At 56.1% G+C, this 57,083-nt stretch carries 51 protein-coding genes, 7 tRNA genes and 1 riboswitch (1 of these 59 running past the window's edge); of the genes, 31 read left to right on the forward strand and 27 right to left on the reverse strand.

The window, feature by feature from the left end; all coding sequences use genetic code 11:
* On the forward strand, positions 1-321 hold a 321-nt coding region (locus QEP12_RS12590; protein WP_284214479.1), incomplete at its 5' end, for a hypothetical protein.
* A gap of 387 nt (positions 322-708) precedes the next feature.
* Here QEP12_RS12590 and QEP12_RS12595 read toward each other — a convergent pair.
* Complete coding sequence (locus QEP12_RS12595) at positions 709-1,560, reverse strand: LysR substrate-binding domain-containing protein (RefSeq protein ID WP_284214480.1); 852 nt, start codon at positions 1,558-1,560, stop codon at positions 709-711.
* Positions 1,561-1,706: 146 nt separating this feature from the next.
* On the opposite strand from QEP12_RS12595, the gene phnD reads away from it, so the two are divergent.
* The 5 genes from phnD (at position 1,707) to phnX (ending at position 6,443) form a co-directional block, all read left to right on the forward strand.
* The gene (phnD, locus tag QEP12_RS12600; RefSeq protein ID WP_284214481.1) at positions 1,707-2,579 is read left to right on the forward strand and encodes a phosphonate ABC transporter substrate-binding protein; all 873 of its coding nucleotides are present in this window, start codon (positions 1,707-1,709) and stop codon (positions 2,577-2,579) included.
* Entirely contained in the window at positions 2,576-3,463 is an 888-nt protein-coding gene (gene phnC, locus QEP12_RS12605) for a phosphonate ABC transporter ATP-binding protein (RefSeq protein WP_174864070.1), read from the forward strand. The genes phnD and phnC overlap by 4 nt, the downstream gene beginning before the upstream one ends.
* A complete protein-coding gene (gene phnE / locus QEP12_RS12610; protein ID WP_174864069.1) occupies positions 3,463-4,302 on the forward strand; it encodes a phosphonate ABC transporter, permease protein PhnE in 840 nt (279 codons plus the stop codon). The genes phnC and phnE overlap by 1 nt, the downstream gene beginning before the upstream one ends.
* Positions 4,303-4,429: 127 nt before the next feature.
* The gene (gene psrA, locus QEP12_RS12615; protein ID WP_284214482.1) at positions 4,430-5,536 is read left to right on the forward strand and encodes an iron-containing alcohol dehydrogenase PsrA; all 1,107 of its coding nucleotides are present in this window, start codon (positions 4,430-4,432) and stop codon (positions 5,534-5,536) included.
* A gap of 40 nt (positions 5,537-5,576) precedes the next feature.
* Positions 5,577-6,443, forward strand: coding sequence for a phosphonoacetaldehyde hydrolase (phnX, locus tag QEP12_RS12620; protein WP_284214483.1), 867 nt, complete (start codon positions 5,577-5,579; stop codon positions 6,441-6,443).
* 255 nt (positions 6,444-6,698) lie between these two features.
* Here phnX and QEP12_RS12625 read toward each other — a convergent pair whose 3' ends face one another.
* Genes QEP12_RS12625 through QEP12_RS12645 form a run of 5 tightly spaced genes read right to left on the reverse strand, consistent with a single transcriptional unit; the run spans position 6,699 to position 11,555 of the window.
* The gene (locus QEP12_RS12625; RefSeq protein ID WP_284214484.1) at positions 6,699-7,496 is read right to left on the reverse strand and encodes an SDR family NAD(P)-dependent oxidoreductase; all 798 of its coding nucleotides are present in this window, start codon (positions 7,494-7,496) and stop codon (positions 6,699-6,701) included.
* 26 nt (positions 7,497-7,522) lie between these two features.
* Positions 7,523-8,242: an SDR family oxidoreductase gene (locus QEP12_RS12630; protein ID WP_174863895.1), complete on the reverse strand. Its 720-nt coding sequence runs from the start codon at positions 8,240-8,242 to the stop codon at positions 7,523-7,525.
* 1 nt (position 8,243) lies between these two features.
* A complete protein-coding gene (locus QEP12_RS12635; protein WP_174863893.1) occupies positions 8,244-9,029 on the reverse strand; it encodes a citryl-CoA lyase in 786 nt (261 codons plus the stop codon).
* A 13-nt stretch (positions 9,030-9,042) separates the two neighbouring features.
* Entirely contained in the window at positions 9,043-10,551 is a 1,509-nt protein-coding gene (locus tag QEP12_RS12640) for a class I adenylate-forming enzyme family protein (protein ID WP_174863892.1), read from the reverse strand.
* A gap of 14 nt (positions 10,552-10,565) precedes the next feature.
* On the reverse strand, positions 10,566-11,555 hold the full coding sequence (locus tag QEP12_RS12645; RefSeq protein ID WP_174863890.1) for a Bug family tripartite tricarboxylate transporter substrate binding protein: 990 nt from the start codon (positions 11,553-11,555) through the stop codon (positions 10,566-10,568).
* 68 nt (positions 11,556-11,623) lie between these two features.
* On the opposite strand from QEP12_RS12645, the gene QEP12_RS12650 reads away from it, so the two are divergent.
* Together QEP12_RS12650 and QEP12_RS12655 are read left to right on the forward strand one after the other, a co-directional pair.
* The gene (locus tag QEP12_RS12650) at positions 11,624-12,427 is read left to right on the forward strand and encodes an IclR family transcriptional regulator (RefSeq protein WP_174863888.1); all 804 of its coding nucleotides are present in this window, start codon (positions 11,624-11,626) and stop codon (positions 12,425-12,427) included.
* A 374-nt stretch (positions 12,428-12,801) separates the two neighbouring features.
* Positions 12,802-13,320, forward strand: coding sequence for a DUF6933 domain-containing protein (locus tag QEP12_RS12655; RefSeq protein WP_431308088.1), 519 nt, complete (start codon positions 12,802-12,804; stop codon positions 13,318-13,320).
* A 118-nt stretch (positions 13,321-13,438) separates the two neighbouring features.
* On the opposite strand, the gene QEP12_RS12660 is transcribed toward QEP12_RS12655, so the two are convergent.
* A tRNA-Pro gene (locus tag QEP12_RS12660) sits at positions 13,439-13,515 on the reverse strand.
* A gap of 122 nt (positions 13,516-13,637) precedes the next feature.
* Positions 13,638-14,807 carry a tyrosine-type recombinase/integrase gene (locus QEP12_RS12665; protein WP_284214486.1) on the reverse strand — a complete coding sequence of 390 codons (1,170 nt, stop codon included), beginning with the start codon at positions 14,805-14,807 and terminating at the stop codon, positions 13,638-13,640.
* A 66-nt stretch (positions 14,808-14,873) separates the two neighbouring features.
* Here QEP12_RS12665 and QEP12_RS12670 point away from each other — a divergent pair.
* Positions 14,874-14,980 (forward strand) — tRNA-Val (locus QEP12_RS12670).
* Positions 14,981-15,260: 280 nt separating this feature from the next.
* Here QEP12_RS12670 and QEP12_RS12675 read toward each other — a convergent pair.
* The gene (locus QEP12_RS12675) at positions 15,261-17,075 is read right to left on the reverse strand and encodes a phosphoethanolamine transferase (protein ID WP_174862629.1); all 1,815 of its coding nucleotides are present in this window, start codon (positions 17,073-17,075) and stop codon (positions 15,261-15,263) included.
* Positions 17,076-17,204: 129 nt separating this feature from the next.
* Between QEP12_RS12675 and QEP12_RS12680 the strand changes: the two genes are divergently transcribed.
* The 5 genes from QEP12_RS12680 to QEP12_RS12700 all read left to right on the forward strand — a co-directional run bounded on the left by QEP12_RS12680 (position 17,205) and on the right by QEP12_RS12700 (position 22,873).
* The gene (locus tag QEP12_RS12680) at positions 17,205-17,876 is read left to right on the forward strand and encodes a response regulator (RefSeq protein WP_174862630.1); all 672 of its coding nucleotides are present in this window, start codon (positions 17,205-17,207) and stop codon (positions 17,874-17,876) included.
* Between the two features lie 56 nt (positions 17,877-17,932).
* Positions 17,933-19,336 carry a sensor histidine kinase gene (locus QEP12_RS12685; RefSeq protein ID WP_219162235.1) on the forward strand — a complete coding sequence of 468 codons (1,404 nt, stop codon included), beginning with the start codon at positions 17,933-17,935 and terminating at the stop codon, positions 19,334-19,336.
* Positions 19,337-19,951: 615 nt separating this feature from the next.
* Positions 19,952-20,461, forward strand: coding sequence for a polyhydroxyalkanoate synthesis repressor PhaR (phaR, locus tag QEP12_RS12690; protein ID WP_284214487.1), 510 nt, complete (start codon positions 19,952-19,954; stop codon positions 20,459-20,461).
* A 186-nt stretch (positions 20,462-20,647) separates the two neighbouring features.
* Positions 20,648-22,033, forward strand: coding sequence for a 30S ribosomal protein S12 methylthiotransferase RimO (rimO, locus tag QEP12_RS12695; RefSeq protein WP_284214488.1), 1,386 nt, complete (start codon positions 20,648-20,650; stop codon positions 22,031-22,033).
* 276 nt (positions 22,034-22,309) lie between these two features.
* Positions 22,310-22,873 (forward strand): HdeD family acid-resistance protein, encoded by a 564-nt coding sequence (locus QEP12_RS12700; RefSeq protein ID WP_284214489.1) that lies wholly within the window; start codon positions 22,310-22,312, stop codon positions 22,871-22,873.
* A gap of 353 nt (positions 22,874-23,226) precedes the next feature.
* On the opposite strand, the gene QEP12_RS12705 is transcribed toward QEP12_RS12700, so the two are convergent.
* The 8 genes from QEP12_RS12705 to earP form a co-directional block, all read right to left on the reverse strand.
* Positions 23,227-23,958, reverse strand: coding sequence for an ABC transporter ATP-binding protein (locus QEP12_RS12705; protein WP_284214490.1), 732 nt, complete (start codon positions 23,956-23,958; stop codon positions 23,227-23,229).
* Positions 23,951-24,808 carry an ABC transporter ATP-binding protein gene (locus tag QEP12_RS12710; protein ID WP_284214491.1) on the reverse strand — a complete coding sequence of 286 codons (858 nt, stop codon included), beginning with the start codon at positions 24,806-24,808 and terminating at the stop codon, positions 23,951-23,953. The genes QEP12_RS12705 and QEP12_RS12710 overlap by 8 nt, the downstream gene beginning before the upstream one ends.
* Complete coding sequence (locus QEP12_RS12715; RefSeq protein WP_284214492.1) at positions 24,805-25,899, reverse strand: ABC transporter permease subunit; 1,095 nt, start codon at positions 25,897-25,899, stop codon at positions 24,805-24,807. Before QEP12_RS12715 ends, QEP12_RS12710 begins: the two co-directional genes overlap by 4 nt.
* Positions 25,896-26,825 (reverse strand): branched-chain amino acid ABC transporter permease, encoded by a 930-nt coding sequence (locus tag QEP12_RS12720; RefSeq protein ID WP_284214493.1) that lies wholly within the window; start codon positions 26,823-26,825, stop codon positions 25,896-25,898. The genes QEP12_RS12715 and QEP12_RS12720 overlap by 4 nt, the downstream gene beginning before the upstream one ends.
* Positions 26,826-26,959: 134 nt before the next feature.
* Positions 26,960-28,051, reverse strand: a complete 1,092-nt coding sequence (locus tag QEP12_RS12725; protein ID WP_284214529.1) for a branched-chain amino acid ABC transporter substrate-binding protein — start codon at positions 28,049-28,051, stop codon at positions 26,960-26,962.
* 138 nt (positions 28,052-28,189) lie between these two features.
* A complete protein-coding gene (gene putA / locus QEP12_RS12730; RefSeq protein WP_284214494.1) occupies positions 28,190-32,026 on the reverse strand; it encodes a trifunctional transcriptional regulator/proline dehydrogenase/L-glutamate gamma-semialdehyde dehydrogenase in 3,837 nt (1,278 codons plus the stop codon).
* Positions 32,027-32,388: 362 nt separating this feature from the next.
* Entirely contained in the window at positions 32,389-32,943 is a 555-nt protein-coding gene (gene efp / locus QEP12_RS12735) for an elongation factor P (RefSeq protein WP_174862654.1), read from the reverse strand.
* 154 nt (positions 32,944-33,097) lie between these two features.
* Positions 33,098-34,195 carry an elongation factor P maturation arginine rhamnosyltransferase EarP gene (gene earP / locus QEP12_RS12740; protein WP_284214495.1) on the reverse strand — a complete coding sequence of 366 codons (1,098 nt, stop codon included), beginning with the start codon at positions 34,193-34,195 and terminating at the stop codon, positions 33,098-33,100.
* 202 nt (positions 34,196-34,397) lie between these two features.
* On the opposite strand from earP, the gene uvrC reads away from it, so the two are divergent.
* The 12 genes from uvrC to QEP12_RS12800 all read left to right on the forward strand — a co-directional run bounded on the left by uvrC (position 34,398) and on the right by QEP12_RS12800 (position 43,190).
* Positions 34,398-36,347 carry an excinuclease ABC subunit UvrC gene (uvrC, locus tag QEP12_RS12745; RefSeq protein ID WP_284214496.1) on the forward strand — a complete coding sequence of 650 codons (1,950 nt, stop codon included), beginning with the start codon at positions 34,398-34,400 and terminating at the stop codon, positions 36,345-36,347.
* 97 nt (positions 36,348-36,444) lie between these two features.
* Positions 36,445-37,014: a CDP-diacylglycerol--glycerol-3-phosphate 3-phosphatidyltransferase gene (gene pgsA, locus QEP12_RS12750; protein ID WP_174863224.1), complete on the forward strand. Its 570-nt coding sequence runs from the start codon at positions 36,445-36,447 to the stop codon at positions 37,012-37,014.
* A 298-nt stretch (positions 37,015-37,312) separates the two neighbouring features.
* Positions 37,313-37,585, forward strand: a complete 273-nt coding sequence (locus tag QEP12_RS12755) for an HU family DNA-binding protein (RefSeq protein ID WP_043387285.1) — start codon at positions 37,313-37,315, stop codon at positions 37,583-37,585.
* Between the two features lie 17 nt (positions 37,586-37,602).
* Positions 37,603-37,678 (forward strand) — tRNA-Val (locus tag QEP12_RS12760).
* 54 nt (positions 37,679-37,732) lie between these two features.
* Positions 37,733-37,808 (forward strand) — tRNA-Val (locus QEP12_RS12765).
* Positions 37,809-37,857: 49 nt separating this feature from the next.
* Positions 37,858-37,933: transfer RNA gene (locus tag QEP12_RS12770), tRNA-Val, on the forward strand.
* 245 nt (positions 37,934-38,178) lie between these two features.
* Positions 38,179-40,080: a SurA N-terminal domain-containing protein gene (locus QEP12_RS12775; RefSeq protein WP_174862739.1), complete on the forward strand. Its 1,902-nt coding sequence runs from the start codon at positions 38,179-38,181 to the stop codon at positions 40,078-40,080.
* 65 nt (positions 40,081-40,145) lie between these two features.
* A tRNA-His gene (locus tag QEP12_RS12780) sits at positions 40,146-40,221 on the forward strand.
* Between the two features lie 39 nt (positions 40,222-40,260).
* Positions 40,261-40,336, forward strand: a tRNA-His gene (locus QEP12_RS12785).
* 321 nt (positions 40,337-40,657) lie between these two features.
* Positions 40,658-41,467: an MlaE family ABC transporter permease gene (locus QEP12_RS12790; RefSeq protein ID WP_174862738.1), complete on the forward strand. Its 810-nt coding sequence runs from the start codon at positions 40,658-40,660 to the stop codon at positions 41,465-41,467.
* A gap of 89 nt (positions 41,468-41,556) precedes the next feature.
* The gene (locus QEP12_RS12795) at positions 41,557-42,501 is read left to right on the forward strand and encodes an MlaD family protein (protein WP_431308089.1); all 945 of its coding nucleotides are present in this window, start codon (positions 41,557-41,559) and stop codon (positions 42,499-42,501) included.
* Positions 42,498-43,190: a hypothetical protein gene (locus tag QEP12_RS12800; RefSeq protein ID WP_284214497.1), complete on the forward strand. Its 693-nt coding sequence runs from the start codon at positions 42,498-42,500 to the stop codon at positions 43,188-43,190. The genes QEP12_RS12795 and QEP12_RS12800 overlap by 4 nt, the downstream gene beginning before the upstream one ends.
* Positions 43,191-43,328: 138 nt before the next feature.
* Here the strand turns inward: QEP12_RS12800 and QEP12_RS12805 are convergent, their stop codons facing one another.
* From QEP12_RS12805 to QEP12_RS12825, 5 genes are all read right to left on the reverse strand, one after another.
* Positions 43,329-44,369, reverse strand: coding sequence for a porin (locus QEP12_RS12805; RefSeq protein ID WP_284214498.1), 1,041 nt, complete (start codon positions 44,367-44,369; stop codon positions 43,329-43,331).
* A gap of 160 nt (positions 44,370-44,529) precedes the next feature.
* Positions 44,530-45,468, reverse strand: a complete 939-nt coding sequence (gene thiE / locus QEP12_RS12810; RefSeq protein ID WP_284214499.1) for a thiamine phosphate synthase — start codon at positions 45,466-45,468, stop codon at positions 44,530-44,532.
* A complete protein-coding gene (locus QEP12_RS12815; RefSeq protein ID WP_284214500.1) occupies positions 45,461-46,276 on the reverse strand; it encodes a thiazole synthase in 816 nt (271 codons plus the stop codon). The genes thiE and QEP12_RS12815 overlap by 8 nt, the downstream gene beginning before the upstream one ends.
* A gap of 104 nt (positions 46,277-46,380) precedes the next feature.
* Positions 46,381-46,578: a sulfur carrier protein ThiS gene (gene thiS / locus QEP12_RS12820; protein ID WP_174862751.1), complete on the reverse strand. Its 198-nt coding sequence runs from the start codon at positions 46,576-46,578 to the stop codon at positions 46,381-46,383.
* Positions 46,579-46,638: 60 nt separating this feature from the next.
* Positions 46,639-47,751, reverse strand: coding sequence for an FAD-dependent oxidoreductase (locus QEP12_RS12825; RefSeq protein WP_284214501.1), 1,113 nt, complete (start codon positions 47,749-47,751; stop codon positions 46,639-46,641).
* A gap of 287 nt (positions 47,752-48,038) precedes the next feature.
* Between QEP12_RS12825 and thiD the strand changes: the two genes are divergently transcribed.
* Complete coding sequence (gene thiD, locus QEP12_RS12830; RefSeq protein ID WP_284214502.1) at positions 48,039-48,905, forward strand: bifunctional hydroxymethylpyrimidine kinase/phosphomethylpyrimidine kinase; 867 nt, start codon at positions 48,039-48,041, stop codon at positions 48,903-48,905.
* A gap of 84 nt (positions 48,906-48,989) precedes the next feature.
* Here the strand turns inward: thiD and QEP12_RS12835 are convergent, their stop codons facing one another.
* Positions 48,990-49,475 carry an SH3 domain-containing protein gene (locus tag QEP12_RS12835; RefSeq protein ID WP_219162213.1) on the reverse strand — a complete coding sequence of 162 codons (486 nt, stop codon included), beginning with the start codon at positions 49,473-49,475 and terminating at the stop codon, positions 48,990-48,992.
* Positions 49,476-49,777: 302 nt separating this feature from the next.
* Positions 49,778-51,070: a purine-cytosine permease family protein gene (locus tag QEP12_RS12840; protein WP_284214503.1), complete on the reverse strand. Its 1,293-nt coding sequence runs from the start codon at positions 51,068-51,070 to the stop codon at positions 49,778-49,780.
* A gap of 73 nt (positions 51,071-51,143) precedes the next feature.
* Positions 51,144-51,245, reverse strand: a riboswitch (TPP riboswitch).
* A 256-nt stretch (positions 51,246-51,501) separates the two neighbouring features.
* On the opposite strand from QEP12_RS12840, the gene QEP12_RS12845 reads away from it, so the two are divergent.
* From QEP12_RS12845 to QEP12_RS12860, 4 genes are all read left to right on the forward strand, one after another.
* Positions 51,502-51,783: a hypothetical protein gene (locus QEP12_RS12845; protein ID WP_284214504.1), complete on the forward strand. Its 282-nt coding sequence runs from the start codon at positions 51,502-51,504 to the stop codon at positions 51,781-51,783.
* Between the two features lie 464 nt (positions 51,784-52,247).
* Positions 52,248-52,967 (forward strand): Crp/Fnr family transcriptional regulator, encoded by a 720-nt coding sequence (locus QEP12_RS12850; protein WP_219162210.1) that lies wholly within the window; start codon positions 52,248-52,250, stop codon positions 52,965-52,967.
* A gap of 6 nt (positions 52,968-52,973) precedes the next feature.
* The gene (locus QEP12_RS12855) at positions 52,974-54,074 is read left to right on the forward strand and encodes a phosphotransferase (RefSeq protein WP_174862732.1); all 1,101 of its coding nucleotides are present in this window, start codon (positions 52,974-52,976) and stop codon (positions 54,072-54,074) included.
* Positions 54,075-54,168: 94 nt separating this feature from the next.
* On the forward strand, positions 54,169-55,443 hold the full coding sequence (locus QEP12_RS12860; RefSeq protein WP_284214505.1) for an acyl-CoA dehydrogenase family protein: 1,275 nt from the start codon (positions 54,169-54,171) through the stop codon (positions 55,441-55,443).
* A 73-nt stretch (positions 55,444-55,516) separates the two neighbouring features.
* Here the strand turns inward: QEP12_RS12860 and QEP12_RS12865 are convergent, their stop codons facing one another.
* The 3 genes from QEP12_RS12865 to QEP12_RS12875 all read right to left on the reverse strand — a co-directional run.
* Positions 55,517-56,302: a peptidylprolyl isomerase gene (locus QEP12_RS12865; RefSeq protein ID WP_219162207.1), complete on the reverse strand. Its 786-nt coding sequence runs from the start codon at positions 56,300-56,302 to the stop codon at positions 55,517-55,519.
* A gap of 72 nt (positions 56,303-56,374) precedes the next feature.
* On the reverse strand, positions 56,375-56,641 hold the full coding sequence (locus QEP12_RS12870) for a BolA family protein (protein ID WP_284214506.1): 267 nt from the start codon (positions 56,639-56,641) through the stop codon (positions 56,375-56,377).
* Positions 56,634-57,083 carry the 3' portion of a septation protein A gene (locus QEP12_RS12875; RefSeq protein WP_284214507.1) on the reverse strand. 117 nt of this gene lie beyond the right edge of the window, so 450 of the gene's 567 nt are visible here — the last part of the coding sequence; its start codon lies off the right edge, out of view; it ends in the stop codon at positions 56,634-56,636. The genes QEP12_RS12870 and QEP12_RS12875 overlap by 8 nt, the downstream gene beginning before the upstream one ends.

Here is a 57,083-nt window from a genome sequence, read left to right on the forward strand (position 1 = left end):
CTCTGTGTAAAGATTGCGGAAGAGCGCATCACACAGCGTATGCTGGAAAAACAAAAATTGTTTGATCCTGCACATCCTCACCACAGTCTGCTCAAGGAATTTCTTCTCCCTTGGGACTGGGTATCTACAGACCAAATTCCAGAGCGTGAGTTTATCGATTGCTCAACTAAGTTAGTTGAATCAGTTGCATTAGATCCTCGCTGCCCACCACACAAGGCTCGATTCATTTCAGCATGGTTTCGTGAGCGTGGTATTCGGGTAGATAACTCAACATGTTTTGGGTATCTGCCCAATACTTTTTCAGTATTTCCCGATAAGTGACCCTTGCCTAGAGTGGGTTTAACTAAATTTCTTTGTCTGACTACCTTATAAATTTGACCTCGAAAACCAGAACTGGAAGTCAGCTTTGGGTCGATAGCACCCTTCGATACATGCCAAAGCGGTCGCTCGGCCTGAGTTAGTTTTTAGTGACAGCTTTTAGGCGTGGAGCGGACCTACAAGGAAGACACAGTCGACTGACGGGTTTGGGCGGCAGCAGTCGCTGAACTTGCAGAACTGACCGGCTGCAACCAGCCTAAAACCGACTTTCAGATGCCTACTTCTGCTTTGCAGCGGTTGCTGCCGGTCATGCATGCAAATCGCACTTCCGATTTCAGCCAGATAGCCGTCATCCCTCTCTAGGGCATGCTGGTCGATTTACGTCTTTTTTTAAAAAGATTTCATAAATGAGCGAACCAGCAAGCTGTCACTACGTTCTTTCATGCAGTACACATAGGTTGTGGTTTTGGCTGGGTTGCCTGCTATTCGGACTGGGGTTAAACAAGGATCGGCGACAAATTCAGCTTCAGATACTGCACCGATACCGAGCCCGCGAATGACTGCTTCTCGTATGGCTTCGCGGCTACCGATTTCCAACCCAAGCTGTGGACGTACGCCTGCTTCATTCAGTACTTTCTCTACAGCAGAGCGGGTGGTCGAGCCTTGTTCGCGCAGCAACAGTGGCTGTCCATTCAGTTCTTGGATGTCTATTTGGTGGCGTTGGGCAAAAGGATGACTGTTGTGCACGAACAAGATGATGGCGTGTTGAGCATATTCACATGCCTCTAGCTCCGGGCGCTGGTATAGGCCCGCTAGCACCGCAATATCCGTGGTGTAGCTCTCTAGGTCATGGAGCACTTGTTGAGAGTTGCCCATGCGGATAGACAACTGCATACCTGGGTAGCGTGCACGGTAAGAAGCTAGCATCTCTATGACGTGAAATGGCCCAACTGCGCCAATTTTTAGCTCTCCTTGATTGAGCTTGCCACTATCACGCAGAAAAAAATCTGCCTCAGATTCAACTGCAATTAATTTTTGAGCGAGAGCTAGAAATTTACGACCTGCTCCTGTAAGCGCCATGCGATACCCCTGGCGGTGAAACAGTTCAATTTGGCTTTGTCGCTCCAGCGTTGCAATTTGGCTAGAGACAGTGGGCTGGCTGACTCCTAAAGCGCGAGCTGCGGCACTAAGGCTGCCTTGCTGAGCAACAGCAACAAATGCGCGATAACGGGCAGTACTCATGGGATTCTCATCTCAAGGCTTGATCTATAGAAGGTGTCAAAACTGATTTTGAAACCTTCACATGTCAGTCATATGTCTTGCCTAGCATTCAATCCATCGCAATACACACCGTGCTGCGAACAATCCAAATGCAAAGGATGACTTCCATGAAGATGACCCGTAAAGCTTGGCTCAAAACTTCCATCGCTTCTTTGATGCTCGCTGCAACCGGTGCTACTTGGGCTCAAAGCAATGAACTGCGTGTTGGCCTAATTCCATCCGAAGATGCACACGCAATGATTGAAGCCAGCCAGCAAGTAATGGATCAACTGGCCGCTAAAACAGGTATGAAGGTTAAGCCCTTCGTAGCTAATGACTACAACGGTGTTATTGAAGCTTTGCGATCTGGCAAGTTAGATATCGCTTACTTGGGTCCCTTTTCCTATGTACTGGCCCATGAATTGGCAAATGCAGAAGCTTTTGCAGTTGCTGTGACCAAGAAAACGGGGCGTAGCGCTTACCAAAGCAAAGTAATCGCTCGCAAAGATAAGGGTTTGCAATCGTTGGATCACTTGAAAGGCCGTACCTTCGCATTTGTGGATCCAAGCTCTGCCTCTGGACATTTGTTTCCAAAAGCAGGCTTGATGGCATCGGGATTTGATGTGGACAAAGGCTTCTCCCGTGTCATTTTCTCTGGGTCACACGATGCAAGCATCATGGCGGTAGCGAATAACAAAGTGGATGCAGCCGCAGTTGCAGACCGGATTTTTGACTCCGCCGTCAAGAAAGGCTTGATCAAAAGCGAAGACTTCACTGTGATCTGGCACTCAAAGCCTATCCCTGAATCTCCCATGGTCTGGCGCAAAAGTCTTGATGAAGCGACCAAGCAAAAAGTTGCTGCAGCAATGGCTGACATCAAAAACTTGCCTTGGGGTGACCAAGGCATGCTCGATGGATTTGCACCCACCAATGATCAGGCTTATGACGTAGTGCGCCAAACTGCGAAGGCCCTGAATCTGGATCTAGGGAAAATGAAATGATCAAGATTCGCGATCTGCGAAAGAGCTATGGCAGCAATCATGTGCTACATGGCATTGACTTGGATGTCAAAGCTGGCGAATTTGTGGTCATGCTGGGTTTATCTGGTGCGGGTAAATCTACCTTGCTGCGCTGTATGAATGGCCTCAATCAAGCTGACAGCGGTACGTTACAGGTTGGCGGTATTGACTTGATGCAAAAACACTCTCGACGCGAACTAGCTCGCCATGTCGCAATGGTGTTTCAGCACCATAACCTTGTGCAGCGTCTTTCAGTTCGAAAGAACGTGTTGACTGGCCGCTTAGGGCAAGTTGGCACGTTCGCATCCATGATGCAGATGTTCAAGCACAGCGATATCACCCTGGCAAACGAATGCTTAGAGCGCGTAGGGTTGGCCCACAAAGCTGATGAGCGTACAGAAGCGCTATCTGGTGGACAAATGCAACGCGTTGGTATTGCCCGTGCATTGGCCCAGCAGCCGAATGTGATCTTGGCTGATGAGCCCGTAGCCAGTTTGGATCCCAAAACAGCACGCAGCGTCTTGCAGTATCTGAGGGATGCCACGCGTGAAATGGGTATCGCTGTAGTTTGCAATCTGCACCAAGTGGACTATGCCAAAGAGTTTGGTGATCGCGTAGTGGGTCTTGCCCAGGGGCGTATAGTTTTCAATGATGTTCCCGCAGCACTAGATGCCAAGGCACTGGATGCGATTTATCACGATGCTGATGCACAACACAGAACTGAAGTAACTGCGGATGCAGTGCATCTTGTCTCTGACTATCAGGAGCACATGACATCGCCACAGTCTTTGTACGGTGCGGGCAATTGGGTCCCTGTTACAGGTGGTGCAACACACGCTGTGGCTGTGAATGAGAGGGTAATGTGATGGGAGCTCCACGCATACATAACACCCATGATCGTTGGGTTTGGACAGCAGGCCGCCCAGAGACAACAGGTAGCTGGGTCGCCTATTCAGCCTTGGCATTAGCGATTGGGTGGCTCTTGCACTGGAGCGCCGGCGGCGCACAGATGAGTTGGAGTGAGTTGGCAGGTGGAATGCCGCAGATTGGTGATTTTTTGTCTAGATCCGTTCCTCCGGACTTAAACATCTTGCCTCGCTTGTGGGCTCCCGCTCTCGAAACCATTCAAATCGCTATCTGGGGAACTTTGCTCAGTGTGTTGTTAGCGTTGCCTCTTTCGTTCATTGCTGCCAGCAATTTGCACAGTTGGAACTGGCTTCGTAGAGTGACACGCCAGTTTATGAATGTGATTCGCAGCATCAATGAACTGATTTTGGCACTGGTGTTTGTGTCTGCCGTAGGTTTGGGCCCATTCCCAGGCGTGCTTGCCCTGGCATTGCACGGTATGGGAATGCTCGGTAAGTTCTTTGCTGAAGCCATTGAAGAGATTGACGATGGACCACTACAAGCACTTCGCAGTGCTGGAGCGAGCCAACTTCAAATCATTGCATTTGGTGTTGTTCCTCAAGTCATTACTGCATGGATTGCGGTGATCCTCTACCGCTTTGAGGTCAACCTGCGCTCAGCCACTGTGCTTGGGATGGTCGGGGCTGGTGGATTAGGCTTTGAACTGGTCAGCAGTCTCAAGCTGTTCCGTTACCAAGAAACTGCAACCTGCATCATCGTAATCACCATCATGGTCATTACTGCAGATATGGTTTCTAACTGGCTACGCAGCCGTATTCAACAAGGTACACGCCACTGATTTAGCTGGCTGAGCCACCAAGGGTGCGCTGTCCGGCGCACCTCATTCAAACAACAAAACTAGCTGTGCGCTGCAATTTTTAGGCGCAGGGCTAGTTGCACCCTCAATATTCGGAAAGACTCTTGCTGTGTGGAATTATCACAACCCAGTGCATGTCACTACAGGCATCAATAGCTTGAACAAGCTACCAGCTTTGCTTGCTGGTCGAGGTTTCCTTTTGGTGACGTTTCCTGAGGCACAAGCACTTGGTATCGTGGATCGGGTTCGCGTATTGCTAGGCTCACAACTGCGTGGTGTGATTGACACCATTCAGCCCAATCCCGATGTGCAATGGCTGGCCCCGTTGTATGAAAAAGTGCAGCACGACTATGCCGATGTTCCAGTCATTGTGGCCTTAGGTGGCGGTAGTGCGATTGATTCTGCAAAAGCGTTGCTCTGTGCAACCCCTAACGGCAAGTTCGAAGAGCTGCTAGAGGTACTGGAACAAGGAAGTCAACTGCCTGCGACCAGTGATGACATTGCGCATAAAGCACTGATCGCAATACCAACCACTGCAGGCACCGGCAGTGAAGTGACCCCTTGGGCCACTATTTGGGATCAAGTGGGTAGCCGCAAGCATTCACTGCACCAAGCTTGCACTTGGCCTGAAGCAGCCATCATCGATGCAGCACTGATGGCCAGCTTGCCTGCTGGAGCCACCTTAGCCTCCGGCTTGGATGCGCTGTCCCATGCATTGGAGTCGATTTGGAATATCAATCGAAACCCAGTCTCCATGGCACTGGCCGTGCAAGCTGCCCGCCAAGTCATGGTGGCATTGCCCGCGCTCATGAGCGATCTTGGCAATCTGCAACTGCGCGGTGACATGGCCCAGGCAGCCTTGCTGGCTGGGTTCGCTTTCTCCAACACCAAAACAGCACTGGCGCATTCGCTGTCTTATGACATCACGCTCCATCACGGCGTGCCACACGGTATCGCTTGCTCATTCAGCTTGCCATTGATTCTGGGGATGGCATTGGGCAGTGATGCACAAGTAGATGCAGCACTGCTCTCGATCTTTGACACGTCCACTCCCGCAATTGCGCAACAAAGGTTGAGTGACTTTCTGCAATCACTTGGCGTTGCAACTGACCCAACGCAGTACGGCGTACAGCCCCAGGAATGGAATGCGATGGTCAACAAGGCCGCAAATGGTCCACGAGGGCGCAACTTTATTCGCAGCGTGGCCAGTGCTTGAAAGCCACGGCATTTGTAGCAACAACTTGGAAGAAAAAATCATGAACGCCATCACTGCCACTGAAATTCAAATGATCGATGCGCAAACTGTTGACCTATCGCCTTTGCAAGCCGTCATTTTTGACTGGGCTGGAACACTGGTCGACTTTGGATCTTTAGCTCCTACTCAGATATTTGTAGAAGCTTTTGCCACATTTGGCATCCACATCACCCTGGAGCAAGCACGGGGGCCCATGGGCCTGTCCAAGTGGGACCATATTCACCAATTGCTGCAAGATCCATCTATTGCTGCGCAGTGGCTCAGCACATTTGGCAAGGAACCTAGCAGTACAGATGTAGATGCCATCTACGCCCGCTTCATGCCGATGCAAATAGCCAAGGTAGGCGAATTTTCTGCACCCATTGACGGAGCAATTCAAGTCTTGCAATGGCTGCGAGCTAATGGTCTCAAAGTGGGTTCATGTTCTGGCTACCCCAGAGAAGTTCTCAATCAATTGTTACCACAAGCAGCCAAAGCAGGGATTGCGCCAGACCATGTCATTGCCGGTGATGAGCTTGCCGCTGGAGGCAGACCAGGTCCGTATATGGCCTTAGCCAATGTACTAGCACTGGGCATTGGTGATGTGCGTGCTTGTGTCAAAGTTGATGACACCGTACCGGGCATTGAGGAAGGGCTTAATGCCGGTATGTGGACCATCGGCTTAAGCCTGTCTGGCAATGAAGTTGGTTATAGCAAAGAGGAATACGCGAAAGCCAGTGCTGCAGAAGTAGATGCCAGAGTGTCAGCAGCAGAAGCCAAGCTGAAAAAATCAGGTGCACATTATGTTGTGCGTAGTATTGCGGACTTACCGCCTGTTTTGTCTGATATCTCAGGCCGTATGCGCAGAGGCGAAATGCCATCTGCTTAAACAATTAGCTTTAACCAAGCCCTAGCCTGAAGCCGACCCTTATATCTAGGGTCGGCTTTGCAGCGATAAAAGACAACCACATCTGCAAACGCAAGGGCAGGTTTCTGCCAGCTATCGGTCATCCATAGATAACAAAGACTAATCGATTTATTCCACAACGTGGAATAAATCGACTCACTGATATTCGCATTGGTGATTATTCCATGCTGGTTTATTTGAATAAAGATTTCATAACGCAGGGCTCTGAGAAATTCACTAAACGTATTTTCCGGTTAGTCCTCCGTCTATCAGAAGTTCAGTGCCAGTGACATAACTTGCAGCGTCAGAAGCCAGAAATGCACAAGCGTTTGCCACCTCCCAAGGGGTACCCATGCGTTGTAGCGGCACCTGCCGAGCACGCGCTGCCTTTGCATTTTCTAAGTCATTAGAAAAAACATGCGATACATTGGCTGCCACGCGCGGAGTGTCTATCAAGCCAGGCACCACCGTATTGGCACGAATACCGTGGGGAGCATACTGTTGCGCAATCATTCGTGTCATTTGAATGACGGCAGCCTTAGTCGTGCAATACGCTAAATGTGGATAGCCTAAGTAACGAAGACCTGCCACAGAAGCTATTGAGATGATCGCGCCAGTGCTGCGCTCAACCATACTGGGCAGCACAGCTTTGCAACACAACATGAGACTTTTGACATTGATTGCATGAATGCGATCCAAATCTTCAGAACTTGTCTCAATAGGCCCACCTGTCTTGCCGATACCTACATTGTGATGAAGTACGTCCAAAGGTGGGTGTTGCTCACTCAATATACGAAAGGTGTTAACAATTTCTTCCTCGTGCGCCATATCAGCCTGATAAGCATAGGCAGTGCCACCCTCATCTCGGATGAGTTGAACCGTCTCCTGAGCTGAGGATAGGTCGCGATCAAGTACACACACCCTAGCACCCAAGCGGGCATAGGTCACGCATGAGGCACGTCCAATACTCATACCTGGTGCAACAGAGCCTCCACCAGCGACAACTATAGTTTTGTCGGTCAGGTCCCAAGGCATGCCAAGTCTATGTTCTGTAGTACCAATCATGATGCAAGCCCGACTGTCATTCCGCCGCATACATAAACGACCTGGCCGGTAACAAATCCAGCTCGGATGTCTAGCAGTGATGCCACTATATGGGCTACCTCTGATGGCAGTCCCATACGGCCCAGCGGTATCGTTTCAAGAATGCGCTTCGTCTTACTCTCTCCAGGCGGATTAACGCGGGTAAACAATTCTGTAGCAATAGGCCCAGGACCCACGGCATTCACTGTTATTCCATGCATCCCAGATTCCAGCGCTAGTGCCTTGGTAAAACCGTGCAATGCTGCCTTGCTCGATGCATAGGCAATACGTTCGGTCTTACCTAAGGCAGCGCGACTGGTGATATTAACTATTCGGCCATTCCCGCTTGCTTTCATACCAGGCATGAGAGCTTGAGCACAAATTATCGAGGCAGAGAGGTTTACCTCGATCACTGCACGCAGGTCATCAGTAGTTATGTCCTCGATAGGCTGTGGACGCACAATGCCTGCATTGTTCACTAGCCGGGTTATTGGCCCATCTGCTAACGCTTTTCTTAGCGCTTCACGCAGTGCCGCTTCGTTGCTGACATCAACAAAAAAATACTGCTCACCTGGGAGTAACCGCTCTGGAGGTTTCAGATCGAAGTTGACTATCTGATAGCCATCCTCGGATAAACGCTCAATCACAGCGCGCCCAATACCTTGGCTACCACCGGAGACTAAAACACGGACGCCCACGTTAAGCCTCCATAGCCGAATCCGGACTTACAAAGGGTATTGCATGTTCTACTGTCTCCCAAATGAAGCGCCCCGACGGATCACGTTGCTCCTCCATGATGTGTGCAACCAGTCCTGCCGCGCGCGAAATCACTGCAAAGCCACGCATGAGGGCTGTTGGCACCTCAATCTCACCGAGTAACGCTGCAACAGCACCTGTCGCGTTAATAGTGATAGCACGACCGGCTACCTCGTCGACCGCGCTCGACAGCGTTTCAAGCGCACGGATGCGGATGCCCTGCAATTCCGGCTCGGCTCGCCCCAATTCCAGTAGCTTATAAGCACGAGGATCAACAGGCTTGTGAAGATGATGGCCAAACCCGGGTACCGGTGATTTGAGCGCCTTGTATTTACGTGCAATTTCTAATGCCTCGGCGTACGCATCAGGCGCTGCGATGATGCGATCAAGTAGCCTTGAGCAGTTCTCCATTGTTCCAACAAAAGAGCTACCTACGGCGAGCAGTCCGGCTGACACCGCACCTTGCAGATTCTCCGGGGCGCTCATGTAAATCAATCGTGTAGCAATGGCGCTCGGGGTGAGGCCGTGCTCCATCAGCACGACGAGCACTACGTCTGTAATTCGGATGTCTACCTGCCGTGGCTTGCGACCTAAAATTTGCATGAGCATGACTTCCGTGAAGGTTGTTCTACCCATAAGGTCTTCGACCAAGTTTGCGTTGCCATAAGACAGGCTGGTTAGTGTGTGTGTGCAGAGACTGGTAGAGGGATTTTTTTTCAGTGTTGTCATACAAATTTTGAATTCAAAGTTGTCCTGCCAGCGCCATGTCACGAACGGTGTTTTTTAGTACTTTGCCCACCGGAGAACGCGGTAGATCGTTTACGAAATGGATGCTCTTTGGCGTTTGCACAGGTCCCAGTAGTTGGCGTACAAAAGCAGTCAGTTCAGCTTCACTGACTTTTTGCCCTGGTCTCAGTTGGACTGCAGCATTTACGCTCTCTCCCCATTTGTCATCTGGGATACCGAATACCGTGGATTCATGCACTGCAGGATGTTGAGAAAGCGCGTTTTCCACCTCGATCGGGTAGACGTTGAATCCACCTGTAATAACCATGTCTTTGAGCCTATCCCTCAAATAGAGATAGCCACGCTCATCGAACAATCCGCGGTCACCTGTGTGCAACCATCCATCCACTAAAGTCTCTGCAGTCTTTTCAGGCATTGCCCAGTAGCCAGTCATCACTAATGGCCCTCGGGCAACGACTTCTCCAACCTCTCCTGGAGGCAAAAGTGTGCCGTCCGGAGCCATGATGGCTACATCGCTATACCATGTACGTTGTCCCACTGCAGCCCAGTTTGCCTCGTCTTGAAAATCTTCGGGGCGCATTACAGTCAGAATCTGCGGAGCTTCTGTTTGTCCGTAAGTCGTGCCTAAAACAGGACCGAAGAATTTCCGCACTTCGCGTATTTTTTCGGGTGGCATGGGCGCTCCACCGTAAATAAGGCGCTTAAGTTGGGGAAAATCGGCGCGGCTAACACCCTCAAGTCCCATCAGCATGTATACCAATGTAGGAGGCATGAAGCACACTGTCCCGCCACGGTACTTGAATGCATCACGTACCGCTGATGCACCAACGCCATCCATGATGATGTGGCAGCCTCCTTGAGCCAAAATCGGTAACACATAGGTCGATGTTCCATGTGTGATAGGGGCTGCCATTACATAACGGTCATTTTCGTCGAATGACCAAGCATGGATTTGGTTAACGATGTTAGCCATCCAAGCGCGATAGGGTTGCATCACTCCTTTGGGGATACCTGTAGTACCTCCAGTGAACTTGATTGCTTGCGTGGCATTTTCATCTAAGGAAAATTTAGGTGTACCAGCATCGATGTGGGTTCGAATCAGGTCATCTACAGACGTTTTCCCTGCACCTGTAGTACCTATGAAAATTCTTTGCGCCCGTTCTTCAGTTACTAATGCCTCATAGTTCTCCTCAATCAGTAAGATGCTGGCCTCAATGGTGTCTGTAATTCGACGAATCTCGGTAGATGTGCTTTTGGGATTCAATGGAACCCATACCTTGCCACAGGCTAATACTGCTAGAAGTGCGACGATGTGCTCTGCGCTATTAGAGGCGCAAATACCAACACGCGATTGTGGCGTTGGATCACAATGCATTAGTCCAGCGGCAACAGCACGCACTCGTTCAGCTAAAACTCGATAGCTGATGAATTCATTTGGCGTTTCGATAGCGATCCGGTCAGGCCACCGTTGTGCCGCACGCCAGAAAAAATCAATAGGATACATAGCTCTCTCAATACTTAATCAGCTTTTGCACCAGAAGCCTTTACCACTTCGTGCCAGCTTTTTAATTCATCGTTAACAAACTTCTGCATGTCATCAGGGGTGCCAGGAGAAGTGGTAGCGACCATGTCCAAAAGACGTTGCTTTATGGCCGGATCATTAAGTGCAGCGTTAAGTGCTGTGTTCAGTCGATTGATCACCTGAGAAGGTGTGCCTTTAGGTGCAGACATACCAAACCATGACTGCACTTCGAACCCAGGGAAGCCTGATTCAGCAACTGTTGGCACATCGGGTAGCAAAGGAGAACGCTCTTTGCTAGTAATAGCCAATGCTCGCAACTTGCCAGCTTTGACATGAGGCATGGCCGAAGGTGAGTTATCAAACATTGATTGAACTTGACCGCCAAGCAAGTCTGATACTGCAGGAGCGCTGCCACGATACGGAACGTGAAGCATGCTCAGTCCCGTTTTCATCTTGAACATCTCACCCGAGAGATGGATTGACGACCCACTGCCAGAAGATGCAAACGTGATGCCATCCTTTGATTCTTTGGTGTACTTGATATATTCCTGTACAGATTGAACAGGTAATGACGGGTTAACTACAAGAAGGTTTGGAATCTTGGCAATGAGTCCAATTGGCTCAAAATCCTTGACAGGGTCGTAGCCAAGTTTGTTGTATAGCGAAGCATTGATGGTGTTGGCGATTGTGAACACATAAAGCGTATATCCATCAGCAGGAGAACGTGCCACGAGCTCGGCACCAACATTGCTGTTAGCACCAGCGCGGTTTTCCACTATCAGTGATTGCCCCAACTCAGTTCCCATCCGGGCTGCCACCAAACGTGCTACTACATCAGTGGCTCCGCCTGCTGCATAACCTACGACCAATTTGATAGGCTTGGTTGGCCAGTTAGTTTCGTTAGCAAAGGCTTGGCTTGTAAATGTTGCGCTAAGTGCCGCCACCATTGCTAAACAAATTTTTCTACGGTTTACGTGCTGCTTCATTTGTGTCTCCTTGATGGTTTTTTGTCTTCTAACTCAAGAGTCATTCTTTCAACGAAAGTACAAAACAAATGACTAAAAACGTCCGTACACCGGACAAAAATGCCTCAAGAAAACCCTTGTTGCCAGAGGTTTGTCAAGCCTTAGAACGGGGTTTAGAAGTGATGGATGCGATTCTTGCCGGTCCTCCTGAGGGCCTGCGAGTGGCGACGTTGTGCCGCCAGACCGGATTAGAGCGAGCGACTGTCTATCGCATATTGCATACGCTGAAAGCAGCGGGATACGTAAGCTTGATAACTCGTTTTCATTACGGCCCCGGAGAGCGCTGGAAGTCTTTAATACCACTCTCCAAGCAGCGTGAAGTTCTTGTCGAACGCTTGACCCCTGTGCTTGCGCGTGTGAGTGCAGGGTGTGGTGATGCAGCCTTTGCAGTGGTGCGCGATGGTGGTCTGTCTCATTGCATTGCGCGGCAGGTGGGTGACTATCCAGTGCAAGTTCTGGTAATCAAGGAAGGAACGCGTCAGCCACTTGGTGTCGGTGCAGCCGGTTTGGCACTGCTATCTGCATTGGACGATCGGGAAGTCGAAGCAGTCATTGAGGTGAACGCTCCCAACCTTGCGTTGTATGGCGGCATGACTCAAGAGCGACTACGAGCTTTGGTAGCAGCCACACGCGAGCGTGGTTGGTCGGTAGTAGGTAATCACGCTACGCGAGGTGTTCTTGCTGTGGGTGTAGCGGTATATGACAGGACTGGTGATGCGGTAGCAGGAATCAGTGTTGCTTCAACAGAGGCGCGAATGCCCAAGGAGCGTCAACGAGAAATTCTTCAATTGATTCGTAAGGCATTGAAAACCCACGGATTCACTGTCTACTAAGATCCTCATAGATAAAAATACTACTGAATTTATCTTGGACGGTTATCTGATAGTTAGCAGCCCGCTACAGAAACCTCAACTCAATGACCGTTTCGGGCATCAGCGGTCGTTGAGTTGCGTGAGTTGAACGACCGTAACCAGCCTTGAGCTGCCTTTCGCCACTTCCTTGGTTTGCATTCAGCTCTCCAAATCCGGATTTGCCATAATAAGTTACAGGTTGTTGATGCGCGCTGAGACACGCGCTTGATAAGAAAAGCGTCAGCTCATTGGCTCTGCCACCACCCTAAACAGGCTGGACCAGCAAGCGCCGGCGTAACGGCATAGGAGCTGCAGGCTGTGGCATTGGTGTTGTTGCCCTAAACGACTTAAACGGTATGCTCTATTTGAAATGCACAGCCGATGTGCAAAAAGCAATCGGTCTGCACAAAGACCAACTCTCGCCTACTGAGTCATCAGATGCCCCGCTGGGACATTGGATGGTCAACCGTTTTATGGTTGGGCGCAGGAAGGCATATGTCTTCATGAGCGAATCCACATTGCTGTCTTTTATTTTGCTCAGTGGCAAGGTGCCGATGACACCACAGCGTTTGCCAGATATGCTGATTGGCGGCTTGGTGCAACTGCTGCAGATGCGGGACTTGCCCGGTGATGCGATTGCACGTGCGATTGATCCGTACATTGAATTTCGTTACGCCAAAAATGACAACCGAGCAGCCATGGGTTGCATGAACGATATGGTGTGGCGCTATCAGTCCATGATTGATTACATGGGCGGGCTTGAACACTGTGACCTGACTGAGATCATCTTCAAGATGAACAAAACGCCGCAACGAACCATTGGCTGGGCGAATTCTTGGGATGTGGCTGAAAGCAAGTTGCGTACTTTGTCATAGTCAGGGCTCGTCGCTTGAGCAGCATGAAAGGGACCAAGAAGCAAATTTCTTGTTTACCCCTCAGCCCAGAAAAGACAAAAGGACTTAGCCGATCTCTCAGCTAAGTCCTTGAATCATTTGGTCGGAGCGGCGGGATTCGAACTCGCGACCCTCTGCTCCCAAAGCAGATGCGCTACCAGGCTGCGCTACGCTCCGAAAGCTGTGAATTCTAACACTCTTGCTATCAAAATTTACTCTTTGTGTGATAACGCAAGTGCTTGATTGCCGATCACCTTTCAATGAGTGTTCGATGCGTTGGCATCTCACCGAAGACTCATTCAAAGACTAAGTTTCTCCAAAGCTTGACTGGTGACTTCGTTGCGGAGGTGTCCGTAATGTTTTTCGATCATCTTCACAGAAGTACCTGATATTTGCGCAACCGTCAGCAGGTCAACACCTTGGTGTACGAGATCAGTAATGGTGGAATGTCGCAATGTATAGGTGACAGTTTCAGCAGGCAGCCCAGCATTTGCTGCTGCTACTTTGATTCGATCTTTCCAAGCGTCCTTGTGCCAAGCCTCGCCTGAGTGCTGTCGAAACAATGGAGCACTTTGGTCTGCGTTCTTCGCTTGTTCTCGACACAGTTCAAACGCTTGCTTGGAAAGTTGTATGTGTCGGTTTTCTTTGCCTTTGTCCACCGGCAGTGAAATCGTCTTGAGCTTGGCACTGAAATTAGCAACACAAAGCTTTGCTAAGTTTCCGGGGCGCAGTGGAAGTAGTGAAAGTGCTTTTAAAAAGCTCGCAAGATCGGGCGGGGCATGATCGATAAGACGCCTGCGCTGATCAATGTCTAAATAAAGCGTGCGCTGTTTGTCTGCATTCTCAACGGGCAAGAGCTTTTTCTTCCAGGCGAAGTCCGAGGTGACATGGCCATCACCATATGCATGATTGAGGGCCGCTCTGAAAGGTGTCATGTCACGGTTGAGTGTGCTTTCGCTCCTCTTTTGCCCTTTATTTTTTCCGCTAGTGACAGGACGGTCTCGCAAGCGGCGTCTCCATGCCTCAATGTGTGCAGGCGTTAGCTTGGTTAGTTCCAGATTCGCGAATTGAGCATCGTCCAACACATAGCTATCAAAGCGTGACTTGGCATCAGCCGCAGAAGACTCCTTGCCTCGGCTGATAAGGTGATCGACATAGGCACTACATGCGCTTGTAATTGTGTAAGTGCCTAATGCGCCACCTTTTCCAATGTGTGCAAACCAATCCTCAGCAGCTTTTTTCGCCAAGTCAAAGCGTTCACTGGGTGGGTATTCTGAAAAGTCACCGAGTGGCTGCCTGCGCTGTTGCCCAGAGAGTGAATCGTATGAACGAGCTGTCCAAGTCCCCTCACTGTCGGACTCCATCTTTCGATATCCCAGATAGTTCCCTTGCGAGAGTTTCATCCAGTAAGGATCACGCCTCGGAGGCAACGCTTTACGATCAACGACTTTCTGGAAGCTCTTGCTCATCACCACCTCTGGTATGAAAAAAGTATGAAAAACACATGCGCACAACAGCGCACTTTCATGGAGATAAGGTGGGGAGTCAAGAGTGATGAAGTCGTTTATTTTTTCATACTGCCTATGAAAAATCTACCTTGACATGGTGGGGGTCGTTGGTTCGAATCCAATCGCGCCTACCAAATACAAAAGCCCAGTTCTTTGAACTGGGCTTTTTCGTTGGTGTTTTAGATCTGTCTAAAACCTCTGTACATCGTATGTTGCAGAGTTTTTTTATTTCACACAGAACATTGCGGTGCAAGTTTTTTGCGTGTGGCTTGCAGGCGCCTGATGAGTGTGCTGAAGCAACACCATGACAGTTTCAATCCATCCCCATGGCAGCACCAATTATTGGTTAGCATGGAGCGAGGTGCTCGCCAGCACCTCTTCGCTTCTTCGCTGCCTCGGGGATACCTGCTTGTTTCAGGACGTGCTGGATGGTTTGCGATGCCCCGCTGACTGGTCATGGGCTTGTAAGTTGGCATTCGGTGTTCTGCAGCTTTGCAGCACATCGAGCGCGCTGTTGTAGCTGCTGCTGTGCACATCGAGCAGCCCCATGACCGTGTGATAGAAGTTGTCGTGGGTCAGTGCCTGGTCCGTGTTTTGACGCACGCAAGCTTCGTTGACCTGGGTGCGAGCCAGCAAAGACCCAGGCCACATGACCCAAGGCACATGCTTTTGCGCATCGGGCGCAATCACATAAGGCAAACCGTGCAAATACAAACCGTTTTCGCCCAAAGATTCGCCGTGGTCAGACAGGTAAATCAGGCCGGTGTCGTATTTGTCTTGCTGGTTTTTAAGCCAGTCGATGGTTCGTGCAACGAATAGGTCGGTTTCCACCATGCTGTTGTCATAGACGTTGACCAGTTGACTGCGGCTGCAGTCAGAGGTGACATGCGTGGTGCATTCTGGCTGGAAGTGCTTGCTGGGCGCAGAAGAGCGGCGGTAATAGGCGGGGCCATGGCTGCCCATCTGGTGTAACACCAGCACTGTGCCTTGGTTGTTGCCGTCGCTGGTAACGGTGTGCAGTCTGTCGTCCAGCAGTTCCACCATCAGTTGATCCAGGCATTCGCTATCTTTGCACCAGCGATGGATGGCGCTGGGGCTGGCCACCTGGTCGGTTTGTGCGTGAGAAATGCGGTTGCATACGCCTTTACAGCCCGCTTGGTTATCGAGCCAATCTACATTCAGGCCTGCCGCGTGCAAAACATCCAGCAAGTTTTCATATTCAAACTTGCGAGACTCAAAATCTTGCTTTCCGAGGTGCGAAAACATGCAGGGCACAGACGCCAAAGTATTGGTGCCGCAGGATTGCACATTGCGCCAGTTGATGACGTGACGCGCCTCCATTTCTGGGGTGGTATTGCGCGGGTAGCCATTGAGGCCAAAGTGATCGGCACGGGTGGTCTCTCCCACAATCAAGATCAACAGCGGCGGTTTGTTGGCCTGGCTGTGCGTTGACGTTGACGTTGACGTTGCGGCAAAGCCGCCAGCTTGGTAGGTGCTGCCTAGTTTCGCGTCACCGCTGATGTGTTGGAAGGTAAGTTCACGTTTGAACAAAGGCTTGAGCGTGACACTGCTGAAAGAAACAATGCTGGCAAGCGGATTGATCAGATAGCGAATTTCTGTGTGATTGCGCACCAAAGGTGCCATCGGCTTGTAAAGCAGTAGGCCGCCACCAATCATCATCGCCAAGCTGGCGGTGACCAGCAAAGCAGAGCGCCATACGTCTTTGCGCCATTGGGTGGGCTTGAGCTGAATGCCGGCATGGAGCACGGCAATAGGCAGTCCGGCATACAGCAGTACATGCAAAAGTAAACCGCTGGTCATGAGTGCAAGACCTTCGCTGGTATTCGTTTGCAGCGTGTTGCGCACCATGCTGCTGTCCATCACGATCCCGTAGTTCAGCATGAAATATTGTGCAGATGCTGCGGTGATAAGCGTAATGCTCCAACCAATACGGCGCAGCTTGGGCCACGACAGCAGCATGAACCACAAATAGGTGGCACTGGTCAGCACGAGCGCTGTCAATACCATTTCCCAGTTGCTTAAGCTTTGCTCGCTGGCGAGTGCAGACAGCTTGCGCCACCACGCTTGGTTCAGGCCCAGCGTGCACCAAAGCGCCAAGACAAGAGCCATCCAGCGAGCAGAGACCGGGTATGGGGCGAAGCGCTGTGGCCTGCGTGCAGCAGGCTGCGTATCAGGAGACAGCGGGGAAGAAGTGTGCAACTCAATCATGGGTTGCACTGTAGAAAACGTGACTGAATATCCCCTGAAGGTGGTGTTCAGCTTCTGTTCAGCTTGGAGACGGGCGCTGGGGCGCTCTACACTGCCAGTTCCACTGGTTAAAGTCCAAGGAGACCCAAGTTGCGAATTCTCTTGGTAGAGGATGATCAGTCATTAGGCCAAGCGGTGCTGGGCTATCTTAAAAGCAAACAGTTCAGCGTCGACTGGGCAGAGAACTTGCAGCAAGCGCGTGCGTTTGTGGCCACCATGCATTACGCGGCCGTGCTTTTGGATTTGAATTTGCCCGATGGTGAAGGCCTCGGGTTGTTACCTCATTTGAATAGCAACATATTCAATGCGGATGAGCGCCCCACGGTGATTGTGGTCACAGCGCGCGATCAGGTCAGTGACCGCATCCGCGGCTTGGATGCGGGCGCAGATGACTACTTGGTCAAACCCTACGACCCCGAAGAGTTGCTGGCACGCCTGCGGGCGATAGAGCGGCGTCGCGGCGCGCAAATCAGTTCGGTCTTGCGAAGTGGCGGGGTTGCGATTGATCTGGCCCGAGAATCTGTGCGCAAAGACCTGGTGCCTGTGGTGCTGACACCCAAGGAGTGGGCCTTGCTGCGCGTTTTGGCGAGCCGCCCCGAGCAGGTTTTTACCCGAGAGCGCCTGCAAGAAGCCCTGTACCAGTGGGATGACAGCAGCGACAGCAATACGCTGGAAGTGTTCATCAGCCGTTTGCGGCGCAAACTGGGCAGCTCCTTGATTGAGACGGTGCGCGGCACAGGCTATCGTTTGGTCGCTCGATGAAAAGTACTGCGCTGACGCAACAAAGTTTGGTGCGACGTCTGGGGCGCGCGCTCACCATGTCTGTGCTCGCGATTTGGCTGCTGAGCACCGCCTTGGTGGCGTGGTTTGTGGACAGCCAGATTCAAGAAAATTTTGATGTGGAACTGGTGGAGAGTGCACATCGCCAGCTGTATCCAGCGCTTTTAGAGCTGCAAATTACCCGGCCTCATTTGAGCATTCAGGCTGCATTGGCGGAAGTGGCTGCAGGTGATCCCCAGGTGATGGGGGAGCTGCCCGGCTCCAACCATTCGGAGCCACTTTTGCTGCAGTTGCGCAGCAGCACAGGGCAGGTACTGGTGCGTACCAAGGCAACGCCTGCGTCGCCTTTTGCGGTGCCGCTGCACCCGGGTTTTTTTGACGCCCAAGACTTCCGCGTGTTTAGCCTGTACGACGCAGAGTACGGTGTCTGGCTGCAGCTGGCGGATCCTTTGGAGGAGCGCAAGGAGGCCAGCCAACGCACGGTCATTGGGTTGAGCCTAGTGCTGCTGGTGATGCTGCCAGTGATGACCTGGCTGGTCACGACGGTGGCGCGCCGAGAGCTGCGCTCTGTCGGCGTGCTGCAACGACAGATTGCGGCGCGCAGTGGCAGTAACTTGCAACCGCTGTCCGTGGAAGGAATGCCGCTGGAGTTGCGGATGGTGGGCGATGACGTGAATCAACTGCTGGAGCGCCTGAGTGAGGCCTTGAAGGTAGAGCGTTCGCTGGCTGCCAATGCGGCCCATGAGTTGCGCACGCCGCTGGCAGAAGTGCGCTTACGTCTGCAGACCGCGGTCGACAAAGCAATGCAAGGTGCTGTGCAACGGTCTGGCTCACAAGCTCTGGCGGTACCTTTGGAAGAAGTGCGTGCCGCTTTGCATTCGCTGGAAGTTTTGAGTCATCGCACAGAACGCTTGTTGCAGCTTTCGCGCGCGGAAGGCGGCGATCAGGCACATTTCGCCCAGGTGAACTTGGTGCAATTGGCGGAGCAGGTTGCGCAGGAGTTCTGGCAGCAAAGCCATGCCCAAAAGCGCTTGGATTGCATTACACCCCTTGCGCACGATGCTGTATGGGTGTGGGGCGATATCGATAGCTTGGCGATTGTGCTGCGCAATTTGATTGATAACGCCTTGCGCCACAGCACAGGCGCGGTGGTTCTGGAGGTGCAGGCCGAGCCAGATGCCGCTGTGATAGTGCGTGACAGTGGCGCGGGTTTAACACCGGCGCAAATTCAAATGATTCAGCAGCGGCATGTGCGCATGGACAGGCAGCATATTGGCTATGGCTTGGGGATGTCGATTGTGACAACCATCGCGGAAAAGCATGGCGCGCAGCTGGTGTTTACCTCCCCCCCGGCAGGCATGGCGCATGGCTTGGAAGTGGCGCTGCACTTTACGCAGGCCGCTGCTGCCGCGCATGCACTGAATGATGCGGGGAGCGCATAAATAGAAGACCAAGACCAAGGCTGGTCTTGCGTGGGCAGGTATGTAGTTCAGTCTCGAATAGTTCTGCGAATGCCCTGAAACCGCTGCGGTACGTACCTAATTTCCGCCATTTCTCTGCGGGCGCGTTGTTCGCAAACCCGCTGGCGATGCTGGTAGTGGGTGTGGCTGTGTCACAGCATGCCTGATTGGCTGTGCATGGCGCAAGCTGGGTTCACCAAATAGGCCGTCGGTGGTAGGTGCTCGCCCGCTTCACAATGTGTGCTGTAGCCTGCGTTGCAATACTGGGCGTAAGTGCTTGAGGAAGTGCCAGATGTTTGCGCTACGCAAAGCCATGGTGAGAACTTCTAACCTTCTAAGGCTAGCGCTTATGCGCGGATGGCACACAGCACTTACTTGTCTGTGCGCCAGATAGATGGCTTGTCTATCACCACACTTGTGAGAAAGTATGAAAAGTGCTGAAATGCAGCGCTGGATAAGCGCTGTAAGCTCTTATTTTTATATGGTGATGGCGATTTGGCTAGGGTTAGTGCTGCAGTGCGGCAAGAAAAGCCTTTCCTACAATGGCTGCTCCATATTTGTCCTCACCATCATTGATACCGCCACGAGAATTTACCGATGACCGCACAAGAACCTACATCGTCTACAACGACCAGCGACCAGCGCGTCATCAAAAAATATCCCAATCGCCGCCTCTATGACACGGCCACGTCCACTTACATCACGCTGTCCGAGGTCAAGCAACTGGTGATGGAGCGTGAAAACATTGTGGTCAAGGATGCCAAGACCGGTGATGACCTGACCCGCTCCATTTTTCTGCAGATCATTTTGGAAGAAGAGGCAGGCGGAGCGCCGATGTTCACCGAGGCCATGCTGGCCAACATCATTCGCTTCTACGGCCACACGATGCAGGGCCACATGGGCAGCTTCATTGAAAAGAACGTACAAATATTCACCGATTTTCAAGCCAAGATGGCGGAGCAAGGCGGTGTGGATGCCTGGGCCAAGATGATGCAAATGCCCAATCCGTTGATGCCTGCAGCCTACGCTGAGCAAATGCAAAAAATGCAAGAGCAGCTGCAAAAGCAAACCGAGCAAATGATGGGCATGTTTGGCATCAAGCGCTGAGCCGCATTTGCGCAAACTAGCACGGGCCTGTGGGCCCGTTTTTCATGGCTGCATGCATTCCTGCTGGGCTATGGGGACAGCTTTGGGCATGAAAAGAGCAGGCTGGCTAAAATTCACGCCATTGCTGCGCTGCCACTTGCAGCCACCGCGCTGTAAAGCGCCGCCCCCCACACACGCATTCACACAATGACAACCGAAAACAGCGCCCCTAAGGTGGGCTTTGTGTCTTTGGGCTGCCCCAAGGCACTGACTGACTCCGAACTCATCCTCACGCAATTGAGCGCAGAAGGCTACCAGACCTCCAAGACCTTTGAAGGTGCGGATCTGGTGATCGTTAACACCTGCGGTTTCATTGATGATGCCGTCAGAGAGAGCTTGGACACGATTGGCGAGGCGCTGGCCGCCAATGGCAAGGTGATCGTGACCGGTTGCCTGGGTGCCAAAGCCGGTAAAGAAGGCGGCGCCACGATGGTGGCCGAAGTGCATCCCAGCGTGCTGGCAGTGACCGGCCCGCACGCGACGCAAGAAGTGATGGATGCGGTGCACACCCATTTGCCCAAGCCCCATGATCCGTTTGTGGATCTGGTGCCTGGCAGTTTTGGTGAGGCCGGGGTCAAGCTCACGCCCAAGCACTACGCTTACTTGAAGATTTCGGAAGGCTGCAACCACCGCTGCACTTTCTGCATCATCCCCAGCATGCGTGGGGATCTGGTCTCGCGCCCGATTGGCGATGTGCTCAAAGAAGCCAAGGCGCTGTTTGAAGGTGGCGTCAAAGAGTTGCTGGTGATCAGCCAGGACACCTCGGCCTACGGCGTGGACGTGAAGTACCGCACCGGTTTTTGGGATGGCAAACCCGTCAAGACCCGTATGCTGGAGTTGGCGGACGAGTTGGGCAAGCTGGCGCAACAACATGGTGCATGGGTGCGTTTGCACTATGTGTACCCCTATCCGACGGTAGATGCCGTGCTGCCGCTGATGGCCGAAGGCAAGATACTGCCTTACCTTGACGTGCCGCTGCAGCACAGCCACCCCGATGTGCTCAAGCGCATGAAGCGCCCCGCATCCGGCGAGAAGAACCTCGACCGCATCCGCGAATGGCGCAAGATTTGCCCAGAACTCGTGATCCGCTCCACCTTCATCGCAGGTTTTCCCGGTGAGACCGAAGAAGAGTTTGAGCACCTGCTGGACTTCATCCGCGAAGCCGAAATCGACCGTGCAGGCTGCTTTGCCTACAGCCCCGTGGAAGGCGCTACGGCCAACGAGCTGCCCGGCATGCTGCCCGTAGAAGTGCGTGAAGCACGCCGTGCACGCTTCATGGAAGTGGCCGAGGAAGTCTCCGCCCAACGCTTGCAGCGCCGCGTGGGCCAGGTGATGAAGGTGATCGTGGACAAGGCCGTGGGCCTGGGTAAAAAGGGCGGTGTGGGCCGTGCCTATGCCGATGCCCCTGAGATTGATGGTGTGGTGCACATTCAGCCACCCGAGAAAGCCAGCAAGACCTACAAGACGGGGGATTTGATCTCCGTGCGTATCTTGGCTGCGCAGGGCCACGATTTGGTAGGAATTCCCGTTTAACTACTAAAAAGAGAGCTTGTGGCGCTTGCTTGCCAAGGGTTTCATTTGCATTTGTTGTTGAAACCTATGCTTCTTAAGCGCTGGTAGCTCCTCAAAAAGGCTTCGATTTTTTCGAAGCCTTTTTTATGCCCGTGTGCAAGCGCAGGGTGCAGTGGGGCGCCTTTGGTGCGGTGGGTTGGCTGGTAGGTCCAACGCCTTTCTGTACCTTGTGCAAGATTGCATGCGCTCCAGCGTGTTGCCATACTGAAAGCATTTTCATCAGATTGGAGGTGCTGTATGGCCGATGCGAATGCTCAAACTGGCGCGTTTTCCAGTGCGCTCGGACGCACTTGGTGGGTCATCTTGCTGTTTGGCATCTTGTCCAGCGCGTTTGGCCTCATGGCCATTTTTAATCCGATCGGAGCCAGCGCTGGCATGACCTGGGCGATTGGTGTGCTGGCCATTGCGGAGGGGGTGGTGACCCTGCTGGCGACGTTCAAGAAGGATGTACCTATGCCCAAAGGCTGGATGTGGGTTTATGGCCTGGTCTCTGTGCTCTTTGGGGTGTTGGCGGTGGTGAATCCGGTGTCTATGGCGGCGTCTTTTGTCATGGTGATGGCGGTGTGGTTCATCATTGCGGGTGTGGTGCGCATCACGATGGCGATCCGGGTGCGTAAAGCGATTGACAACGAATGGACCCTGATCTTGAGTGGTCTGCTGGCCGTGGTGCTGGGTGGCTGCATGCTGGCCATGCCCCTGGCTGGGTTGCTGGTGGCCGTAATCTGGATTGGTGCGGGCGCTTTGATTTATGGGGCGCTGCAAATATATGCAGCGTTCCAGATTCGCAAGCTGCTGCGCTAATTGCTTTTATTGTTGTAGCGTGTGGTGCTTGCTGTGCTTGCGCTGGATAGCATTTTGGCGCTGTAAATCACTGTAAGGGTAGCCCTGAATTCCGGGGCGTTCTGGTGTAGTCATGTCAGCCCTGCAAAACACGGCAAACAACCATACGGTGGGTCAATGCATGGGGCAAAGGTCGTTGGCATTTAGGGCGGTGCATACAGTCACGTTCGCTGTTGTGCCAAGTAGTACCAAAAATGCAGGCAGGGGAGTTGAAGTGCTCTACACCACCGAAATGCTTAATGAGCAAGCGCTGGCTGCTATCAAAATAAAAAGGCTTCACATGGAAGCCTTGGGGGGAGTTATGGGCCCAGCTGTTATTCGCCCAGATAGGCGGCGCGCACCTTGGGGTCGTGCAGCAGGTTGTGGCCTGGGCCTTCCAGGGTGAGTTCTCCAGATTCCAGCACGTAGCCGCGCTGGCTCACTTCCAGGGCCAGGCGGGCGTTTTGCTCAATCAGCAAAATGGTGACGCCTTGGCTGGAGATGTCTTGGATCACTTCAAAGATTTTGTCCACCATGATAGGTGCCAAGCCCATGGTGGGCTCATCGAGCAGCAGCAGTTGCGGCTTGGACAAAATGGCGCGGCCCATGGCCAGCATTTGCTGCTCCCCCCCGGACAAGGTGCCGGCGGTTTGCTTGCGGCGTTCGGCCAGGCGTGGAAAGCGGGCGTACACCTGATCCAACTCTTGTGCGATGGCGGCTTTGTCTGCACGGCTGTAGGCGCCCATGTGCAGGTTCTCTTCAATCGTCAGCTGCGGAAAAATGCCCCGGCCTTCGGGCACCATCACCAAACCCTGTCGCACCATGGCATGCACGGGTTGCCCAGCCAAACTCTGGCCTTGGTAGTGAATGCTGCCTGCAGCCAGCGGCACCAAGCCGCAAATGGCGCGCAAGGTGGTGCTTTTGCCAGCGCCGTTGGCACCAATCAGGGCGACCAATTCGCCGGCGTTGACGTGCAAATTCAACTGCCGCACTGCGCGTATGCCGCCGTAAGCGACATCCACGCCGCGGATATCTAGCATGGGGGGGGAAGCCTGTGCTTCAGTCATGGCGCTTCTCTTCTTGGTGGGGTGTTGCAGCTTGAGGGTGCAGCAGCGGATCTTGCGCTGCTCCCTTGCCCAGATACGCCTCAATCACACGGGGGTCGTGCTGCACGTCGTGCGGCAGGCCGTACGACAGCACTTGGCCATACTCCAGCACCAGCACGCGGTCACACATATTCATGACCAGCTTCATGTCGTGTTCAATCAACAGCACGGTGATGCCGTCGTCACGGATTTTTTCAATCAGTGCGCGCAGCACCACGGTTTCGGACGGGTTCATGCCTGCGGCAGGCTCATCAAGGGCCAGCAGCGAAGGGCCAGTGGCCAGGGCGCGGGCAATTTCCAGGCGGCGCTGGTCGCCGTACGACAGCGAGGACGCCACTTCATTGGCCACATGGGCAATCCCTACGTACTCCAGCAACTCCAGTGCCCGCGCTTGCGTGCGGGCCTCTTCCTCACGGGTGGCTTTGTTGCGCACCATGGCACCCCATAGCCCCGCCTTGGTGCGCAGATGCTGGCCAATCATCACGTTCTCCAGCGCAGTGAGCGCAGCGAACAGGCGAATATTTTGGAAAGTACGTGCCAGCCCTTGCTCGGCAATTTGGTAGGGCTTGAGCTTGGTGAGCTCCACGCCGTTGAACAGGCAACTGCCCGACTCAGGGATGTAGAGCGCCGTCATCACGTTGAACAGCGTGGTCTTGCCAGCACCGTTGGGGCCAATCAAACCGAAGATTTCGCCCTTGCGAATCTCAAAGCTCACATCTTTGAGTGCTTGCAGGCCGCCAAAGCGTTTGCTCAGTCCCTGGGCAATCAGCAGTGGCTCGCGTGCGGTTGAGGTGGAGAGGCGGGCGCTCATGCTTGTGGCTCCTTGCTTTGGTGGAGTTCGCGTTTGCGCACCTTGGAGGGCCACAGGCCTTCGGGGCGGAAAATCATCACCGCAACCAGCCCAATGCCAAACAGCAGCATGCGGATGGCGTCGGGGTCAACGATCACATCACCAAACAGGGTTTGCTGAATCGGCACCACCACATTGCGCAGCACCTCTGGAAAGATCGACAGCAGCAGGGCGCCAGCCACCACGCCGGGCACATGCCCCATGCCGCCCAGCACCACCATGCACAAAATGGCAATCGATTCGCTCAGGCCAAAACTCTCGGGGCTGACAAAGCCTTGCATCGAGGCAAACAAGCAGCCTGCCACACCGCCAAAACTGGCGCCCATGCCAAAGGCCATGAGTTTGATGTTGCGGGTGTTGATGCCCATGGCCTTGGCGGCCACTTCGTCTTCACGCACGGCCTCCCAGGCGCGGCCAACGCGCGAGTTCTGCAGGCGAATGCAGATGAAGATGATGGCAATGACAATCACCATGAGCAGGTAGTAGTACTTTTCTGGCCCCGTGATGCGGAAATCCAAAATGGTTTCCGGCTTGCCCAGTGCCCAGTCGCCGATTTTCACGGTGTCAATGCGGTTGATGCCTTGCGGGCCATTGGTGATATTCACCGGGGCATCCAGGTTGTTCATGAAGATGCGAATGATTTCGCCAAACCCCAGTGTGACGATGGCCAGATAGTCACCGCGCAGCTTGAGCACCGGAAAGCCCAGTGCTATGCCTGCCATAGCGGCCAAGGCAACACCAATGGGCAGTACCAGCCAAAAAGGCAGGTGCAAATCAAAATGCGGCGAAGCCAGCAACGCCCACGTATAGGCGCCCACGGCATAAAAAGCGATGTAGCCCAGATCGAGCAGGCCGGCAAAACCCACCACAATGTTCAGGCCCAGTGCCAGCATCACATACAGCAGGGCGAAGTTGAGGATGCGAATCCAGCCTTGCCCAGCGGTAGCACCCAGCACAAACGGCAGTGCCAGCAGCACCGCACCGATGGCAAAAGCGCCCAGCCAGACTTTGGTGGGTGTGTGTGGGGCAGAAGCAGTTGCAGTGCGGCTCATGCGCGGTCTCCTGAACGTTCACCCAAGAGGCCTGAGGGGCGGAAGATCAGCACAACCACCAGCACGATGAAGCTGAATACGTCCTGGTAGTGGCTGCCAAACACGCCATTGGTGAGGTTGCCCACATAGCCAGACCCCAGGGCCTCTATCAGGCCCAGCAGCAGGCCGCCCAACATGGCACCGCCCAGGTTGCCAATGCCGCCCAGCACGGCGGCAGTGAAGGCTTTGAGGCCCAGCATAAAGCCCATGGTGTATTGCGCCACGCCGTAGTAGCTGGTGATCATCACCCCCGCAATCGCGGCCAGGGCTGAGCCAATCAGAAAGGCTGCGGAGATGACGGTGTTGATATTCACGCCCATCAGCCCTGCCACTTCACGGTTTTGGGCTGTGGCACGCATGGCCATGCCCAAGCGGGTCTTGTGTACCAGCAGCAGCAAGGCCACCATGATCAGGGCCGAGCCCAGCATGATGGCGATTTGCAGCATGCTCAAACGCGCATCGCCGATCTGGAAGACGGTGGGCTCAATAATGTGCGGGAAATTCAGGTAGTTGCGGCCCCAGTACATCATGGCCAGGTTCTGAATGATGATGGAAACGCCAATCGCGGTAATCAGTGCCGCCAGCCGTGGGGCACGGCGCAGCGGGCGGTAGGCGATGCGCTCTGCCGTCCAGCCCAAGGCCATGCACACCGGAATAGAAACCAGCAGTGCGGCACCCAGAGCGACAAAGACGGAAACGTCACCATAGTGGCCCACCAATGCCAGCACGATGCTGGTGGCAGTCATGGCGCCGACCATGACCACATCGCCGTGGGCGAAGTTGATCAGGCCGATGATGCCGTAGACCATGGTGTAGCCCAAGGCAACCAGCGCGTACACGCTGCCCGCCGTCAGGCCGTTGATGATTTGTTGTACAAAAATATCCATGACGGGCGCGCCTTGGGCGTGGTCAGTCGGAAAAAATGGCCTTGCTGTGACGCAAGACCGAGGTCAGCAGCAGTGCTGCTTGGCCGGAGAGCATGCTGCCCTGCCACCCTGTGGCACAGCAGCATGCATGGCGCTTACTTGGCCGAATCCACGATGGTCTTGACCTCTTGCCACTTGCCGCCCTTGACGGTGTAGATGGTCACGGCCACTTCGTTCAGGTCGCCATTCTTGTCGTAGGCAATGTTGGCGCTGGTGGCACCACTGCGCTTCAACGCAGCCAGCTTGGGCAGGTATTTATCGGCTTTGGCTGAGCCTGCTTGTTCCATGGCGGTGACCATGTTCCAAGCGCCGTCATAAGCGTAGGGTGCGTATACACCGGGCTCTACCTTAAAGCGGGCTTTGTACGCGGCAGCGAACTTTTCACCTTGGGCCATGGTCTTCAGGGGCACGCCCGCCAAAGAGGCATAAGTGCCATTGGCGGCTTCGCCCGCCAGCTTCAAAAAGGTGTCGCTGCGGGTCATCTCGCCGGAAACCAGCGGCTGGGTGATGCCCAGCGTTTGCATCTGGCGGCGCATGGGGCCGGACTGCGCATCCAGACCGCCAAAGAAAATGGCCTCTGCACCCTTGGCTTTGATGCTGGTCAGGATGGCGGTGAAGTCGCTGGCCTTGTCGGTGGTGTATTCGCGTGCTACCACGGTGCCCCCCGCGCGTTTGACGGCGGCAATCACTTGGTCTGCCAAGCCTTGGCCGTAGGCGGTGCGGTCGTCAATCACGGCCACTTTTTTCGCGTTCAGATCCTTGACCATGAAGACACCCACGGCAGCACCTTGCTGGGTGTCGCTGGTCATCATGCGAAACGTGGTGTCATAGCCTTGCAGGGTGTATTCCGGCGAGGTGGCCATGGCGATTTGTGGAATGCCTGCATCGTTGTACACGCGCGAGGCGGGAATGGTGGTGCCAGAGTTGAAGTGCCCCAGCATGCCATGGACCTTGGCGTCTGCAATTTGCTGCGCCACTTGCACCGCGGTGCGTGGGTCGGCCTGGTCGTCCTTGGATACCAGGACAAACTTGGCTTTGTCTCCATCCAGTTTGATGCCCTTGGCGTTGGCTTCTTCCAGTGCCAGCGTCAAACCATTGCGCATGTCTTCACCGTAGTGGGCCTGGGGGCCTGTCAGCGGGGCGGCAAAGCCCAGGCGCACTGTGGTTTCTGCGTGGGCTGCACTCATCAGGCCGCCAAAGGCGCAAGCGAGTGCCAAAGTGCTGGTCACGGTCTTGAAGGATGGAGATTTTTTCATGCGACGTTGCTCCTTAGTGGTCAGAGAAAAACAGGACTGTAAAAAGGCCTAGGGCTGAAGGGAATGGGACTAACCCACCATCATCAAGCTGGCGTTGCCGCCGGCTGCTGTGGTGTTGGTGCTGATGCTGATCTCTCGCAATAAACGTTCCTGTCGGTAACGCTCACCGTGGCGAATTTCTTCGGTGGTCAAACCCTGCACCAGCAGTAGAGGGCCAGATCGGGTGCTGAGTTGCTGCTGTAAATGCAAGAGCGCATCGGTATCGCTTTCTGCCAAGGCCGCTTGCAGGGGCAGTTGTGCCAGCTCCATCTCGGTGGCCCATTGCAAGGCAGCGCTCTGGGCGGCAGGCACTTGCTGCTGCCACTGGGCAACCAGCGCTCGCAAGGCGGGGCTGTCTTGCAGGAGCAAGGTATTGCCTGTGGCTTGGCACGCTTGCCACTGGGCTTGCAGGCCTTCTGGCGTGCTGGGAATGCCCCAGACCAAGCCCCGTGGCTGCAAGCCGTATTGGTTGGTTTCACCGGTGGGGCCATCCAGCAGCACTTGCTGGCCCGCGGACACGGGCAAAGCCTGGGTGCCGCGTGCGCTGGGGATAGACAACTGCTCCAAAGCCGGTGCTTGGGACAGCAGGCGGAATAAATACAGCGGCCCACCCGCTTTGGGGCCAGTGCCTGACAACCCTTCACCACCAAAAGGCTGCACGCCCACCACGGCGCCCACCACGTTGCGGTTGACATAAATATTGCCCGCGTGAATATGCTGTGAGACATGGGCCACGGTTTCATCCAGGCGGGTATGAACGCCAAAGGTCAAACCAAAGCCCAGGTGGTTGATGGCTTGCAGCAGGGCATCCATATCTTTGCGGGCGTAGCGCAGCACGTGCAGCACGGGGCCAAACACCTCGCGGCTCAGATCCTGCACGCTGTCCACTTCGATGAGCGTAGGGGGCACGAAGTGGCCGTGGCGGCATTCGGCAGGCAGCTCCAGTTGGGTAACTTTGTGGCCCTGGCGGCGCATGCTTTCGATATAGTTGTCGATATCGGCCTTAGCCTGTGCATCAATCACCGGGCCCACATCGGTGGCCAGCTGGTCGGGGTTGCCCACGCGCAGCTCTTGCATGGCGCCGCGCAGCATGTGCAGCACGTGGTCGGCACTGTCTTCTTGCAGGCACAGCAGCCGCAGTGCCGAGCAGCGCTGGCCTGCTGAGTCGTAAGCCGACATCAGCACATCGCCCACCACCTGTTCAGACAGTGCAGAGGAGTCCACCACCATGGCGTTGATGCCGCCGGTCTCGGCAAGCAGTGGCACCGGTTTGCCGTGGCTGCCCAAACGCTGGGACAGGCGACGGTGAATGTGTTGCGCGACAGGGTGAGAGCCGGTAAATACCACCGCATCGGTGGCAGGGTGGCTGACCAGTGCATCGCCCACGGTTTCACCATCGCCGGGCAGCAGTTGCAGCGCATGTATGGGAATTCCGGCTTGGTGCAGCATGGAGACTGCCTGTGCAGCTATCAAATTGGTTTGCTCTGCGGGTTTGGCAATCACCACATTGCCTGCCGCCAGTGCCGCAGCAATCTGGCCGCAGAAAATGGCCAATGGAAAATTCCACGGGCTGATGCACACCACCACGCCCAAGGGGCGGTGGCTGTCATTGTTCAAATACTGCTCGGCCTGCTGGGCGTAGTAGCGCAGAAAGTCGATGGCTTCGCGCACTTCCGCGATGGCATTGGGCAAGGTTTTTCCTGCCTCCCGGCACAGCAGTCCCATGAGAGGCTGGAGATGGGCTTGCAAGATGTCTGCAGCCTGCAGCAAGGCCTGTGCACGCGCATTCACGGGAGTGGCTTGCCAAATGGGGGCGGCGTGCTGGGCCTGCTGCAGTGCGCGTGCAACTTCTGCCGGGCCAGCCATGTGCACTTCGCCCAGCACGTCTTGGGTGTGCGCAGGGTTGAGGACGCGGTGGACGTTGCATGGCTCGCTGTTGGCCGCTTGTGCGGTCAGCGGTGTCACGCTGCTCAGCAATGCCGCTGACAGCGAGGCCAGCCGGTGCTCGTTGCTCAAATCCAGGCCGGCGGAGTTGCGGCGCGCTTGCGCGGCATACAGGTGGGTAGGCTGTGGAATGCGCTCATGGGGGCGCCCCAGTGGCTCCAGCGCCTGGGCGGCAGTGACCGGGTCGGTCACCAGCTGTGCAATGTCTACGCTCTCATCGCCAATCTGGTGCACAAACGAGCTGTTGGCGCCGTTTTCCAGCAGGCGGCGCACCAGATAGGCCAGCAAAGTTTCGTGCGTGCCGACGGGGGCATAAATGCGGCAGGGCCGCGCCAGTTTGCCAGCGGTCGTATCGCCCACCACTTCTTCGTACAGGCCTTCGCCCATGCCGTGCAGGCATTGAAACTCGTACTGGCCGCGGTAGTAGTTGTTGCCCGCCATGTGGTAGATGCTGGCCAGCGTCTGCGCGTTGTGGGTGGCAAATTGCGGAAATATGGCTTCGGGCGCGCCCAGCAGTTTGCGGGCGCAGGCGAGGTAGGACACATCGGTATGCACCTTGCGGGTGAAGACCGGAAAATCTTCTAGCCCGTCGACTTGCGCGCGCTTGATTTCGCTGTCCCAGTAGGCGCCTTTGACCAGGCGCACCATCAGGCGGTGCTTGCTGCGGCGGGCCAGATCAATGATCCAGTCCAGCACAAAGAAGGCGCGGCGCTGGTAGGCCTGCACCACAAAGCCAATGCCGTTCCAGCCAGCCAGCGAGGGGGCAAAACACAGCTGCTCCAGCAAATCCAGCGAAATTTCCAGCCGGTCGGCCTCTTCGGCGTCAATGTTCAGGCCAATGTCGTACTGGCGGGCCAACTCGGCCAGCTTGAGTAGGCGCGGGTACAACTCACCCATCACGCGTTCGCGCTGGGCGCGGCTGTAGCGCGGGTGCAGGGCCGACAGCTTGATGGAGATGCCCGGGCCTTCGTAGATGCCGCGCCCTTGCGAGGCCTGGCCGATGGCGTGGATGGCCTGCTCGTACGACTGCAGGTAGCGCAGCGCATCTTCCTCGGTGGTGGCCGCTTCGCCCAGCATGTCGTAGGAGTAGCGGAAACCTTTTTCCTCCAGTTTGCGGCTGTTGGCCAGCGCCGCGCCAATGGTCTGGCCGGTGACGAACTGCTCGCCCATCATGCGCATGGCGGTGTTAACGCCTTGCCGAATCAGTGGCTCGCCCCCTTTGGCAATGATGCGTGTGAGGGCGCTGCTCAGCTTTTGCTCACTGTGCACACTGACCAGCTTGCCGGTAATCATCAAGCCCCAGGTGGCAGCGTTGACGAACAGGGAGGGTGAGTCGGTGTGCGACTTCCAGTCGCCTTTGCTGACTTTGTCGCGGATCAAAGCATCGCGCGTGGCACGGTCAGGAATGCGCAGCAGGGCCTCGGCCAAGCACATCAGCGCCACGCCCTCCTGGCTGGACAGCGAATACTCCTGCACCAGCGCCTCAACCCCGGAAGTTTTTTTGTGGCGTTTGTCGCGCAGGGCTTGTACCAAGCGCGTGGCCAAGGTTTGTACACCCTGGGGGTGGGTGCTGGTGGCCGGCGCGATCAGCAGCGGCAGGCATTCAGTTTCGGGGCGGCGGTAAGCGGCGGTGATGGCGGCGCGCAGCACGCTTTGGGGTTGTACATCTTGCGCAAGTGCGTAAAACGGTGCGTAAGGCAGAGGTTGGTCGGTCAATGCCTCGGGTTCTACCGTGTCGCTCAGAGCGGTTGTACCCAGGTATTGCAACTCAGGCAGGGGCTTGCCTTGCTCAATGGCTTCCAGGTAGCTGTGCAGGGCTTGTTTGTGCAGCCAGTGGGGAGTGCAGCCCAATTGCTGTGCTGCAGCTTTGAGTCTGTCTCGCATCAACTCATCCACCTTGATGCCTATGGTTGTTGTCGCCATAACCGCCGAACTCCCTGAAGAAGAACCTGTGCACATTGAGAAAAGTGGCGCGATTCTAGAAAGGTGCAACCCAATCAGATATTGGGGTTTACCTGTTGCCTATTTGGTGCAACCTGTGTCGCGATGACGGTTGGAGTGCAGAAAGTGTGCCAATCAGGTGGGCGGCTGAAATATAGAAAATAGAGCGGTTGGCGCTGGTTGTGCGGTGCTTTCAAGGGTTTTATGCACTGAAGTGCTTATTTAATAGGCGCCAGTAGCTATGGTTTTCATAAAGATGGGCAACAAAAAAAGGCTTCCCGAAGGAAGCCTTTTTCGTGTGTGCGATGCAATCGCATGGCAGCAGCGTTTGCGCTGCCGCTGCATTACACGCGCTTGCGGTATTCGCCGGTGCGGGTGTCGATTTCGATCTTGTCGCCTTGGTCCACGAACAAAGGCACAGCCACTTCGAAACCTGTAGCAATCTTGGCAGGCTTGAGCACCTTGCCCGATGTGTCGCCCTTGACGGCGGGTTCTGTCCAAGTGATTTCGCGCACGATGGTGGTGGGCAGCTCGCAGGAGATGGCCTTGCCGTCGTAGAACACCACTTCAGCCACCATGCCGTCTTCCAGGTAGTTGATGGTGTCACCCATGTTGGTGGCTTCCACTTCGTACTGGTTGAACTCTTCGTCCATCCACACGTACATGGGGTCAGCAAAGTAGGAGTAGGTGCATTCCTTCTTGTCCAAGATCACGTTGTCGATCTTGTCGTCGGCCTTGAACACGTTTTCTGTGCCGAAGTTACCGATCAGGGACTTCAGCTTCATGCGCACAGTGGCAGCGCCACGGCCGCCACGGGCGTATTCGGTCTTCAGGACAATCATGGGGTCCTTGCCGAACATGATCACATTGCCTGCGCGGATTTCTTGAGCGATTTTCATAGCTTGCTTAGCTGGTTGGGTAAAGCCGCTCAACACGGCAGGCAAGCATGGCGCTAAAAGCGTAGGGCCTGCCGCATGTTCCGCGGCGGGAGCCGCTCAGAGGTCGGGTCTACGCGCTGCGCGCAGAGCCTTCAAAGCGGCAAAAGGGGAGATTTTAGCTTTTTTCCGCCGCAAACGGTTGCAGTTGTGCAATGAGGTCGCTTTGCGCCAGCAAATTAGCGCGCGCTTGCAGGGTGCAGTCGCGCCATTCCTGCAATAACGCAGGGGTGATGGCCGGGAGGGTGGCAGCATCTGCCATGCTATTCCACGCATGGTGAAAGGCGCGCAAGCTGGCGGGCGCTTGCAGCCAATCCAAGAAAGCATCGAGCTTGGCGTGGTGGGCGTTGTCGTGCTGGGGGTAGATGTGCCACACAAAAGGCTGGCCGGCCCACAGGGCGCGCAACAAGGAGTCTTCACCGCGCACCAAGTTGAGATCGCAGGCCCAGAGCATTTCGTCAAACTCGGGCTGGCTGCGGGTGGGTAAGTAGATAGGCGCTACTTGTGCGGCCCAGGCGTTGGATTGCACCGCCACTGTGGCGCGGCCAGGTGTCACGATCAGCGCGGGGTGCCAGTCTGGCGCTGGCGCGCTGATTTGCTGCAGCAACTGCGGCAGCGCGGTAGGTTCATAGCAAAACAGCGAGATGGCGCAGTCCTGCGCCTGAATGCCGTGCGCTGTGCGCCATGCGGTGCGGTCAAACTGCGACTGGCGCTGTGCCAATGCTTGCTCGCGCAGCAAGCCGCCCGTGTGCTCGGTAAAGCCGGGGTAGAAAAACCAGCGCGTCATGCCCGCCGCCGGGCCCGCCATGATGCGCGAAGGTAGGCGGTGGCAGCGCTCCACATAATCTTCGGCAGACAGGTATTCCAGATTGATCAGCACGGGCAGGGGCTGCTGGGCTTGCTGGCATTGCACATGGCGCTGCGCCAGAGCGTGTAAATAAGGTGCCGGGGCCTCGCAGCCAAATGCTTCAATGACCACGTCGGGGGGCGCGGCGTAAACCGCGTCATAACTGCAGACGCGCACGTTGGGTGCGCCTTGCGGCGCCATCCAAGCCAAAGCCGATGCATCGTCAATCCGTAGCGTGACTTGCACACCCCGCGCGCCCAACTCTGCTGCCAGCCGCCAGCACACACCAATATCGCCAAAGTTGTCGATCACTTGGCAAAAAATATCCCATTGGGGGCGGTGCTGGGGGGCGGCGAGGCAGTCAGGCATGGCGGTGATTCAGTGCGCGAGGGCGCAAGCAGTGAGGCGGTGATGGTAGCGCTGCAGCGGTGCTGTGCAGCGTAGTGTGTGATTGGCTTGTTTCGATCGAAATTGGCCGCTAAGGCATATCTGGAAAGCGCTGGCAGCTATTTATTTTGAAAAGATCCCGGGCCCGCTAGGCGGGGTATGTGCAAACCGCCACAATGCGGGCATGTCGATTGCTGAGCACTCTCCTGAAATTTTGAACCAAGTAGCGGCGCTGCCATCGTTGCCTGGTGTGTACCGCTACTTTGATGCTGCCGATCAACTGCTGTATGTGGGCAAAGCGCGCAACCTCAAGCGCCGCGTGAGCAGCTATTTCCAGAAAGACCATGGCGGCACACGCATTGGTCACATGGTCAGCAAAATCGCCAAGCTGGAGACCACGGTGGTGCGCTCCGAAGCCGAGGCGCTGCTGCTGGAAAACAACCTCATCAAAACGCAGCACCCCAAGTACAACATTCTGTTCAGGGATGACAAAAGCTACCCATACCTAAAGCTGACGGGCACCTCCGCCCACGATGGCGATGTGCACAGTCCGGCCAACCAATGCTTTCCGCGTATTGCTTACTACCGTGGCAGCACCGACAAAAAGCACCGCTACTTTGGCCCATATCCCAGCGCATGGGCAGTGAAAGAAAGCATTCAGCTGCTGCAAAAAGTATTCAGGCTGCGCACCTGCGAAGACACGGTGTTTGCCAACCGCTCGCGCCCGTGTTTGCTTTATCAAATCAAGCGCTGTTCAGGCCCCTGTGTGGGCCATATCAGCCCAGAGGCCTATGCCGCCGATGTGCGCAACGCGGAAGCCATGCTGCGTGGTGAAACGCAAGTGCTGCTGCAAGACATGGAGCGGCGCATGATGGCGCACGCCGAGCAGCTGGAGTACGAAAAAGCAGCCGAAATTCGCAACCAGATGAGTGCGCTCAGCACGGTGCTGCACCAGCAAGCCATTGAAACCACAGAGGACAAGGATGTGGACATCTTGGCGGTCAAAGTGCAGGGTGGGCGGGCGTGTGTGAACTTGGCCATGGTGCGGGGCGGGCGGCATTTGGGCGACAGGGCTTATTTCCCCTCACAGCTTGATGACGCGATGGGTGTTTACCAGTCGGAAGATGAGGCTGTGCAAACACCGCAGTCGGTGGAAGAGCGTGTGATCGAAGCCTTTTTGGCGCAGCACTATATTGATGTGCCCATACCGCCCATTTTGCTGGTGAGCGAAGCTGTGGATGTGCAGCTGATGCAAGCCTTGTCTGCCCAGGCAGGCTACAAAGTGGTGGCGGTGCAGCAGCCGCGAGAGCAGCGCCGCATCTGGCTGGAGATGGCGCAGCAAAACGCGGCCATCCAATTGGCGCGCTTGTTGGCAGAAGAGGGGTCACAGCAGGCCCGTACCCGTGCGCTGGCGGAGGCTTTGGATTTGCCCCAAGAGCGGCTGGATGAACTGAGCATTGAATGCTTTGATATCTCGCACACGGCGGGAGAGAGTACGCAGGCGTCTTGTGTGGTGTTTCACCACCACAAAATGCAAAACAGCGAGTATCGGCGCTTCAACATCACTGGCATCACCCCGGGTGATGACTACGCCGCCATGCGGCAGGTGTTAACGCGCCGCTACAAACCCGTGGCAGATGCCATTCAGGCCGCAGGCGGGGCCGACCCAGAACCCGGTGCGCCGCGCTTGCCCGACCTGGTGTTGGTGGATGGCGGAAAAGGCCAAGTCAGCATGGCACGCGAAGTGTTTGCAGCGCTGGGGCTGGATGTCTCGCGCATTGTGGGCGTGGAAAAGGGTGAGGGCCGCAAGGTGGGGCTGGAAGAGCTGGTGTTTGCAGATGGTCGTCCCAAGGTGTATCTGGGGCATGACTCTGCGGCCCTGATGCTGGTGGCGCAGATCCGCGACGAAGCACACCGTTTTGCCATCACCGGCATGCGTGCCCAGCGCGCCAAAGTGCGGACAGGACAAAGCAGTTTGGAAGATATTCCGGGGGTGGGGCCCAAGCGCCGTGCGCGTTTGCTGCAACGCTTTGGCGGTGTGCGCGGCGTAGCCAACGCGAGTGTGGAAGATTTGATGACGGTCGAAGGCATCTCAGCCAGTTTGGCGGACGATATCTATCGCGCTTTGCATTGAAGAGGGCCTGACTTCATGGCTGTTGTCTTCGAAGTGTTTGCAGGAATCGCGCAGTGGCTTGCATCCAAAGTGCTTCAGCCGTGACACAATCGCCGGCATGTTCTTCACCATTCCCACTCTGATGACTTGGACGCGGATTCTCGCGATCCCGCTGATCGTTGGAGTGTTCTATGCGCCATTTGCGCCAGAGTCTCGCAATCTGATTGCGGCGTTGATGTTTATTGTTTTTGCAGCCACGGATTGGCTGGATGGATTTTTGGCACGGCGCTTGAATCAGACTTCCTCATTTGGCGCGTTCTTGGATCCTGTGGCAGACAAGTTTTTGGTGTGCGCTTCCTTGCTGGTGCTGGTGCATTTGCAGCGCGCAGACGTATTTGTGGCGCTGATCATAATTGGCCGGGAAATTGCTATTTCTGCGCTGCGCGAGTGGATGGCGCAAATCGGCGCCAGCAAGAGTGTGGCAGTGCACATGATTGGCAAAGTCAAAACGACGGTGCAGATGGTGGCGATTCCCTTCTTGCTGTTTGATGGCGTGCTCTTTGGCGCTATTGATACCCGTTTGTGGGGCCAAATTCTGATTTGGGCAGCTGCGGTGCTGACGGTGTGGTCCATGGTGTACTACTTGCAAAAAGCAATCCCAGAGATTAGAAGCCGCGTCAAGCACTAACGTTGTACGGTCTCCAATAAAAGCGCTGCGGGAACACCCTCAGCGCTTTTTTATTGCCTGAACGTGCGTGGCCGTGTACAAAAGTGGCTGTTCGCTCAGGCATGGCGTGAGCATTCATGGAATAAGGCCATGAATCGCTTCGTGCGCAAGCATGAAAAAAATCGTAGCTTTTGCCAAAACGCCTGAGAAACCTGTCTAGAATCTCGCCTAACGCTGACAAGCACCATTTGGTGTAGAGGCCTCTGTAGAGGCATCTGTCACAAAGGCGCTCCAACAACCATTTCTCGAGAGGCATCTTGTGAATAAGACTGAACTGATTGAGCACATTGCTAACAACGCCGATATTTCCAAGGCTGCAGCAGCTCGCGCACTGGAATCGACGATCGACGCAGTGAAGAAAACCCTGAAGAAGGGCGGTACAGTTTCCTTGGTAGGTTTTGGTACTTTTGCAGTTGGCAAGCGCGCTGCCCGTACAGGTCGCAACCCCCGCACTGGCGACACCATCAAGATCAAAGCGGCCAAAGTGCCTAAGTTCCGTCCAGGCAAGGCCCTGAAGGACGCTTTGAACTAATCAAAGTTTTAACAGTGGGGTGCTTAGCTCAGTTGGTAGAGCGGCGCCCTTACAAGGCGTAGGTCAGCGGTTCGACCCCGTTAGCACCCACCACTTCCCACTGTAAAAGCATATAGAGTGATCTAGATGCTTTTTTTATTCCACAGCGGGTGCTTAGCTCAGTTGGTAGAGCGGCGCCCTTACAAGGCGTAGGTCAGCGGTTCGACCCCGTTAGCACCCACCATTCGCTGTGAGGCATCTTTGCAATAGATGCAGGTTTAGAAGATTGCAGTGGGTGCTTAGCTCAGTTGGTAGAGCGGCGCCCTTACAAGGCGTAGGTCAGCGGTTCGACCCCGTTAGCACCCACCACTCGATCACACAAAAAGCACCTTGCTAAAAAGCCAGGTGCTTTTTTGTTGCTAGAGGCTTTTGGATAACATTGTGATGTTGCTTGCGCAGTCCCTAGAACATCTGCAGATGTGTAAAGGAGTTGAGCAGGTAGAATCTGCAGGTTTCCTTATTCGGTTCGTCGGTCACTTGCAGTGGCTACGCAATTCCATTGAAAAGGCGAGCGAGGGTTCGCCTTTTTTTATGCATCCTCAGAAAGATTGACTATGCTCGAATCAATCCGCAAGCATTCCAAGTTCGTCATGATCTTGTTGTTCTTGCTGATCATTCCCTCGTTCATTTTTGTCGGTATCGACCAGAGCTATTTTTCGGGCTCTAGCCCGACGGTCGCACGGGTAGACGGGCAAGACATCACCCAAAATGATTGGGATAACGCGCACCGCTATGAGAGTGATCGTTTGCGTGCAGAAAATCCCGGCATCGACACTAAGCTGCTGGACTCGCCGCAAGCACGTTACGCCACTTTAGAGCGCATGGTGCGCGATCGTGTATTGCAGGTTGCAGCAAAAAAAATGCACTTGGTGACCAGTGATGCCGCACTGGCAAGTACGCTGCAGAAAATTCCCGCGATTACCAGTTTGCGCAAGCCTGATGGCAGCCTGGATGCAGAAGGTTACCGGGCGCTGCTGGCTGCGCAAGGCATGACGCCGGAAGGCTATGAGGCTGCTTTGCGTCGTGATATGTCTTTGGGGCAGGTGCTGGGGAATGTCATGAATACCGCGTTGGCAACACCCGCGGTTGCGAATGCGGCGATGGATGCGTTTTTGCAGCGTCGTGAAATCCAAGTGGCTCAATTCCTAGCCAAGGACTTTGTCTCTCAGGTGCAAGTCAAAGACGAAGATCTGAAAGCGTTTTATCAAGCAAATCTGGCGAAATTCCAGCAGTCTGAACAGGCCAAGGTCGAGTACGTGGTGCTTGATCTCAAGACGGTGCGTGATGGCATTGAATTGAATGAATCGGATCTGCAGACTTACTACAAAGAAAATGCCTCTCGTCTAGCGAGTGGTCAAGAAGAGCGTCGTGCCAGCCATATTTTGGTGAATGCACCCAAGAGCATGCCTGCGCAGGAGCGAGAGGCTGCCAAGGCGAAGGCTCAAGCGATTGATGAGAAGGTCAAGGCCAATCCCGCAAGTTTTGCAGAAGTGGCCAAGGCTGAATCGCAAGACACAGGCTCTGCGGCATCGGGTGGTGACTTGGGATACTTCGCACGCGGTGCCATGGTGCCTGAGTTCGAGCAAGCGGCATTTGGAATGCAAAAAGGCGAGATCAGTGGCGTCGTCGAATCTGAGTTTGGCTTTCACATCATCCAGTTAACGGATGTGAAGCAGCCTGAGCTTCCCAGCTTTGCGTCAGTGCGTGAAAAAATTGTGAATGATCTCAAAGATCAGCAAGCGCAGCGCAAGTTTGCTGAGGTGGCAGAAGTTTTTGCGAATACGGTATACGAGCAAGCGGAGAGCTTGCAGCCCGCAGTTGAGAAGTTGGGTTTGAAGTTGCAGACGGTAGACGGCGTCACGCGAGAGCCCAAGGCTGGTGCTGAAGGTGTGTTGGCGAGTGAGGCGTTCCTAGAGGCTTTATTTGCCGCTGACAGCATTGATAACAAGCGCAATACAGATGCGATTGACATCGGCTCGAACCAAATGGTTTCCGGTCGTGTTGTGAGCTACCAGCCTGCCAAGCAACTTGCATTTGAGGAAGTTGCAGAGCGCGTGAAGACTTTGTATGTGGAGCAGCAAGCTGCAGTGCTCGCGCGTGAGGCGGGAGAGGCTAAGTTGGCAGAGTGGAAGGCGGATGCATCTAAGGCGCAAGGCTTGTTGCCAGCCGTCGTGGTTGCACGGGATAACCCCGTAGGTATGCCAAGCCAAGTACTGAACGCGGCACTCCAGGCGAAAACCGATGCTTTGCCTGCATGGGAAGGTGTAAGCATGGGCGATGCAGGTTATGCGATTGTGAAGGTGAACAAAATTGTTCCCCAGGACACAAGAAGTGAGGACTTTGCACGCCAAGCATTGCTGCAGTATGTACAATTGACGAGTACTGCGGAAGGCGCTGCGTACTATGAATTGCTTAAGAAGAAATTCGATGTGCAGTTCAAAGTGGCTCGACCCTAAGTAAGAAATTCATAGCTGGTTTCCTTGAGTACTTAAGAAATCAGCTATAATTCAAATCTCTGCTGGTGGCTGTAGCTCAGTTGGTAGAGTCCCGGATTGTGATTCCGGTTGTCGTGGGTTCGAGCCCCATCAGCCACCCCAAAATTTAGTTTTAAGTGTTACTTAAAACAGCCCTTTACGGCGGTCATAGCTCAGTTGGTAGAGCCCCGGATTGTGATTCCGGTTGTCGTGGGTTCGAGCCCCATTGATCGCCCCATATAAAAGCCCATCTTGTTACCAAGATGGGCCTTTTGTTTTGTGCATTACCGAATGCCGTTCACGCGGATTGTGTTGCTCAGCACAGGTGTTGGTAGTTTGCTCTGATGCTTTGGCCGACCTGCACACTTGGCCCGTGGGTGTTTTATACGTGGGCGCGACGCACGCGAACTATGCCAACCCAGTAGGTCGCTGCTGCTGCAGCCAGTTTGGTGAATAGCTGTTCCAGAGGGTTTGGGCACTACCCATTTCTGGGGTGTGAGGTGATAGCGGAAGGCTGAATGCAATGAGGCAGCATTGGTAAATCTTGCTGGCTTTACCTATGATGGTTTCCATGCATCCCTCAAGAGGTTCTTTGTCCTTGCGTATATGGCAGGCTGCGCGCGATACAGCTGTGGCCTGGGGCCGCATTTTTTATTTGTTCGCGATGGTGTGGGTGCTGCTGCTGTCGCCTTCCACATACCTGTGGCCGTCCTTGCAGCCGATTTTGCAGCGTATGTATCGGGACACAGCGCCGATCTTGCTTGGCTTTACGGTGCTGGCTGCCTTGATTTGTCTGGTGATCACGCGCATCGTGGTGGTGACAGCCATCAGCTATGGCTTGTCGCGCTATGCCCTGGAAATGGTGGTGCGGGTGCTGGTGCTAGAGTTGATTCCGTTGACGGCCAGCTTGTTCGTGGCCATGCGCTGCACCATTCCTTATGCGACCGAGCTGGCTGTTATGCGCAGCTCTGGAGCGTGGGACGCACGCGCGCAGCGTGGCGAAGCCTTGATGCGCCTGGAGGTCCTGCCGCGCGTGGTTTCTGGCTTGTATGCCAGTGTGACCTTGGCGGCGCTGTCCTGTGTGGTGGCGCTGGTGATGGCGTACATCGGGGTGTATGGTTTTAGCTGGGCGGGCGTGCCGGGTTACACCCGCATGTTTGGCCATGTCTTCAACCCGTCAGTGACCTTGGTTTTTGTGTTGAAAACCTGGCTGTCTAGCTTGGCAGTTGCCATCATTCCTGTGTCGACGGGGTTGTATGCCAAGCCACGGCGATTGTCTCGGCCGGGCGATGAACTCAATGGCCTGGTGCGTATGTTCGCGGTGCTGCTGCTGATTGAGCTGGCATCGTTGATGGGTAATTACTATTAAGTACTACAACGTTGGAAGGGTTGTGACCTTTGCCTGATTCAAGTAAGCCATCTTTACCGGATTCAGTTGCCTCCGCCCCTGCGGCGGAGTTGAGGTCTGTGGCGCATTTGGAGCGCAAAGCTGCGGCTTTGCTGTTGCTCACTATTGCTTTGATCGCCGGGGCCACTGTGTATTTGCTGTATGCGCGCGGTGCTTTTGAGACGACCCAAACGTTGGTGCTGACTTCGGATGATTCCGAGGGCGTGACTGTGGGCATGGATATGACGTTCTCAGGCTTCCCGATTGGACGTGTGAGCAAGCTGGAGCTAGCCCCCGATGGGAATGTCCGCATAGTGGTGGCTGTGGCCAGCAAAGATGCACATTGGCTGCGTGAATCCAGTGTGTTCACGTTGGTGAAAGGGCTGGTGGGTGGCACCACCATCAAGGCTTACAGTGGCATGCTGCAAGACCCGCCTTTGCAGGATGGTGCTGAGCGCCCGGTTCTGCGTGGTGATGCCACTGCAGAAATTCCACAGATCGTTGCCATGGCCAAAGATTTGCTCAACAACCTCAGCATGATGACCGCGCAGGATTCGGCTCTGGGTAAATCCATGGACCAGATTCGCCAGTTGGGGGAAAAACTCAATGGCGAAAGTGGGGCCATGGAGGTGTTGTTGGGAACGCCCGAGAATGCGCGCAAAACGGTGGAAATGCTCGACCGTGCCAACCAGTTGCTGGCGCGCATGGATCACGTGGTGCGGCGTGCCGATCAGCAGGTGTTTGATGCAGATGGGGTCATGCCCCAAGTGCGTCAGACGGTACAGACTCTCAATCAATTGCTGCAAGAGACGCGAGCCAGCTTGAAAAAGCTGGATGCCGTGCTGGTGAATGCCGAATCCATCAGTGCGAATGTGAATGATGCCAGCAGCGACCTTGGTCAGTTGCGCAACGAGGTGGAAAGCAATTTGCGCAAGATTGAAGACATGCTGACCGATTTACAGCGCAAATGGCCGTTTGCCAAAGGCGCTAAAGAGGCAGAGGTTCAACTGCCATGACAGTGCCTCGCATCTTCCGCATTGCTGCTGTAGTTACGGGGTTGCTCGGGGCGGTGGCATGCTCCAGCCGACCGCCGGCACCGGATTGGGCGCTGGAAGCGCAGTCCGCGTCCGAGCGTGCGGTGAAAGCTTATTTGCAAGGTGACACGCGGGTGGCCGAGGCAGAGTGGCGTAAAGCCTTTGCGCAGGTGTCGGCAACCGGGCAACCCAGTCAGATGGCGCGTTTGGCGCTGCTGCAGTGTGCGGCCCAAGTTGCCGCATTGGAATTTACGGACTGCCCCCATTACCAGGGTTATGCCGCAGGTGCACAGCCCGCAGAGCAGGCCTATGCCCGCTATTTGCAAGTGCAGCACACTGCCCAGGATGTGGCTTTGCTGCCCAAGGCGCAGCAGGACATGGCCCGCCAATTGCTGGCAGGCCAGGCAGGGCAATCGGCTCCCGCAGCGGAGGCCACGCTTTCGCAATTGACGGCCGCAGGCGTGGCCGTGCGCGCAGGGCATTTGGAGCTTGCAGGGGTGCAGCAAGCGGTGCAGCTGGCATCTGCACAAGGCTGGCGCCGTTCGGTGATGGCGTGGTTGCTGCTGGAGCAACGCCTGCACCAAGCGGCAGGCAATGCCGCCGGTGTGCAGGCGGTGGAGTTGCGCTTGCAGGTGCTACAGAATGCCGAAGTTGCTAGTAAGAAAAAGTGAGTGTTAGGCGCTTGCTTTTCAATGATTTCAGATGGTTATAGCCTTGAAATGATTGTGGGGCAGGCGCTTTAAGCTATTGAATTGAATGTATGGAATAAAAAAGCCCCGCTATGCGGGGCTTTTTGCTGTGCGCTGGGCTTAGAAGCGGTGGCGGATACCCACGGCCACGCTGGTGCCGGATTCACTGCCGTTCTGCGTGAATTTATCGTACATGACGGCAGAGTAGACATCGGTGCGCTTGGAGAGGAAGTGGTCGTAGCCGAGGGTGGCTGTTGTGCGTTTAGCGTCGCTAGTACCAGGAGCTAGTTCTGCCTTGGTTTGAGCGATCGCAGCCTTGAAAGTGCCTGCCTTGGTGACGGGCACATCCATCCCCAGCGACACGGTTTTGCCTTCGTAGGCATTTGTGTCTTGCAGCTTGGACTGGCCGTAGGTGGCGTACAGTTTGACCGCAGAGAAGTCGTAGCTGCCGCCCAGCATCCAGTTTTGCTTGGGGAACGCCATCTGTGCTGGAGTGGGGTTGGTGACCTGGGCGCGTTCAATAAATGCGGTCAGTGCCAACGGGCCATTGTTGTAGATCAGATTGGCCGCAATGTTCTTTTTGCTATTGGCATTCGCTTGCTCGCCGAATTGGTAGTGCAGGTTGGCGCGCAGGCCACCAAAGTCGGGCGTGCTGTAGGTGATCTGGTTGCTCCAGCCGGTGTCTGCTGCCGTAGTGCGGTAGTCGTTGGCAAAAGTGGGCCAGGGGGTGTTCGCGTGCAGCACCAGGGGCGACAGAGTGAAGGAGTCGCCGAAGGGGTTGAATAGGATGGTGGGCAGGAAGTTGGGGGCCATGGAACGGCCCAGCTTCACGCTACCAAAGCCACCGGACAGTGACACATTCGCATCGCGGGCGAAGAAGGTGTCGCCGTCAAAGCGGCCGGGGGTGCCGGTGTCCGCGCGGAAGAAGGCGCCCAGTGCAAAACCCACTTTCAGGCCGTTGCCTAGGTCTTCCGTGCCATTCATGCCCCACCAAGAAGTGGTCATGCCGCCAGAGCCTACTTGGCTGCTGCGTTCATTGCCAGCGGTCTTCATCGAGCCGGCGTACATGTCCACCAGGCCGGACAGTTGCACATTGCTTTGTGCTTGTGCAGCACCCATGCATGCCAAGGCGGCACCAAAAGCGATCAGAGATTTTTTCACGGGGGAACTCCCTCAAAAGGTCGAATAAAAAAGCGGTCAGCCGTTTGCCCACTTCAGATGCACAAGGCTGCACCTGAGTGCTGCTTTTGTATACAAAGCACAAGCTGTGCCAGTGTGCAGGAAGTGAGCAGGTGCGCGAGTGTATCGCTGGATGAATGGCTTATGACACTGGTATGAATGCCGACAAGTGTTGCGCGGCCGCATCAGGGTCGGGGGCATTCACCAAGGCACGCACTACGGCGATGGAGCCCACACCGGTGGCCAGAATTTCGGGGAACTGCTCGGCCGAAATACCGCCAATCGCCACCAGTGGGTACTGTTGCATCAAGCGCACATAGGCCTGCAGGCGCGCTGTGCCTTGGGGGGCGGTGGCCATGCGTTTGAGCGTGGTGGGAAACACGGCGCCTAGGGCGATGTAGCTGGGCTGCACGGCATGGGCGCGCACCATTTCGGCGTAGCCATGGGTGCTGACGCCCAAGCGCAGGCCGCTGGCGCGGATGGCGTCCAGCTGCGCGCCTTCCAAGGCGTCTAAATCTTCTTGGCCAACGTGGATGCCATAGGCACCGGCGTCGATCGCGGCTTGCCAGTGGTCGTTGATGAACAGGCGGGCGCCGGTGCATTGCACGGCCTTTACTGCCGCTTGTACTTCGCGCTGGATGGCGGCTTGGTCGTCGCTTTTAAAGCGCAGCTGCACCGTGGGCACGCCAGCGCGGGCCATGCGCCCCACCCATTCGGCGCTGGGCAGCACGCCATACAGGCCCAAGGCGCGCGGGCATGCGGGGAAGGCCAGCGCCGGATTGGCACCGCTTAAACCAAAGTCTTGCGGGCTGTCAGGCCAGTGCGTGGCATCAAAGTGATGGGTACGCTCAGTCTGGCGCTGCCAGGCCTGGGCTAGGCATTCGGCATCCACGGCGATAAAGCCCAGTTGGCTGCAAGCGTGCAGAGCGGCCAAATACGCCGCTTCGCTGCGTTGTGCAGGCGGCGTGGGCTGGGGTACCAGTTCCACGGAGTTGGCATCGTGGTGCAGCCGTGCACCGAAGGTGGCGCTGTGGTGGTGGACGATGCGGTCGGCCAGGGCTTGAATGTCGGAGTTAAGCATGGTGCCAAAACGGTGTGCCCAAAACGGGCGTGCTGGGTTGGGCGGCGGTTTGCTCGGCCATGGCACCGGCCAAGTAGCCGTCACGGCCCGCTTGCGTGGCATCGGCAAACGCACCGGCCATGCGCACGGGGTCTTCTGCCAAGGCCACGGCCGTGTTCAGCAGCACGCCATCAAAGCCCCATTCCATCACGGTGCAGGCGTGCGAGGGGCGGCCCAGACCGGCATCCACAATCAGCGGCACGTTCAGGCGCTCGCGCAGGGTTTGCATGGCATAAGGGTTGGCAGGGCCACGGCCTGTGCCAATGGGCGCGGCCCAGGGCATGACGGCCTGGCAGCCCACGTCCACCAGGCGCTGGCACAGCACCAAGTCTTCGGTGCAGTAAGGCAGCACTTGAAAGCCGTCTTTGATGAGGATGGAGGCGGCTTCCACCAAATTCAGCGTGTCGGGCTGCAGGGTGTAGTCGTCGCCAATCAGCTCCAGCTTGATCCAAGGGGTGTCAAACACCTCGCGTGCCATTTGGGCCGTGGTGACGGCTTCCTGGATGGTCATGCAGCCCGCAGTGTTGGGCAGCACGGGCACGTTCAGCTTGCGCAGCAGCTCCCAGAAGCTGGCGCCGGTTTCAGCCACTTCGGCAGCATTGCTGCCTTGGCGGCGCAGCGAGGCGGTGACCATGGCGGGCTTGGCGCGCGCTACGGCGGCCTCCAGCACGGCCGGCGAGGGGTAGCGTGAAGTGCCCAGCAACAGGCGGCTTTGGAAGGTTTGGCCGTACAGCACCAGGCTGTCGGCGGAGGAGGTGTGGTTGCTCATGGCTGGCAAGAAGGTCGAATGTCTATATGCTGGATTGATAGCTGTCAGCGCTTACTGCATAAGCGCTAGAGGCATATTGGGCTATGCATGTTGCGGTGGGTGCTTCAGCCGCCTGTGACGGGGGCAATCACCTCCATGCGGTCACCCTCGGCCAAGGCATGGGCCGCGTAGCGTGATTTGGGCACGAACTCGGTGTTCACAGCCACTGCAAACGGTGGCTGGGCTTGCCAGTGCGCCACGGCATCGGCCACGGTGGCGTTGGGGGGCAGTTCCACGGTTTGTTGGTTGATGGTGATGTTCATGGGCAAATGCATCCAGGCACAAAACGGTGCAGCGGGTGGGCTGCACCGGGAGTCAAAAAATCAGGCGGCGGCGAGCGCAGGCTGGGTGTGCACGGCCACATCAAAGCGCTGGGCCAGCTCGGTGCTGCCGCTGCGCAGAATTTGCAGGGTGATGTCCAGCATGGCGGGCGAAATCATGTAGCCGTGGCGGTACAGGCCGTTCACTTGCAGCACGCGCTCATCCAGCCAGCGTACGGCAGGCAGATTGTCGGGCAGTGTAGGGCGGCATTGGGTGGCAATTTCCAAAATACGGGCCTCCGCAAAGCCGGAGTGCACGGTGTACAGCGCGCTGAGCAGCTCCATCACCGAGCGCAGGCTGGCCGGTCCCATGTCGTCGGATTCGATTTCGGTGGCGCCAATCACAAAGATGTGGTTTTCTTTGGGGGCGATGTACAGCGGGTAGCGTGGGTGCACCAGCCGGGTGGGGCGCTGCAGGATGACTTCAGGGGCATGCACGCGCACCACTTCGCCGCGAATGCCGCGCAGCGCTTGCCATGCGGTGCGTGCGCCCAGGCCGCGGCAGTCGATCACCAAGTCGGGCTGGCCTGCGGAGCCGGGGGTGAAATCGGTCGTTTCGCGCGGGGTGTGCCAGTGCAACTGCACGCCCAAGCGGGTCAAGGTTTTCTCCAGGGCGGCCAGCAACTGGCGGTTGTCCAGCTGGCCTTCGCCAGGCAGGTATACGCCTTGCTGGAAGCGGCCCTGCAAGGCCGGCTCCACGTTGTTCAGGCCTTCGGCGCCCAAGCTCTGCAGTGCTGGCAGGCTGGGGTTGATACGGCGGTTTTTCTCAAACAGGCTGCACAGGCGGTTGGCGTCGGCCATGTCTTGGCGGTGCCACACCACCAAGGTGCCGTTTTGCTGGAAGAAGACATGCTCGTCCAGCTGCGCAATCAGCTCGGGCCAGCGCGTGAGGCCGTATTGGCCCATGCGCACCACGCCGGGTTCGGTGATGGCAGATTCAGCCAGCGGAGCCAGCATGGCGGCAGCCACACGGGCGGCGGCGCCATCAGCATCGGCGCTTTTGGCTTCAAACACTTCCACGCGGTGACCTTCACGCGCCAGCTCCAAAGCCAGCAAGCGGCCCATCAGGCCGGCGCCCAAAATGGCAATGTGAGAAGGGGTGGTCAGAGCGATCATGGTCAGTACTTCGTCCGTGGGTGGTTGTCGCCATGGACAAAACGGGCGTTGCAGCTGTGCGCAGCTGCCGCTCTGGTGAAACTCCCCACGCCAGCATGATCTGGATCGGGTAGCAGGGCGGCACGCGGTGCGGTGCTTGCCCTAGGGTTTTTCTCAGCCGCGCGCTGTGCAGCATGTGCTGCCAGCGGGACACCCCTGTTTCGTCCGCAAGCCGCAATTACAGCACAGCAGCAGTAAATGCGGCAGCAGCGCGTGAACAAGCCTTGGCTTGGGTCATAATTTTTGGCATGACTACGCAACAACTGCCCGCAGGCAGTGCCTCCACTTCCTTGCCGCGTTATGCGCGGGTGTTGTCCATCGCAGGCTCTGACAGCGGCGGTGGCGCAGGCATTCAAGCCGATTTGAAAACCTTCAGTGCACTGGGCTGCTACGGCATGACGGCCATTACGGCCATCACCGCGCAGAACACCTGCGGGGTCGCGGGTATCCACGGCATTCCACCGCTGATGCTCAAGGCACAGATTGACGCCGTGGTGCAAGACATTGGGGTCGATGCCGTCAAGATCGGCATGCTGCACGCCCCGGAGGTGGTGCAGGTGGTGGCAGATGCCATTCGCACGTATGGCATCACCAAGGTGGTGCTGGACCCGGTGATGGTGGCCACCAGCGGTGACAAGCTCATTCATGATGAAACCGTGAGTGTGCTGGTGCGGGAGTTGTTCCCGCTGGCGACGGTGGTGACGCCCAATCTGGACGAAGCTGGCTGGCTGATTGGCCGCCAGATTACGGATGCCAGCGCGATGGAGCAGGCCGTGCAAGACCTGCTGGCGCTGGGTGCCCAGCAGGTGCTGCTCAAAGGCGGGCACTTGCCGGGTGAATGGGTGGTGGATTTGCTGGCCGGGCGTGATGGGTTGCGCAAAGAACTGGGCTCGCAACGCATCCACACGCACAACGGCCACGGCACGGGCTGCACCTTGTCGTCGGCGATTGCAGCGCACATGGCGCTGGGGCTGGAGTTGCAGGCCGCGGTGGAAAGTGCGCGCACTTACATCCTTGGGGCAATTGCCTCCGGTGCAGAGGTACACACCGGGCAGGGGCATGGCCCCTTGAACCATGGGTTTGCCCCCGTGCCCCAAGTGATTTTGAGGGGTTGAGCCGCACGGGTATTGCCTTGGCAGCTATCAATAAAAAAGGCGCCTTGGGCGCCTTTTTTGATGAGGAGCACAGGGCGTGCAGTCTTACCAGCCCCAGCCCAGCTTTTCCAGCAGCCAGCCCTCTTGGTCTTCCGCAGTTTTGACCTTGGCCCAGCCATCACGCTTTTCCAGCGTTTTGACGATGTCGTACTTGCTCAGCTTGGTCACCACGCTGTGCTTGGTGCCGGGGCCGGCGCGCAGATTGACATTGTCAGACTTGATCAGGTAGTAGGCTTCCGAAGAGGTCAGCGGCAGGTGCACCCAGCCCAAAGCACCTTCAAAGTCTTTGACTTTGACCCAATCGTCTTGCTTGGCAATGACTTGCACGGGGTAGCCGTTGATCAGCTCCCACGCAATGTCGGATTTGGTAGTGGGCTTGGCGCGGATGTTGACGGTATTGCCCTTGATGCTCAAAAACTCTTGGGCTTGGGCCAAGGAAGGCGCGCTGGCAATAGAGCCAGCCAGCAGCAGCGCAGCGAAACCGCCACGGCGCAGGTGGCGAGTGAGGGGAAGGGCAAATGGTGGCAGCACGCGGTGATAACTCCTGTGAATCAATCCGATGTGGCTCCACATGCAAAAACAACCAACGTGGTGCCGACGAAGTGCGAAATCATGCCTGGGTTAGAGCGTGTTGTTGTGAACATGTCTCACAAAACAAATAGCCAAGCCCTGACATTTTTGCATCGCGAGGCATATTAACTGGCGAAACGTTTGGACACAACTCGTGCGCACCACGGGTTTGATGTGCCTTAGAACCGCTCACGCGGCCCTTGGTACGTTGTCACTTCGCCTTGTCGTACACCGGTACTGCCTGCGGCTTCGCGCCCCCTCCCTCACGTGGTGCGTGGCAGGCAACGGGCTGCCACAAAGCACACCAGCAGGGTGGGCAAGGCGCTGCCTGCATCGGCAGAAATCAAGGGCATGCTGTGGTAGAGCGCAATACCCGCCAGCCACAAGGTCACGGTGGGCCAGTGTGCGTGCTGGGCGTTGGCCATCCATTGCGGTGCCTGCGCAAGCCGCTGCGCGGCAGGCTGCCATGCCAGACGGCCCAGGATTACGCCAAACAAAGGCACAAACACCGAGCTGAGCGTGAGCAAGAAGGGCTCAATGCTGTGCATGGGCAGCACCAGGGCCAGCAGCACGCACAGCACGGTCAACAGCAGGCCCCAGCGGCGAACACTCCAGCTGGGCACCACACTGTGTGCAGCCATGGCACCGGAGTAGGTGTCACCGTAGGCGTTGTCGACTTCGTCAATCAAGATCAGCGTCAAGGCAATCAAGCCGCCTTGTGCCAGCAGCAGCGCAGTGACCAGATCGGCGCTGGGCAGCGTCAATGCCACCAGCACGCCCAAGCCATAGCACCACATATTCGCTACGGCAAAGCCCAACCAGGTGCCGCGCATGGCACTGCGGCCATCTTTGCCATGGCGCGCATAGTCGGCCACCAAGGGCAGCCAGGAAATAGGCATGGCAATCACCAAGTCCATGGCGGGCAACCAACCCATGCCACCTTGGCCAGGACGGCTCCACAGGCTTTGCCAGCCTTGCTCCAACGCCAAGCCGACAAAGTGCCAAGTCAGCCACAGCAAAGACAGCACCACCAGCGGCAAGGCTACGCGGGCAATCAACTGGCGCACCAGTTTGAGCATGGAGCCGCTGATCAGCAGCGCGATCACGCCGCCCCACATCAGCGTCATCACCATGGGCCAGTAGCTGGCGGCCATGCCACCTGCCTGGCGGCCAATGGCCACGCTGGCGTCGCGCATCACCACCAGCTCAAACGTGCCCCAGCCAATCAGCTGCACCAAATTGAGCACGATCGGGAGCTTGGCAAACTGGCGCCCATACACATGCGTCATCAGCGCCGCGCTGGACAGTCCGGTGTCACACGCAATCTTGGCCATCCAGCCCAGCAGGCCAGCGCCCAGCAAAGAGCCGCACGCAATGGCCAGCAGCGCTTGCTGTGGCGACAGGGCAGGCAGCAAATAAGCGCCCACTTGCATAACCAGCAGGCCTACGCCCAGGCTGAACCACAGCGCAGCGTGGTCATGCATGGCAAAGACGCGCTCAGCGGGGGAGGTGGGAGACAGCGCTTGGTTGGAAGACGCCGAAGAGGAGGTATTCAATTCAATGCTCCGTATGCCTACGAAGCAGGGGCCGTGACAGGCATGCCAGCGCATGCAGCGTATGCATGGAGCAGCCCTAAACCAACAGCTTCCCTGCGCGAGGATGATCTCAATCAGGTTCAAAGGGACTCTCTCAGCCCACTGCTTGGCAGCAGGGGCACCCCTAGCGAGTTGCCACGAATGTGGCGGCGCGATTGTGCATGCAGGCCATGCAAAAAGCTAGCAATGCAGCACCCCAGAAGCTGGTATGCGCTGTCTTTGGGCAATGCGCGCGGGGCAGTGGTATAGCGGGGAGGCGCATGTACAGGGCGTGTGAGGATGTGTAGCAATAAGGAGCTGAGGGTGTGTGCCAGAGGCATTTAGGCACTGGAGCGCCAAGGAGATGCTGTCTCTACATTGGCTGCGCAGGCAAAGCCTCTAAACTCCTCGCCATGCCAAACCTGTATGAAGCCCTGATCGCCATCGTGCGTGACCATTGGAAGAGCCATGACAACGCCTATCCGCAGCGCATTGAATTGAACGCAAGTGATATGCAGGCGCTGCTGGATGAACGCCAGCTGGTCAATGAAAGCATGAACTTCCCGCTCCAGCCGGGGTGGGAGCACATCTTTCTTGGCACACCGGTGCAACGGGCGGATGTCAGCTGTGTGGTGGATGTGAACGGCCAGCGTTTGCCAATCACACTGCCAAGCAGTGAAGTGGCTGAAAAATAATAATTTGAGTCAAATATGCCTCTAGCGCTTATGCAGCAAGCGCTAGCAGCTATCAAATAAGCGGCATTGCAAAGAAACCTTCTCTTTGCAATGCCGCTTTTGTTTGGGGGGTGCTTAGCGTCAGCGCACGCAGGTGCACGGCATTGGCTGCGGCCGGCGCCAAAGTGCGACTGGCTGTGGGATAAGAAGGCGTGGTGAAGGGGGAGAAAAGCAGAGGTTTTGTTCTGCAGTGCGGAAATTTCGACGCAAAAAACCCTATACCGTGCGCCTGCAGGGAGCGCTGCCTGCAGGAAATAAGTTATTTGTGATCAATAACTTAAGGGTAAACCCTTGAGTTTGTGTGCTGGTAAAGCAAAGACTGTCACTTTCTGGACAACTTGTGCATGTTGTGCTGCGCTGAGTGGTCAATACGCTGGTCTCTGACGCGACAATGAACCGGTTTTCAGTCACAGAAACGACAGGCTATGGACGACCCGATTCTTACTATCGAAGAACGTGAAGCGATCAACTCAGGTCGCTGGTTTTCATCCCTTTCCCCTTCGCTCAGGCACGACATTCTGCGATGCGCATACGTCAAACGATTCAAAGATGGAGCTTTGCTTTGCGCACGCGGCGAAGTGCCGGAGGAATGGTTCGCCTGCGCCAAGGGCGCGGTACGGGTGAGTTCCACTTCCATCACGGGCAAGCAAATCACGCTGACTTACGTAGAGCCGGGGTTGTGGTTTGGCGATACCTCAATTTTCGATGGAGACCGGCGCACGCACGACGCGTATGCCCATGGCTCCACCACGCTGCTGTGCGTGGCCAAGGCGGATTTCAAACGCATTTTGGCCACCCACACCGAGTTCTACGAAGCCATGCTGTGGCTGGCGGCACGCCGCATTCGCCAGTTGTACGGTTTGGTGGAAGACCTGAACACGCTGCCGCTGCGTGCACGGCTGGCCAAGCAGTTGTTGCACTTGGCGCGCAGCTATGGCATTCCCAGCCTTGCCAATGGCGAGGAGATTCGCATCGGCCTGCAGCTGGCGCAGGAAGAATTGGCCCAACTGCTCGGGGCATCACGCCAGCGCGTGAACCAGGAGCTCAAGGGCATGGAGCGCGAGAACATCATCCGTATCGAGCCGGGTGGATTGGTAGTGCGCGACCGCGATGGGCTGCTGCGCATTGTGGAAACTGACTTTTAAAGACGTATGAGCAACTTTGACCATTTTGTAGGTACCAAACCCGTCTCTGAAGCACATGCTTTTGATGTGCAGGCACTGAGCCAGTGGATGAACCAGCATGTGGCTGGCTTTGCAGGCCCCGTGACGGTGGAGATGTTCAAGGGTGGGCAATCCAACCCGACTTACAAACTGGTCACGCCGGGGCGCAGCTACGTCATGCGCTCCAAGCCTGGCCCGGTGGCCAAGTTGCTGCCCTCAGCGCATGCGATTGAGCGCGAGTTCAAGGTGATGCGCGGCCTGGCTGGCACCGATGTGCCGGTGCCGCACATGTATGCCTTGTGCGAGGATGAATCCATCATTGGGCGCGCCTTCTACATCATGGAGTTCAAAGACGGCCGCGTGCTGTGGGATCAGTCCTTGCCTGGTATGACGAACGCCCAGCGCGCAGACATCTACAACGAGATGAACCGCGTGATTGCAGCACTGCACAGCGTGGATGTGGTTCAGCAGGGGCTGGCAGATTACGGCAAGCCCGGCAATTACTTTGAGCGCCAAATTGGCCGCTGGAGCAAGCAGTACGTGGCTTCCGTCACTCAGCCCATTGCAGAGATGGATCAGTTGATGGCCTGGCTGCCCGCCAACATGCCAGACAGCGCCAAGGATGAAAGCAAGGTCTCCATCGTGCATGGCGACTATCGGCTGGATAACGTGATGTTTGCGCAGGATGCCGCCAAGGTCATTGCGGTGCTGGATTGGGAGCTGTCCACTCTGGGCCATCCCTTGGCCGACTTTAGCTACCACTGCATGGCCTGGCACATTCCCGTCAGTCTGGGGCGCGGGATTGGTGGCTTGGATATTGCGGCGCTGGGGATTCCCAGCGAGCAGGAATACATGCGTATGTACTGCGAGCGCACGGGTTTGGCCACGCTGGAGCAGCTCAACGCTGATTGGAACTTTTATCTGGCCTACAACATGTTCCGCATTGCGGCCATTTTGCAAGGCATTGCCAAACGTGTGGAGGCAGGCACCGCCTCCAGCGCGCAGGCCAAAGCAGCGGGCGACACGGCACGGCCGATGGCCCAACTGGCTTGGAGCTACGCGCAAAAACACAGCGCCCAGGCACGCTGACGGACCCTTTTCCCCCTCGTGTGTAAGACGGCCTGCAGCTGCCGGGGGGCAGTGCACGCCCATTGTTTGCTAGTTGACCAAAAAGGAGCACTCCATGGACTTTGACTATTCCCCTAAAACCAAGGAACTGCAGGCGCGCTTGCTGCGCTTCATGGATGAGCATATCTATCCGAATGAATCGACCTTCCACCATGAACTGGAAGCCAACACGCAAGCAGGCAAACGCTGGACACCGCTGAACGTCATTGAGGGGCTGAAAGAAAAAGCCAAAGAGCAAGACCTGTGGAACCTGTTTTTGCCCAAAGACACGGCAGAAATTGCCGGTGTCAAAGGCGCAGGTCTAACCAACCAGGAATACGCGCCTTTGGCGGAAATCATGGGGCGTGTGGGCTGGGCTTCCGAAGTGTTCAACTGCTCGGCCCCCGACACCGGCAATATGGAAACCATTGCCCGCTATGGCAATGACGAACATCGCCAGAAATGGTTGCTGCCTTTGCTGGACGGCAAGATCCGCTCTGCGTTTGCAATGACCGAGCCCGAAGTGGCATCGAGTGACGCCACCAACATCTGCACGCGCATGGAGCGCCAGGGCGATGAATACGTCATCAACGGCCACAAGTGGTGGATTTCGGGCGCGGGCGATCCACGCTGCGCCATCTACATCACCATGGGCAAGACCGATCCCGAAGCGGCCAAGCACTCGCAGCAAAGCATGGTGCTGGTGCCCGCTGACACCCCCGGTGTGCGCGTGGTGCGCCCATTGACGGTGCTGGGCTATGACGATGCGCCGCATGGTCACATGGAAATGTATTTTGAGAACGTGCGTGTGCCGGTGAGCAATGTGCTGCTGGGCGAGGGCCGTGGGTTCGAGATTGCCCAAGGCCGCTTAGGCCCTGGCCGCATTCACCACTGCATGCGTTTGATTGGTCAGGCCGAACGTGCCCTGGAGCTGATGTGCCAGCGTGCCTCCAGCCGCATTGCTTTTGGCAAGACCATTGCCCAGCAAACCGTGACCCAGGAGCGCATTGCCGAAGCGCGTTGCCGCATCGATATGGCGCGCCTGCTGACACTCAAGGCCGCGTGGATGATGGACACCGTGGGCAACAAGGTGGCACGTACCGAAATCGCCATGATCAAGGTGGTGGCACCGCAATTGGCCTGCGATGTGATCGACTGGGCCATGCAAGTGCACGGCGGCGGCGGTTTGAGCCAAGACTTCCCATTGGCCCATGCCTATGTCAACGCACGCACGCTGCGCTTTGCTGACGGTCCTGACGAGGTGCACCGCAATGCCATCGCCAAGTGGGAGCTGGGTAAGCACGGCAACTATGGCCGTGATGCGCAGGTGCCTGTGACACGCGGCTCGTAAGAAGCACTACGTAAAGCCCAAGAAAAAAGCGACCGCAAAGGTCGCTTTTTTTGTGGTTGTCAAAGCAGTAGGCTTATTGCACCTTGGCCTTGGCGCGCAGGGATTCCTGGAACTGCATCATCTTTTGCTGTTCCAGTTGCTCGGCGATTTGGGGCTTGACATCTTCCAAGGCGGGCATCTGGGCTTCGCGCAGGTCATCCACACGGATGATGTGCCAGCCAAACTGGCTCTTCACGGGCGCATCGGTCAGGCCGCCCTTTTGCAGCTTGATCATGGCATCGGTGAACTCGGGCACATAGTTGGCGGGGCTGGCCCAGCCCAGATCACCGCCTTGGGCACCCGATCCGGGATCCTTGGATTCCTTCTTGGCGATGTCTTCAAACTTCTTGCCAGCCTTCACTTCCGCAATGATGGCCTTGGCGCGGTCTTCGGATTCCACCAGGATGTGGCTGGCGCGGTATTCCTTGCCGGCGTTGGCGGCCACGAACTTGTCGTACTCGGCCTTGATTTCGGCGTCGGTGACAGGGTTCTTCTTTTGGTAGTCCGCAAACAGTTCGCGGATCAGGATGGTTTCGCGGGCCAATTGCATTTGCTGCTTGAATTGGGGCGATGCGTCCAGACCGCGCTTGGCGGCTTCTTGCATGAAGATTTCACGAGCAATGATTTCTTCCTTGATTTGGGCGTCCATCTCTGCGGGCACCTGGCGGCCAGAGCGCTCAATCTGTTGCTTGAGGGCGGTGACGCGCTCCAAGGGCACGGGCTTGCCGTTGACGATGGCCAAGTTTTGCGCAGAAGCCGAAAGGGCGGCAGTGCCCAACACGGCGGCAGCCACAAGGCCGGGCAAAAGCTGTTTTTTCATGCGGAAATCCAAGAAAAAGGGTAAGAGGTTGGTGTTCGCCAACGACCGTTGGCGAATCTCGCAATCGTATGCTTAGAGCACTTCAATCGCCAGAGCATGCAACCCCTGGTCGATAAAGTGTTGCAGAGAATCATACACAACGCGGTGGCGTGCTACGCGGCTCTTGCCGTCAAAAAATGGTGCCGCGATGCGAACCCGAAAATGCGTGCCAAAACCTGTGCCATTGGCGCCCGCATGGCCAGCGTGGGCCGCGCTTTCGTCAATCACTTCCAGGTGTGTGGGTGCAAGTTTTTCTCGCAGCATGTGCTCAATGGCTGCGGCAGTGATGGCTTCACTCATGGCTGGAGTCCTTGGTGGCCGTGTTTTGTTCGGGCTCTTTCAGGTAGCGCCCCAAATACAGTGCCTGGCCCACCACAAACGCCAGCATCAGGCCAATACCTCCAAACATTTTGAAGTTGACCCAGGTGTCGGTGTCAAAGTTGAATGCCACCCACAGGTTGAGCACGCCCATGACAGCAAAAAAGCTGGTCCAGGCCCAGTTCAGGGTGTTCCAGACGCTATCGGGCAATTGCATCTGGGCACCCATCAGGCTCTTGATGAAGTTCTTTTTAAACAGCACCAGGCCCACCAGCAGCGCGCCGCCCATTAGCCAATACAGCACGGTGGGCTTCCATTTGATGAAGTTTTCATCATGGGCCAGCAAGGTGGCACCGCCGAAGACGACGATCACGCCCAAGCTCACCCATTGCATGGTTTCCACCTTGCCGGTTTTGAAGCGCAA

It is taken from the genome of Comamonas jiangduensis, from assembly GCF_030162955.1.
GTDB classification, from domain to species: domain Bacteria; phylum Pseudomonadota; class Gammaproteobacteria; order Burkholderiales; family Burkholderiaceae_C; genus Comamonas; species Comamonas jiangduensis.

Bases quoted from the DNA above. Each gene is read 5' to 3' on its own strand.
- phnE (WP_174864069.1), top strand. From the start codon at position 3,463: ATGGGAGCTCCACGCATACATAACACCCATGATCGTTGGGTTTGGACA.
- QEP12_RS12625 (WP_284214484.1), bottom strand. From the start codon at position 7,496: ATGCCTTGGGACCTGACCGACAAAACTATAGTTGTCGCTGGTGGAGGC.
- QEP12_RS12825 (WP_284214501.1), bottom strand. From the start codon at position 47,751: ATGATCGCTCTGACCACCCCTTCTCACATTGCCATTTTGGGCGCCGGC.
- QEP12_RS12865 (WP_219162207.1), bottom strand. From the start codon at position 56,302: ATGAAAAAACAGCTTTTGCCCGGCCTTGTGGCTGCCGCCGTGTTGGGC.
- QEP12_RS12645 (WP_174863890.1), bottom strand. From the start codon at position 11,555: ATGAAGCAGCACGTAAACCGTAGAAAAATTTGTTTAGCAATGGTGGCG.
- QEP12_RS12715 (WP_284214492.1), bottom strand. From the start codon at position 25,899: ATGAGCCGCACTGCAACTGCTTCTGCCCCACACACACCCACCAAAGTC.
- QEP12_RS12815 (WP_284214500.1), bottom strand. From the start codon at position 46,276: ATGAGCAACCACACCTCCTCCGCCGACAGCCTGGTGCTGTACGGCCAA.
- phnD (WP_284214481.1), top strand. From the start codon at position 1,707: ATGAAGATGACCCGTAAAGCTTGGCTCAAAACTTCCATCGCTTCTTTG.
- thiD (WP_284214502.1), top strand. From the start codon at position 48,039: ATGACTACGCAACAACTGCCCGCAGGCAGTGCCTCCACTTCCTTGCCG.
- QEP12_RS12685 (WP_219162235.1), top strand. From the start codon at position 17,933: ATGTCTGTGCTCGCGATTTGGCTGCTGAGCACCGCCTTGGTGGCGTGG.
- QEP12_RS12640 (WP_174863892.1), bottom strand. From the start codon at position 10,551: ATGTATCCTATTGATTTTTTCTGGCGTGCGGCACAACGGTGGCCTGAC.
- QEP12_RS12790 (WP_174862738.1), top strand. From the start codon at position 40,658: ATGATGGTTTCCATGCATCCCTCAAGAGGTTCTTTGTCCTTGCGTATA.
- uvrC (WP_284214496.1), top strand. From the start codon at position 34,398: ATGTCGATTGCTGAGCACTCTCCTGAAATTTTGAACCAAGTAGCGGCG.
- QEP12_RS12635 (WP_174863893.1), bottom strand. From the start codon at position 9,029: ATGACAACACTGAAAAAAAATCCCTCTACCAGTCTCTGCACACACACA.
- phaR (WP_284214487.1), top strand. From the start codon at position 19,952: ATGACCGCACAAGAACCTACATCGTCTACAACGACCAGCGACCAGCGC.
- QEP12_RS12855 (WP_174862732.1), top strand. From the start codon at position 52,974: ATGAGCAACTTTGACCATTTTGTAGGTACCAAACCCGTCTCTGAAGCA.
- thiS (WP_174862751.1), bottom strand. From the start codon at position 46,578: ATGAACATCACCATCAACCAACAAACCGTGGAACTGCCCCCCAACGCC.
- QEP12_RS12725 (WP_284214529.1), bottom strand. From the start codon at position 28,051: ATGAGTGCAGCCCACGCAGAAACCACAGTGCGCCTGGGCTTTGCCGCC.
- phnX (WP_284214483.1), top strand. From the start codon at position 5,577: ATGAACGCCATCACTGCCACTGAAATTCAAATGATCGATGCGCAAACT.
- QEP12_RS12800 (WP_284214497.1), top strand. From the start codon at position 42,498: ATGACAGTGCCTCGCATCTTCCGCATTGCTGCTGTAGTTACGGGGTTG.
- putA (WP_284214494.1), bottom strand. From the start codon at position 32,026: ATGGCGACAACAACCATAGGCATCAAGGTGGATGAGTTGATGCGAGAC.
- QEP12_RS12675 (WP_174862629.1), bottom strand. From the start codon at position 17,075: ATGATTGAGTTGCACACTTCTTCCCCGCTGTCTCCTGATACGCAGCCT.
- efp (WP_174862654.1), bottom strand. From the start codon at position 32,943: ATGAAAATCGCTCAAGAAATCCGCGCAGGCAATGTGATCATGTTCGGC.
- QEP12_RS12870 (WP_284214506.1), bottom strand. From the start codon at position 56,641: ATGAGTGAAGCCATCACTGCCGCAGCCATTGAGCACATGCTGCGAGAA.
- earP (WP_284214495.1), bottom strand. From the start codon at position 34,195: ATGCCTGACTGCCTCGCCGCCCCCCAGCACCGCCCCCAATGGGATATT.
- rimO (WP_284214488.1), top strand. From the start codon at position 20,648: ATGACAACCGAAAACAGCGCCCCTAAGGTGGGCTTTGTGTCTTTGGGC.
- phnC (WP_174864070.1), top strand. From the start codon at position 2,576: ATGATCAAGATTCGCGATCTGCGAAAGAGCTATGGCAGCAATCATGTG.
- QEP12_RS12850 (WP_219162210.1), top strand. From the start codon at position 52,248: ATGGACGACCCGATTCTTACTATCGAAGAACGTGAAGCGATCAACTCA.
- QEP12_RS12720 (WP_284214493.1), bottom strand. From the start codon at position 26,825: ATGGATATTTTTGTACAACAAATCATCAACGGCCTGACGGCGGGCAGC.
- QEP12_RS12650 (WP_174863888.1), top strand. From the start codon at position 11,624: ATGACTAAAAACGTCCGTACACCGGACAAAAATGCCTCAAGAAAACCC.
- QEP12_RS12655 (WP_431308088.1), top strand. From the start codon at position 12,802: ATGCTCTATTTGAAATGCACAGCCGATGTGCAAAAAGCAATCGGTCTG.
- QEP12_RS12860 (WP_284214505.1), top strand. From the start codon at position 54,169: ATGGACTTTGACTATTCCCCTAAAACCAAGGAACTGCAGGCGCGCTTG.
- QEP12_RS12775 (WP_174862739.1), top strand. From the start codon at position 38,179: ATGCTCGAATCAATCCGCAAGCATTCCAAGTTCGTCATGATCTTGTTG.
- thiE (WP_284214499.1), bottom strand. From the start codon at position 45,468: ATGCTTAACTCCGACATTCAAGCCCTGGCCGACCGCATCGTCCACCAC.
- QEP12_RS12595 (WP_284214480.1), bottom strand. From the start codon at position 1,560: ATGAGTACTGCCCGTTATCGCGCATTTGTTGCTGTTGCTCAGCAAGGC.
- QEP12_RS12700 (WP_284214489.1), top strand. From the start codon at position 22,310: ATGGCCGATGCGAATGCTCAAACTGGCGCGTTTTCCAGTGCGCTCGGA.
- pgsA (WP_174863224.1), top strand. From the start codon at position 36,445: ATGTTCTTCACCATTCCCACTCTGATGACTTGGACGCGGATTCTCGCG.
- QEP12_RS12845 (WP_284214504.1), top strand. From the start codon at position 51,502: ATGCCAAACCTGTATGAAGCCCTGATCGCCATCGTGCGTGACCATTGG.
- QEP12_RS12710 (WP_284214491.1), bottom strand. From the start codon at position 24,808: ATGAGCGCCCGCCTCTCCACCTCAACCGCACGCGAGCCACTGCTGATT.
- QEP12_RS12705 (WP_284214490.1), bottom strand. From the start codon at position 23,958: ATGACTGAAGCACAGGCTTCCCCCCCCATGCTAGATATCCGCGGCGTG.
- QEP12_RS12665 (WP_284214486.1), bottom strand. From the start codon at position 14,807: ATGAGCAAGAGCTTCCAGAAAGTCGTTGATCGTAAAGCGTTGCCTCCG.